This window comes from Pantoea sp. Seng (genome assembly GCF_009829935.1).
Lineage (GTDB): Bacteria > Pseudomonadota > Gammaproteobacteria > Enterobacterales > Enterobacteriaceae > Pantoea > Pantoea communis.
Genome location: NZ_SZZV01000006.1, coordinates 115,169 through 172,839 on the forward strand (window position 1 = coordinate 115,169; position 57,671 = coordinate 172,839).

A 57,671-nucleotide genomic window follows, 5' to 3' on the forward strand; every position below is an offset into this window, starting at 1 on the left:
GAAGAGAGCCCAGGGTGATTCTATTTTTCCCAAACATCTCGGTATCGGATTTATTGAGGAGATCTTTTTCTACGGCAATAACCGCATCACGACTGTGAACGGTCACACAGGCTATTTCATCTTTTTTGGTTTTCTACGCTCCGCAAATATACCTCATAACCCGACGCAGACAAAATAATCACCAGGGCACTGAGTGCTCCAACCTTAGCGGAAGTCTTCATTCTAAATTCCCTTAAGTGCTTCACAAACAGTCTCCGGTCTAACTAGCGGAAAATCAATAGTATTTTTGGTTTATTTGATGAAATGAATTGATGTGTATTGCCGATGTCGCCGGGTCATTATCTGATAATGGTTGGGATAAAATCTGAATATTACGTATCACAAAAAAATCCTGTGAGATTTATTGAAGAGGGACTCGAACAAATAAAACGGGCATTAAAGCCAAAGTACATCAAATATCCTGGTTAATAACTTGTTAATGGTAGAGTTATGGCATTCTCATGACATTTTTTCCTACATTAATGCTGAGGTCAGAAGTATCTGATGATAAAAACTCACAGCTCACTCATTCAGCAGGACTATTCACATTAATCAATGAATCACCGCGAAGCTGAAACGCTCGTCGTGCATCTGGTCAGATAAAAAGATCAGTGTGTTAAAACAGCAAATGGTTTAACCTTTAACGACCGTCTGCAGTAGATTTAAAGTAAGCTTAATAAAATCAGTGAGTTGATTGAGGTTTTATTGAGCGGCCTTTTGATTGACTGCGACCTGTTCCAGGGGGTGCCCGGTTAGCGGGCTGAGATTCTACCCGCCAGCGTTTTCGCGTTGGCAACGTGGTGACCCTACGAACCTGATCCGGCTAATACCGGCGTAGGGAGCGGAACACAGGGCGACACTGCGTCCTGATCCCATCTTTGTGCTTGTAGCGGACAGACTCTACTCATCAGGCCCGGCCTGAGAAATTTCGCGCAATCGCAACTGGTGGACCCGCATATGACTGAAGCTGCTTTGATCGACGCTTTGCTGACCTTTCTTCAGCGTCAGGACACAACCGACGACGATTTTAACCGCCTGGCGCTCGCCATCTTCGCTTATCAATTCGAACACAATACCCCTTATCGCCGCTTCGCCATGCAACGCGGCCGCACACCCTTTACGGTGAAAAACTGGCGCGCCATCCCGGCGATTCCCATTACTGCGTTTAAGGATCTGACGCTGAGCTGCCATGCCACCGATGACGTCGAAGCGATGTTTATGACCAGCGGTACGACCGGCACGGTGAAAGGTCGCAGCTATCATCCGACACTCGATGTCTGGAAATGCTCAATGATGCAGAATTTCCGCCAGCGCTTTATGGCGGGCGAAGAGCGGATTCGCATGGGCATTTTGTTCCCTGATAATCGGGCGCTGCCCAACTCTTCGCTGGCCCATTACCTGACGTTAGCGGTGGAAAAATTTGGCACCGCCGAGAGCGAAGTGCTGCTGGATGACCGCGGTATCGCGATGGATCGCCTGTTTGCTGCGTTGGAGCAGGCTGAAGCGCAGGGCGAACCTTATGCGCTGCTGGGCGCGAGCTACAGCTTTGTCCATCTGCTCGACGAACTGCAGCGCCAGGGGCGACATTTTGCATTACCCGCTGGCAGCCGAATTTTGGATACCGGTGGATTTAAGGGACAATCCCGTGAGATTGAGGCCGAGCAGTTTTACGCCGAACTCAGTGCGTCGTTGGGCGTGCCGCGCACGCACTGCATCAACATGTACGGCATGACCGAACTGAGCAGCCAGTTTTATGACGATGGCAACGTTGCCTGTCCCTCGGTGAAATCCGGCCCGCACTGGATCCGCACCCGCGTGGTCAATCCGCTGACGGGCGAAGAGGTGCCGGAAGGTGAGATGGGCGTGCTGGTGCACCATGATCTGGCCCACTTCAATTCAGTTTCTGCCTTACTGACCGAGGATGCTGGCCGGGCAGTGGCGGGCGGCTTCCATCTGCTGGGCCGGGTCACCGGAGCGGATGCGAAGGGCTGTTCGCTGTCGATGGAAGAGTTCCTGGCTGCTGCGCAGGGTGCAGTGTGAAAGAGGTCGCGGGTTATCTACCGGGATGTTTATCACCTGAAGAGGTGCAGTGGCGCACGCTGAGTTTTAGCCATCACGGCCAGCATCTGGATGTCGACGTGCCCGATCTGAATCCGGCACAAATTACACTTCTCAGCGCACATCTGCGCGATCACGCTCGCGCTTATCTCACAACGCTGAGCGTGGCGAAGATCGTCGCAATTATTGATGAGGCCATTGCGCGATTGCTGGATCGAAACCATCCACTGCGCCGCAAGGCCGAAATGCTGCTGCCGATTGTCACCGGTTATGATGCTGAGATGATTCGCCTTGGGCTTACCGGATACCTCAAAACTTTTCGACAGCCGCAGCTCAAGCGCTTTTTAGCCGAGGACTTTAACGATCCACAGCTGTTGGATGATTTTCAGCCGCGACCTAATGGCGGCTTCGCACGGGCATTTGGCCCAGATCTGCTCATGCATATCTGGGCAGGAAATGTGCCAGGTCTACCTCTGTGGAGTCTGATTTGTGGATTACTGGTAAAAGCGGGCAGCGTGGGCAAATTGCCCGGTGCTGAACCGCTGATGGCGGGCTGGTTCGCACAACTGCTGGCTGAGATCGATCCCCAACTTGGCGAATGCCTGGCGGTAGTGTGGTGGAAAGGCGGCGAAGCCGAAGCAGAAAAACACTGGTTAACCCAGCCTGACGTGGTGATGGCTTACGGTGGTAATGCCGCGCTGGCTGCAATCAAACAGCAACTGCCTGTGACCACGCGTTTTCTGCCGCACGGCCATAAAATCAGCGTGGGGCTGGTGGGGCGTTCGGCACTGGATACAAGGCAGGGCGTCGATCTGGCGCAGCGCGTGGCCTATGATGTCATACGCTATGACCAGGCGGGCTGTTACTCACCGCAAATGCTGTTCGTTGAACGCGGCGGACGCATTACGCCGCAGGAATTCGCGGAGTACATCGCCCATGAACTCTGTGCGCTGGCGCGCAAATACCCGCGTCGCGCGCTCTCTTCGGCTGAAGTGAACAGCGTGGCAACCTGGCGCAGCCGTGAAGAGATTCGCGCGTTGCAGGACGATCGCATCCTGTTCGGCGAGCCAACGGACAGCTGGTCGGTGGTGGTAGTTGATGGCCCCGAAGCTCTGATGCCGTCGGCACTCGGACGCACGCTTAAAGTGGTGGCCGTTGATCAGATTGAGAATGCGATTGCATTGATTTCGCAGCAGAAAATTTATCTGCAAACGGCGGCGGTGGCGGCCACTCCGCGCGAGCTGTTTGTTCTCGCCGCGCGGCTAGGGCAAGCCGGTATCAGCCGTATTACTGCCTTTGGCAGCATGACATCGCCTGCCGCCGGATGGCATCACGATGGCCGCTTTAGCCTGCTGGATCTGGTCACTTTTACGGAAATAGAGGCATCTGCTGAAACTGCAGCTGAGCGCTTCGCGCCCTATGCGGATTGAATCCACGTTTTTACAGGAGGTAAGAGATGAAATTTGCTGATCAAACGATTCTGGTGACGGGGGCGAGCCGGGGTATTGGTGCAGCTATCGCGCAGGCTTTCGCCGCTGAGGGTGCGCTGGTGGTGGTGAACTACCTGCGCAGTGAAGCCGCAGCGATGGAAGTGGTAAAAAGCTGTGAAGCACTGGGCGGTTCGGCCATCGCCATTCGAGCCGATGTCACCTCAGCAGAGCAGGTAGCGGTGATGATGGAGCAGATCGCTAACACCACGGGTCGTCTGGATGCGGTGGTGAACAATGCTTTCGCACCCTATGTTTTCGATACTGATAATCGACAGCGCTTTTGGGAAACCTCATGGCAGGGCTACCAAAGCCAGTTTGACGGTGCCGTCGGCGCGGCCTACAACGTCTGCCAGGCTGCGTTGCCGCTGATGCGCTCACGCACACGCGGCAGCATTATCAATCTTTCCAGCGATCTGGTGGCCCGTCCCTCTGTTCCTTACCACGATTACGTCACGGCGAAATCCGCATTAATAGGCTTTAGCCGTTCACTCGCCGCTGAACTGGGGCCGCTGGGGATTCGCGTGAACTGTGTTGCGCCGGGTCTGGTCTATCCCACGGATGCCAGCAGTGCGACGCGAGAAGACGTGCGCGATTTTATCACCGCACAAACGCCGCTGCGCCGAATTGCCGAGCCAGTGGATGTCGCCGGTCCGGTGATGTTTTTAGCCTCAGAATGGAGCGAGTTTGTCACCGGGCAAACGCTGTATGTTGATGGTGGGTTGGTGATGGGATGACGGGGGCCGAACGCTGATATTGTTGGCAGCACGATGGGTTAGCGTTAGTCTGATCACTGATTTATCAATTTGCTAACGCCGCTTAACATAAACAGGGAGGTTTAATGAATGCCGCAACTATCCGTGCCGTCATCGGTGGAACGCTTTTAATGGCGTCGAGCTTAGTATCGGCGTCTGCCGCTCAGCCATTGCCTGTACCTCCAGAACATCCGAACTCACAGCGAATCTCCGTGGAGACGCAAGGAACGGGAACAGATGTCATATTGATTCCGGGGCTGGCGTCATCGCGCGACGTTTGGGCCGATTTATCTGCAAAATCACGCAAGAACCATCGCATTCATCTTATCGAGCTTGCAGGCTTCGCGAATACGGCTGCCATTGCCAACCCGGACGGGAAAATCATGGCACCGGCAGTTGACGCCATCGCTGCATATATTCACGTCCAGCACATCAAAGCCCCGACGATCATTGGCCATTCCCTTGGGGGAGAAATGGCATTGATGCTGGCTGCTCGTCATCCTGACCTGGTGGGGCGCGTGATGATCGTTGATGCGTTGCCGTTCTATTCATTGATGTTCAATCCAGCGGCGACCAGCGAAACGGTCGCCCCGCAGGCCACTGCGACGCGAAATTTAATTTTGGGGCAGTCGCCGGAGCAATTCACGGAGTTTCAGAAAGCATCCATCGCCCGTTTAGCGAAGACCGAGGCGGTGAGGCCTGCACTGGTGGCTGCGGGAATTGATTCCGATCGTAAAACCATTGCCGATGCCGTATATGAAGTGATGATCACCGATTTGCGTCCTGAGCTTGGCCGCATTAAAGCGCCGATTGAGGTCGTATATGCGTATGACACTGTATTTGGCGTACCTGCAGCCAGCGTGGATACGATGTACCGTCAAGCCTATGCTTCTGCACCCGATATCCACTTCACACGAATCGATAACAGTTTTCACTTTGTTATGCTCGATCAGCCTGAGCGATTTTCCGAAGCAGTTGAGTCGTTTTTGAATGGCGATGTTAGCCAGATGCAGCCACAAATTGAATGAGATTTTGGGAGGAACGGCCGGAATTGGCCGTTGCTTCGGTGCATTAGAGTGTAGGGCGGAGATATTGCGTAGGATGCATGTCTGACGTGAAAGAGATGTGGGGATGAGACGGAAAGAACCGCTGTGAGCGAGCAGCATAAGTCGCTGCTTCGTGAGCTGGAATAGAGCTTTGTTGGTGCGGCGGGTGAGAAGAACAGTCCTCATTCAAAAGCTTTCTCGATGGTGTCAAAAAGTTCTTCTACCATTTGATTCGCTAAGCGGAAACGCTGCGGTAAACATAAAAAGCCCCCTGCTGTGCAGGTTTTTTTATAGCTGTACTATTATGCAAAACGTATCCGTTAGGCGTACTTGAAATTCTTTCTCATGTTTCCGCTTTCGTTGTCGATAACCTGATTGCTGGCTGAGTGATGATTTCACTCAGCATTTATTTTTTCATTTCAGGCGATAAGGATATTTATGAACAAGCTTTGTGTTGCGGCGTTGTTGGCTCTGAGTTTAACCGGCTGTGCGCAGCAGACTTTCGTAATGAAACAGAATCAAGTTGGCGCGGCGACGAAAACCACCAGCCAGCCGTTCTTTATTTCAGGTATCGGTCAGCGTAAGAGCATTGATGCGGCGCAGGTGTGCGGCGGCCAGGAAAAAGTTAGTCGGGTTGAAGTTCAGCAGACGTTTGTTAATGGCTTACTGAGTGTGGTGACGTTTGGTATCTACACTCCACGAGAAGCGCGCGTTTATTGCGCCATCTGATAATGCCTCAGGCCGGCTCGCCGGCCTAATCTTGCGCCTGTTATTTAATCGCATTAGTTCATTGTAACTATTAAATTCTGCTGTCGTACCGCTGCGCGGCTTGCCTGTTGACGACGTTACTCGAAACGAGTTCAGGCAACGTCCCCCTTGATTAAGGATAGCGTTGCATCGAGCCATTGAACTCACAGCACAAAGCGGACTGACTGAAGCCATAAAAGCTTGTCGAGTGTCTCAGGGCGTGAAGCAGATCTCTGTTGAATCTTAAATTTCTGATGTTGTTATTTCATAGCGATAGTGACCTGATCATCGATGAGCAGGAAGGCAATGACAATCATGACTATGTCCGAGAACTGGCTGACTCTTCGCGCCGCCGCAGGCCTCGTGCGCAGAATCGCTTTCGAGCCGATCCCAACAGCACTGTAGATCACTGCGCAGTTGAATATCTGTATTAGCCTCATAAAGAAAATTTGCGCACCAGCAGGAAGCCCGCGTAACGGCTTGTGAACTGCGGCATAAGCCCCAGGAAAAATAATAGCGCATTCGGATTGAACCCACTTATGCCAAACCCTTTAATCAGCGTACGAAACCAGTTTAATGCCTAATAAAATGGCTAAAGAAGTAATCGGACGATCACACACTACGCTCACCCCTAGCCACAGTAGATAGGCCGCTCCGGCGTAGGTGAGCACCGTCAGGAATAACGGCACGCGGGATACCATTGCTCCGACGCCCGCCCCAACGACAATTGTTATGACTAAATATCCCAGAATCATGCCTGAGACTACCGGAAGCAGCATTCTATTGCGCATGCCGGCAGGCTGGCTTTTGACGTCCATGCGCTGATCGATGGACTGTGGATTCGCAAGGCGCATCTGAAAGACTCGCTCTCTTCCAAACAGGCTATCAAATCCGTACTTAGATTTATCAACAGCGTGGTTCCTGACACCAATGACCTCAAGGTGTAAACTCCAGCGGGCTGCCAGCAATGAATGCATGATTATGTTACTTTATGGAAAATCATGCGATTTCAGGGCGAAAACATGAGCGATTACGATGTATTTCCGGAGCAACGGCAGGCATTGATCCGAAACATACTTGAAGAGTCAGGCAGGGTGGTAGGGGCGGATATTGCCCGACAGTTAGGTGTGTCTGAACATACCATACGCAGGGATCTCCAGGAGCTGGCGAGGCTTGGTGTGTGCAAAAAAGTCTATGGCGGTGCCGTCAGCCAGTTCAAACAATCTGCCAGCTTCGATACCCGTGTACTGCAGAGCGTTAACGAGAAGGCAAATGTTGCACAGTGCTGCGCCGGGCTAATCAGATCCGATACATGCATTTTCATCGATGCGGGTTCCACGTACCTCTCAATGGTTGATTTTATTCCGGCGCAGATGTCTCTCACCATTGTCACAAATTCGCCGCAGATTGCAGCTTCACTTAGCGGCCGTGATCAAATTGAGCTTATTCTTTTGGGAGGAAAGGTTTATCCGCAGACGGGAAGCGTACTGGGAGCTGAGCCGATTAGCCAGGTCAGGGACATTTTGTTTGACCAGATTTTCATTGGCGTATGCGGCCTCGATCCTGAAGCCGGCCTGACCGCAGTGTACTATGAGGATGCCTGTTTCAAAAAAGAACTGCTGAAGCAGGGTAATGAAATTGTCGCGGCCGTCATCGCAGATAAAATGCCTCAGGTAGCGCGCTACAAGGTTGCACCGTGCGATGACATCGATATTATTGTGGTCAGCAGCTCAACGAACCCGTCGTCATTTTCTCATATTAACGTGCAGCTGCTGGTCGCAGAATAATACACAATCTATGCTGGCTTAACTCTGAAGCGCGAGCATACGTTTTATCGTTTCCAGAACGGCGTTCTCATCGTTCGTACCGGTGATAAAACGCGCTTTCGCTTTGGTCTCGTCGAAAGCGTTACGCATGGCGAAGCTGTAACCGGCCTGTTCCAGCAGCTCTATATCGTTATAACCGTCCCCAAAAGCCATCGTCTGTTCTGCCGTTACGTTCAGCATCTGCTGCAGCTTACGGACGGTGGTGCCTTTATGGATACCGTAACCAGCAATATCAATCCATGCCGCCTCTGATACCACAATGTAAACTTCTTCTTCGAAGGGAGCGAGATGCGGGCGCGTGGCGGGACAGTTTCCTTCTTCATCGAATACCGTGATTTTTACAAAGTCGCTTATCACGGAACTGAAGTCGTGGGTTTCGGTCAGTCGCGTGTAGGATCGCCTTATTTTGTCTTTCAGCCGCTGGGGCGTGTCAGCATGCACGATCGCGCCTTCCGGCGTACAGGCAATAACAACATGGCTCTGGCTGACGTTTCTGAGTGTATTAATGATGGCAAGTCCGAGGACATTGGCGATTAAAAACTGAAACATAAACCCGCCATTGTATTTAATGCGCGTTGCGCTGTCGCCGACGATCCAGATATCCTCACTCAGTTCGCCAAACAGTTCCTCGACCCTCTCACACTGCTTGCCGGTGCAGGCTGCAAACTGCACGTTCTTGTCTGCCATGAGTTGCCTGACTTCGGCAAATAACGCTCTGTCATAGTCGCCCTGGCTGTTGAGAAAAGTGCCGTCCAGATCAGTGATAACCAGCTTTATCATCATGCCACCTTCATTCAAGAGATTATGACTACGCTGCCAACACCAGACAGCATTCTTTTGACGCAGCGGATACGCTGCGAAATAGACTTTAGCATCTCATGCTCGAATGTGCGACATTGTGTTAATTTATGATGACTTGGTGGGGTGCCAGATTCTTAATACATGATAATTCATTTTCAAAGGGTGGGAGCCCTGCACGAAGCCATGCGGCCTGGATGCAGGGTAGTGATAATTCTGCGGTCAATATCAGGCCTGCCGCTCGGGCCTTAACAGGTGACGAATACTGAATGAAAGCAGCAGCGCCATCAGCAGCAACGCAATGACAAAAACAAAACCGTGAGATAGCGAAGCGTGATGTGCGATATACCCGATTACGGCGGGGCCGGCAAGAACGCCAATGTAACCCAGCGTCGTGACAGCCGGAACCGCCACCATCTGAGGCATGCTGTCCTGTTTACCAATCTGCGAGAACATGACCGGAACGATATTCGCGCAGCCGATGCCGATAAGCAGATATCCGGAGAGCAGCAGCGGCAGCGGAGTGCTGTAAATGATTATCAGAAATCCCGCTACGGCCGCGGCTGCACCAGCTACCACGACCACAAGCGCGCCTGCCCGCTGAACGATGTAGTCTCCACCTAGCCTCCCTGCGGTCATGGCTGTGGCAAACGCCGCAAAACCGAGCCCGCCCAACGATGAAGAAATGCCCCGGCTGTCCACAAGATAAACTGCACTCCAGTCCAGTACAGTTCCCTCAGCCATAAAGATGATGAAGCAGATAAGCCCCAGTATCAGTACGGTTCCTTTAGGCACGGCAAAAGCCGGTCCTTCAGCAGGATTAGCGTAGGGGAGCAGCTTTCTGTAGCTGAGCAGGAAAATCATAAAGACCGCCGCCAGGATTAAAAGCGTGGAAGAAACGATACTGAGTCCCAGAGAGAGTAAGCCTGTCATGGCGCCGGCGCCGGCTATTCCTCCTGCGCTGTACATGCCATGAAAGCCTGACATCAACGGCCTGTCCGCGTTTTTTTCCACAAGGATTGCCTGGACGTTCATGGCGCAGTCGGTTACCCCGATGCCAATGCCAAAAATGAACAGGGCGACGCCTAGCAGCAGGGGCGTGCTTACAAAAGCCAGAAAAGGCAATGAAAGGATAATAACAGCAACGGCGGCGACTATGACCGCCCTGCAGCCAAAGCGGGATGTCAGCGCACCCGTTACCGGCATAGCCATCATCGCGCCAAAGCCAAGGCATAACAGTAATGTGCCCAGCACTCCCTCATCTACGCCGGTATTAAATCGTGCAAAGGGCACAATCACGGCCCAGGCAGCAGTCACAAGGCCTGCGATAAAAAATATCATCCGTGTCGCGAGTCTTTCGTTCATCTCTGGCTTTCCTTTATCGCCGGTTGTTAAGCAGCGTCAGCGTTTTTTCGTGCAGGACAGAATTTGCGCTGGCTAAAATAGCACCGCCGTTCTCTGCCCTTTTCCCGTCAAGCGTTGTGACAACCCCACCGGCCTGCTCAATAACCGGGATTAGCGGTACGATATCGTAAGGTTGAAGTGAATATTCAACGCAGATGTCGATATGGCCTGCAGCAAGCATCGCCATGGCATAGCATTCTCCCCCGTATCGGGTCATCAGCACTTGATCGCAGAGTTCACTAAAATTATTCCTTTCATACAGAGCTACCGACTCCGGAGAGGTTGTATGTACTATCGCCTGGTGAAGTTCACGCGTCTGGCGGGTTTTAATGACCTTTTTTCCGAAGCGCCCGGAGAACCATGACTGCTGTCCGTCAGACCAGAATCTGTCGCCAGTATAAGGCTGACTCATCATCCCCATAACGGCTCTGCCGTTTTCGAGTAAACCAATCAGGCAGCCCCATACAGGCAGGCCGCACAGAAATGGCCGCGTACCATCAATAGGGTCAATAACCCATTGCAGGTTACTCCTGCCGCTTTCACCAAATTCCTCGCCAAGTATGGCGTGCTCGGGGAAACGCTCCGAGATAATGTCCCTGAGAACTCGTTCAGTTTCGCGGTCAACGCTGGTGACAGGATCAAACCGAAAGCCGTCCTTGGGCTTGGTTTCAATATCAATGACATGGTTATTTAGATAACCCTCAAGGGTTCTTTTTTCAGCGGCGTCAGCAAGTTCGTGCAGGAAACTGGTCGCTGGAAGTTCAAGGCTCATTAGCAATTCCTCAGCATGAAATGAGGAGTGATAATGATATATTATGCTCGATTATGCAATTTTGTGATCGATCAAGATCGATTTGGCAAGCTTTCCTAACTGTCTTGTATGACAGTTAGTGTGTTAGTGCTGACCCTGACCCTGACCCTGACCCTGACCCGAAATCCTGCTCCATTCAGAAACAGAATTCCGGCATGATAATGACTCCCCTGAGCGGAGGTTGTGCCGATGAAAAAGTCACGATTCACCGAAGAGCAGATTGTCTTTGCCCTGAAGCAGGCTGAGCTGGGTACGCCCGTACCGGAAGTCTGCTGCAAGCTGGGCATCTCCGATGCCACGTTCTACACCTGGCGAAAAAATTACGGCGGGATTTCTCCTTCAGAACTGAAGCATATGCGGTAGCTCGAGGAGGAAAACCTACGCCTGAAGAAGCTGGTTGCCGATCTGAGCCTCGACAAGGCCATGCTGCAGGACGTTCTGGCAAAAAAGAGCTGACGCTGGCACGCCTGCGCGAATGGGTCAGGGACTTGCAGACCCGCTACGGTGCCAGTGAAAGACAGGTCTGCTTCGCGCTTAAGATCAGCCGCAGTTCATACCGTTACCGCTCAGTTGCGGCTGACGACAGCGCACTGCGGCTGCGCATCAGGGAAATAACCGAAACCCGCGTCCACTATGGCTACCGCAGGGTTCACGTCATGCTGAAACGGGAAGGCTGGCGCGATAATCACAAGCGTATTTACCGGCTTTACCGCGAGCAGGGATTATCGCTGCGGCTGAAACGCCCCCGTCGCAATAAATCTGCGCTGAAACGTCAGCCACAGCCGCAGGGGCTGTATCCCAATCACGTATGGGGGATGGACTTTGTCTCCGATGCGCTGTTTGACGGTCGCCGGCTTCGCCTTCTGACGGTAATCGATCTCTACACGCGCGAATGTCTGGGGATCTGCGTAGGCCAGAACCTGCGCTCTTCAGAAGTGGCTGAAATGCTGAATATCATCGCGTTGAGACGTCCGTTACCACAGCTCCTGAAAACAGACAATGGCTCTGAATTTGCGGGAAAAATGCTGGATAAGTGGGTGTACGAACGTGATATCCGGATTGACTTCTCACGGCCAGGTACGCTCACGGATAATGCCACGGTGGAATCATTCAACGGCAGGTTGCGTCAGGAGTGCCTGAACGAGAACTGGTTTATGTCCATGGAGGATGCCCGGTGCAAAATCGAGGCCTGGCGCATACACTATAACCAGAGTCGTCCCCATTCTGCGCTGGGCTGGATGACCCCATTCGAATTCGCCGAAAAATCTGCCGGTTGCCAGAATAAGCAACCAACCTGAAGCCGGTTATTCCTGATTATGCATGGATCATATTCGGGGTCAGGGTCAACCTCCGTTAAGCTTCGCTGAACCGTATAAGAATGCATTTCGGGCCAGTGGGCGTGGGTCCGATGGTAAATAAAAGGTCAGGCAGTAAAACGTTGTTTGATTCAGGTATCTGCTGAATTTCCAATTTTCACGATCACTTCTTTATCCAAATTCTTTGAACTCCCAACCTTACTGCTCACTGGGTGCAATTTAAGATCCCATTCACGTCAATCGTCCGCACAGGAACTATTCTTCCGTCGTTTGGGATAGCAATAATTGGGTTTTGGGGCAGGAATGGGTGTGGGTGGGTAAAAATTGACACGAAGGTGATAATTATTATCATTTAACCAATTGTGAAAGGAGAGCACGTGAAAATCTACTGGACCCTTAAAAGCATTCCCGAACTGGCCGGCCTAACCCTGTGGGAGCGCGGAACAAGGTGGCGGAGCGCATATAAATCAGCTTTCCGTCACTGGCAGACTTGGGCGGGACTCGCCATCTGTGGGGCCTTCGGCTACGTAGGATCGTATTTTTTTGGTATTGCCGGCATCGTAGTTTTGGCCAGGCTGGGCGGCTTTGTGTACGGTCAGATTGTGACACACGTCGTCCTGAAACATTATCGTCACCGGCTGCGCGGCGAAACCGGCTGATCTGGACTTTACGGCCTCCACGCATAACGGGCCCGCAAGCGATATGTCTCCGTTCAACGTGTCCCATTGAATTTATTGCGGAGTCAGCTCTCAGCCAGCCAACCGTGCTGGCACCCCGTAACGGGAAAATGAAGCCAGTGTCACGTCAGGAACGTAGTCGTCGTTCAGCTGCAGCCACGTTTTTTACGTCGCTTAAGCGCGCTGCGGTGATGAACCTGCCTGGGCTAAGTCCTTTGGTTAGCTGTGGAGTGAGCATGTAACTGACGTAAACAAACGCGGTTGATCTAGCAATTAAGGCATTGCTGGTTGAACGACTGATTCTGGCAAACCATATTCTTAGTCAAGCCCAAGGACAGCAGTGAGCGAAGAGCAGACTTGATTTTTATGTGAAGATTATGTTCCCCGTAGCTTCATATGCAACAAAGGATATGGCTTGCCCTGACCGTCAACTTCAGAACGACCAACAATTTCAAAACCACGTTTTTTATAAAAGCTAATAGCCTGAATATTCTGTTCGTTTACATCAAGTTCATCAGCACTCTGCTCGTTGGTAGCTTGCAGCAGAAGTCGTTTCCCGATGCCCTTACCGCGTTGATCTGCATCTACAAAGAGCATTTCAATACGATTTTCGCTTACCCCAGTAAAGCCCACGATCGAATGGTCACAGCTCAGGCGCGCGAGCGTAATAGTCAGGCCAGGCAGATACGTATGCAGTATAAGGGGGCGTAGCGCCTGGATATCCTGCTCCTGTAAAAAATCATGCGTAGCACGTACGGATGATTCCCAGACCTTCAGTAAGATCGGGTAATCAATTGGGGTACCCACTTCCATATTTATCATGATCTTATAGTCCATAAATTGACATTGTATAGCCATGATAGCTGTGTGGAATTATTTGTCACCGTATGGCGTAAATTTGTTCGCTTTTGGCACGCAGCCGCCATTCCCACTAAAAACTTTTTTTTGCTCCCTCCTGCTCCTCTCAAACCTTCGTCTAACCACGAAGGGCACATTTCTTACCTTTCTGCTGGGATGTTATGGCGAACGGCACGGAAACCTGTCCGTTACTAACTTTATTAAAACAGGTCGTGAAGCATGCTTAACAGGCCGCTTAAGGTGAAACAAAGAAAATCTACTAATCCAATAAAGATAATAATAATAGAAATCAATCTCATTTGTATTTACTATGCTGGATTCAATTTGCCGATTTACCTGCGTTTATCCGCTCTCTTTTGAGGCGCATTGATAACAGGCCAGCTAAAAGCATAAACATTAAAATGATGAGGTATTTGCATGTCTTTCAAGAGGGTTGCGGGCCATCATGCCAGAGCCATACCGGGTGCGTCAGGGGTTAGTAAGACGTTTTGTTTTTCATTATTGACGCTTTGTATTGCGAATGCCGTCAGTATTAATGCTGCCAGCGCGGCAGACAGCGTTGCCGCACCGGTGAATACCAGCAAAGAACAGTCGCTGGTGGTCACCGCCGATACCAGCGGTGGTACGGGTTCAGATCCGGCTCAGTCCTATACCGTTCCGGCTACGCGCGCCGGGACTAAACTGAACCTGACGCAGCGGGATATTCCGCAGTCGGTCAGCGTGCTCACCCAGCAGCGCATTAAAGACCAGAACCTTCAGAACGTGGGTGACGCTCTGGCGAATGTCACGGGCATCTCAGCATCACAGAATGACTCCGAACGCGTGGATTTCTACTCCCGTGGTTTCTACGTCAACAATTACACCTACGACGATATCCCTTCTACTCAGACAGGTGCCTGGAACTTCGGTGAAACCGACGGCGACTCTGCCATTTATGAGCGCATTGATGTGGTTCGCGGCTCAACGGGATTGATGACCGGTACGGGTAACCCGGGCGCGGCTATCAACATGATCCGCAAAAAGGCAGACAGCAAAACCTTCGCCGGTAATCTCTCCGCGAGCTACGGAAGCTGGGACAACCAGCGCTATGTTGCAGATCTGTCCGGGCCGCTGAATGACTCTGGCACGCTGCGCGGACGCGTGGTCACGGGATATCAGGATCAGGACAGTTGGGTTGACCGCTACCACAAGCGTAAGAAGTTCCTTTACGCCACCGTTGCGGCAGATATCACCGATAACACCACGCTGGATCTGGGATACGATTACCAATCTCGCGACACCGATGGCCCGACGTGGGGCGGTTTGCCAACCTGGTATAGCAACGGCAACCGCATTCAATACGACCGCAGCGCGAACCCGTCAGCTGACTGGACGCATTACAACATTCTGTCGCGTAAGGTGTTCGCCAACCTGACTACAAACTTCGACAACGGCTGGCAGGTCCGCGTTAATGGATCGCATACGGAGTCCGATTTTGACAGCAAGCTGCTTTACGTCACCGGCTATCCTGACCAGACCACCGGCATTCTGGACAGCAGCGGGTACGGCTTTGCGGGGTGGTACAAAGGCCTGCGCACCCAAACTGCGGTTGACGCCTATGCCAGCGGACCCTTTGAGCTATTCGGGCGTCAGCATCAGCTGGTTGCCGGGGTAGATTACAGCCGTCAGCGCAACCGCTATCTGTACTCTTCCTCAATTATGTCGCCTGCTCAACTCGGTGATCTGAACAGTTGGAACGGTGATGTGGCAGAACCAGACTGGCCAGCGTGGGCGCTATCGTCAGAAGATACCATCCGTCAGAAATCGGGCTATGCCGCGGCGCGATTCTCGTTAGCCGATCCGCTATCCCTGATCGTTGGCGCACGTTATACCCAGTACAGCGCGCACGGCACGTCGGCTGACATGGAGAAAAACAACCTCACGCCATACGGCGGTCTGGTTTATGACATCAACGAAAACTACTCTGCGTTTGCGAGCTATACCTCGATCTTCCAGCCGCAGACCTATCGTGATCAGCAGGGTAACTACCTGAAGCCCGTGACCGGTAAAGATTACGAAGCGGGGATCAAAGGGGACTGGGACAACAGCCGCATCACGGCGAGCCTTTCAGTGTTCCGCATTGAGCAGGACAACCTGGGTCAGATTCAGAGCAACACCTATGTGAACAACAGCAGCGAAAATGCTTACAGAGCATCTAAAGGCGTGGTTAGCCGCGGGGTTGATTTCGAAATCAACGGTGCGGTGACTGATAACCTTAAGGTGACATTTGGTGCCACGCGCTATGTGGCGAAGGACGCCGATGGCGATCGTACCAACCCTTACATGCCGCAGACCAGCCTGAAGCTCTTCACCAGCTATAACCTGCCGTTTATGCCTCTTCTTACTGTGGGTGGCGGTATTAACTGGCAGAACCGCACTTACAAGGAAGCAACCAATCCGTCAGGTGAAACCGAGCGCATTTATCAGGGAAGTTATCCGCTGGCGAACCTCTTTGCCCGTTATCAGGTGACGAGAGAGCTATCGGTACAGGGCAACATCAAAAACCTGTTCGATCGTGAATACAACACCAATCCGTCAGGCGGTGTGGCATTCAACGAGCCACGAAACTATTCGGTCAGCGTGAATTACAGCTTCTGATGTTTACTGGCCCCGCTAATGGGGGCCACTCATTTAACGAAGACTTTCAGCGCCCGAATAATCAGAACAGAGTCTAATTATTCGGGTGATGTGTCGCGACGAGATGTACGAAAGGAGAACAAAGCGCAACTCAACTGTAAATGAATGTCATTCTCAACTATGATTGCTTGCGACAAACATGATCCATTCCAACTGCAACAAGGGAGGCAGTCAGTGTTATTGGCAATCAGGTACGTCTTTGCATCTTGTCCGATTCGTATTTCCACACTTACCGCAATCATACTTCTCCAGGGATTAGTTCCGGCACTTAACGTGTTCATGACAGGGCAAATCATTAATATGCTCCACGCGCCACAAATCAGCGACAGTGCGCTTATGCTAAGTATTGGTGTTTGGTGTGTGTCCTTATTGGGCATGCAACTCATGGAGCCGCTGGTCAATCTTATCAGAGGAGATGTGACGGAAATTTCCACCCATTATTTCAGCGCCAATATTATGCAGCGTATGAATGAGTCCACCACGCTAAGCATCTTTGATAACAAAGAACGATATGAGCAGCTGGAATTTCTTAAAAACGAAGCGGCGTATCGTCCGCTGAACTTTATTATCTGCATTATTTACGCCTTCAGAGCGACCGTTATGGCCGCAAGTCTATTGCTGGTATTGATTACTTATTCAGGTATCGGTGCTGCCATTTGTGCACTCTCCGCCATACCCATGATAATTATTAATATCCGCATACAGCGAAAATACCTCAAGGAGCTTTTTAAAAATTCCAAAGATGCCATTGCGATGCGCTATGCCTATGGCGTCAGTATGGATAAAAGTTTTCTGCAGGAAATCAGGTTGTATGGGTTGGGTCGCTATCTGTTAAAAAAATTTACGGACTCAGCCACCAACACCTACAAACGCATGCATCAACAGCGCTTGCGCGCACTGATTACGCCAGTGCCTGCAATGATACTTAGCCTGATGATGCTTTTCGCCGGGGTCTATCTTTTCCTGAGCAACCTGCGCAGCAGTGAGATCGCGGTAGGTGCGCTGGTTATGGTGTTCCAGTCGATTGTGATGATGAAGTCACACCTGGATGAGATAGCAAATTACGGCGGAAATTTAACCTCCATGAGCGGTTTTTTTAATCGCTACCACGCTTTCATGACGGATGAGATCGAGTCGGTAAAAAATGGCGAGGAGATGCTAGCCGGTAACAGCCCATTCTCAATCAATATCGATAATCTCAGTTTCCGTTATGAAGGCCGGGAGCAGAACGCGCTCAATAATATCACTCTGAGAATATTACCCGGTGAAAAGGTCGCTATTCTCGGAGACAACGGTAGCGGTAAAACCACCCTTATCAAACTGATGTTACGCATGTATGCCTTTAACGAGGGATCGATATCCGTATCTGGGAAATCGATTGAATCGCTGGATATTGAGCAATACCGTACGCAAATTGCCACTGTATTTCAGGATTACGGTAAATATGAATTTTCAGTCGGGGAAAACATCGCACTTAGCCATTACGATGCGGAGACCCAGCATGCGAAACTTGAGGCGTTACTGAACACTGTCGAATTCCCTTATCCGCAGGACACCCGGCTGGGCAAGCAATTTGGTGGCGATGAGTTGTCGATTGGCCAGTGGCAGAGACTGGCGATAGCGCGTGCGCTCTACAGAAAAGCCAGCCTGTTTATATTCGATGAGTTCTCATCCTCACTTGATCCGGAAACAGAACACCGACTGTTTGATGAGATCCTTTCTCTAACCACCACGGTGATTGCTGTGACTCACCGACTGGGTAATATTAAAGAATTTGACAGAATCGTTGTCATGGCGGGAGGCAAAGTCATTGAAGACGGGACGTTTGAATCACTGATCAAAACTCAGGGTAAATTCTATGCCATGTGGCATGCCCAGTTTAAGTCGGTGATTGCGGAAGCTATTTAAGCCGCTATTTACTCTATAAGGCTACAGCTGTAGCCTTTGTCTGGTTCTGCGTTACGGGTCTCTTTTCGCCTGTAATATCAGGTCTGCAATTACTTCCAGGCGCAGATTTATCTCAAGGCATCAAACCTACCGTAACTGACTATCTTTGCTGCCACGGCGGTTATACCCGCTGTGGCTGGCTTCTTGTTTATCTAACGCAGTTTGGCACTTCACGCAGTAACGCACCCCAGGCAACGCGCTGCGACGCGCTTCGGGAATCGGTTCCCCGCACTCGTCGCAATACGCTGCACTTTCGCCGTGGTTGAGGTGACTCCTGGCGCGCGCAATCGCATCATCCACGGTCGCATCAATCTGCTTTTGCACTGCACCATCTTCAGACCAGCCGCCTGCCATAATCCCTCCAGATATTCATCGACTGGTCAAAGTATAGTTCAGTAGCTATCAGGCACGATCATGCTCTGCGGCACCGGGTGACGGGCATAATTTTCATGATGAATGCGGGAAGGTAATGAAATCTGCTCGCCATCTGCGGCTTCATACGGCACCTGTTGCAAGAGATGGGAAATACAGTTCAGACGCGCTTTCTTCTTATCAACGCCTTGCACCACCCACCATGGCGCCTCAGAAATGTTGGTGCGCTCCAGCATCATCTCTTTGGCGGCGGTGTAATCCTCCCAGCGGCGACGGCTTTCCAAATCCATCGGACTCAGCTTCCACTGCTTCAGCGGGTCATGGATGCGGCTGAGGAAACGCATTTCCTGCTCTTCATCGGTGATGGAGATCCAGTATTTCACGATCTGAATGCCGCTGCGCACCAGCATGCGTTCAAACTCTGGCGTGCTGTGGAAGAACTCTTCGTACTCCGCATCGCTGCAAAATCCCATCACCTTTTCGACGCCCGCGCGGTTGTACCAGCTGCGGTCGAACAACACGATCTCTCCCGCTGACGGCAGATGAGAGACGTAACGTTGAAAATACCACTGCGTGCGCTCACGTTCATTTGGTGCGGGCAGTGCCGCCACGCGGCAATAGCGCGGATTGAGTCGCTGCATGATGCGTTTAATCACGCCGCCTTTGCATGCCGCGTCGCGGCCTTCAAAAATCACCACCAGTCGATGGCCGGTGCGAATCACCCAGTTTTGCAGCTTCACCAATTCGCCCTGAAGATGCAGTAACTCCATAAAATAGCGGCGACGCCACGCCATCTCCTGCGGATCGTTATTGGCCGCCAGACCAAAATCCGCTAACTCCATATCCAGCGATTCGTCATAGCTGTCATAGAATTCCTGTAAAAAGCGCGCATCAAACATATTGTTGTTATTTATTTCGTGTGCAGACATCGTCTTATCCCTGTCGAAGCGAGCGTTACAGTGAAGTCATGATCCAGTAGAGGGCGGCAGAGAGCAGCGCGGCGGCAGGCAAGGTGAGCACCCAGGCCAAGACCATATTGCGCAGCGTACCGAACTGTAAGCCGCTGCGATTGGCGGCCATGGTGCCCGCAATCCCTGAAGAGAGCACGTGTGTGGTTGAGACCGGAAGACCAAAGGCATCCGCTGCGCCAATGGTGCCCATCGCCACCATCTGCGCACTGATGCCTTGTGCATAGTTAAGCTGGCTTTTGCCGATTTTCTCACCCAGCGTGGTGACAATACGACGCCAGCCGACCATGGTGCCTAATCCCAAAGCCAGTGCCACCGCGACTTTGACCCAGGTCGGGATAAATTGCGTTGCACCGTTCAGCGCGGTTTTCAGCGCCTGCAGATTTTGCTGGGTGGCAGATGGAAAAATCAGCGAGTGATCGGCTTGCAGACGTTTGATGGTTTCAGCTGCCAGATACATCTCATTACGCACGGCAGGTTTCTGATCGGCGGGGATTGTCTGCAACGCGCCATATTGCTTCAGCGTGGCGCCGATGTTGCCACTGACCTGAGCCAGCGCGGCGATCACCGTCGTATCGCGTTGGCCGTGTCATGGAAACCATTGACGAACTCGAAACCCAATGCCGCTAACAAGGCAAACCCCAGGAGCATCAGCGGTAGCACACTGCTAAATGTGACCCCGGTTTGTTGGATATCACCGATTAATTGCGTTCCCGCAAAGAGAATGCCGGCGAGTAAAACCATGCCGAACAGGAAAAGCGGTTTCTTACTGTTTTTTGCAGGGAGTTGAATCGCGGAAGACAGCGGTGAAGCGGCAACATGTAAAGTCTGAGGCGTAACGTAATCACTCATTAGTGAAAATTTCCTATAGATCGCTAAAGCAGCATAAGCACAACGATATGTGCGGCTAACATATAGAAAATTTATGAAAGTTTTATGACGGAACTGTCAAAATTTAGTCATATAAATGAAATTTTTGAGATGCAATAAAATCGATATTTGTTTTTTTTATCATTAAAAACAATAGGTTATTTGATTCTTTCGCAGCGGCGGATTCGCCAGTTTGAGTTTTATTTCTGCCATAAATTTGTCACATTGTGGTTTGACTGATTACTATAGATTACATTTACAGCAGGAGATCATTACCGTGCTAATGAGATCTAAGGTTGAAGACCCTGCGTTAATGTTGGCGTTAACTTATAGAACCAGACGACTATTTGTGGCGTCTTTTCAACTCATCAAACAACCATTCTTTGCTGATGGGGCCGGAACTTAACTTCTGAATCATGGCATTATCGGCATAATTAAGTAGCCATTCTCCGAGTTCCGCCATGCCCGCTTCATAAGAGCCGTGCACCTCAACAAACTTTTCCGACAAAATCAGTAGCTCCATGCGCAGCGCGTTACTGCGGGTCATGAACTCCAGATAGCCTTCGCGATCGGTTTCATAATCGGGGATCTTCGACAGCACAATGACCTCTTCTTCCTGAATGGTGGCCTGCCAGTGTAAACCGCTCTGTCCTTTATGTGCAGAATAATCATGCTGAACAAGTGAATATTAAATTGTTGCGGTTCGCTTATCCGATAATTTTCTTAATCGCTTTAAGAGTATTGCGGGGCATTTAATATCAAGCCCATTCCTCCATAGCATAGCGGTTATGCGGCTGGACGTATTTCTGCCGGGTATGGGCCTGTTTATGCTTCTCCCATCATTCAATGAGAGAGCGACAAATGAACACACTATTTACGCCTATTACTGCCGGACAATTACGTCATCAGCATCGTGTCGTGATGGCACCGACAACCCGTATGCGCAGTGAAAATGGCGGCGTGCCGGGTCAGTTGATGGTTGAGTATTATCGACAGCGCACCAGTCCCGGTGGGTTGCTGATTGCGGAAGCCACCGCGATTTCGCCCCATGCGAATGCCTATGCCGATGCGCCGGGCATTTTCAATGACGCTCAACAGGCGGGATGGAAGCAGGTGGTTGATGCGGTGCATAAGCAGGGCGGTCAGATAGTGCTGCAATTGTGGCACCCAGGGCGTCAGTCATTGCCAGAACTGTCAGAAGGTTACCAGCCGGTTGCACCTTCGGCTTTGACTGCGCGAGAGACCTACGGCGTGGGCAAGAATGCCGATGGTATTTATGAAGGAAAGTTGTTCCCTGAACCACGTGAATTGCAAGAAGAAGAAATTCCACAACTTATTGAAGCGTATCGACAGGCTGCGATAAGGGCAAAGTCGGCGGGTTTTGACGGAGTTGAGCTGCATGCTGCTAACGGGTACTTACCGGAACAATTTCTGCTGGATGGCAGCAATAAACGTCAGGACAGCTGGGGTGGAAGCCTGGCTAATCGGGCGCGCTTTTTACTGGAGGTGGTGGCAGCTCTGACGGAAGTGTATGGACCGGGACGGGTTAGCGTCCGAATTTCTCCAAGTGGCATTTATGGTGATATGCATGATAGTGACCCGGCAGCGACGTTCAGCTATTTGGCCGACAAGCTCAATGATATGGCGCTGGCGTATCTGCACATTATTGAGCCGCGCATTGTCGGACCGGAAGACAGGGAAGGCGGGCATTATGAGGAACCGGTAGCCAGCCGACATCTGCGCGAGTTTTACCATGGCCCCCTTATCGCGGCGGGAGGCTTTAAACCTGAGGCGGGGGAGAAAATGCTCGAAGCGGGTGAGGCAGACTTGATCGCATTTGGTCGTTTGTTTACCTCGAATCCCGATTTACCTGCAAGGATCCAACATGGCTATCCGTTAGCTCACTATCAGCGTGACGCATTTTTCGGTGGAGATGCTAAAGGCTATACGGATTTTCCTGCCTATGCGCAGTAGCAAGGCGAGTTAATCTTTATAAGAGCGGCCGTCTGGCCGCTTTTGCCTCGATCAATAAACGCTCGCCTCAATCACCTTTCTCCAGGCTCTAAAACCACTATCAAGCCAGTGCGGTTCCGCACTGGCTAATACGTCTTAAATCTGAGAAACCCCTACAGAAGCACCGCCATCAACATACAGTGTTTGTCCGGTCATAAAGCCCGCGTCCTCAGATAACAGGAACTGAATAGTGGCGGCAATCTCCTCCGGTTTGCCAAAACGCTTCATGGGTACGCTATCCAGATAACGTTGTTCACCCTCACTGCCTGGTGCGTTGCTAGCTCGAAACAGTTCTGTCTCTGTCGGGCCGGGGGCAACAGCGTTTACGGTAATCCCCTGAGTCGCCAGTTCCAGCGCCCAGCTACGTGTAAAGCTGATCAAAGCTGCCTTTGCAGCAGCATAGGACGTGCGCTGCGGAACGCCGAGGACCGTCAGGCTAGCAATATTGATGACTCTTCCCCAGCCACGGGCTTGCATACCGGGTAAGGCGGTTTGCACTGCTAACAGGGCAGGATGCAAGTTGACGCGTAATACTTCATCCAGCGTTGCCGTCGAGACTTCGGGTAACCATTGCGGACGTACTAAACCGACATTGTTAATGATGCCATCTACATCGAACTCCGCATTGATTTGCTCCAGCTTCTGTTTTGTTGCGAGCGTATCTGCGAGGTCGAGTGAGACAAAGTGTCCCGGGAAGCTTTGCTCAGGCTGATGTCGTGCAATACCGATCACGAGATGGCCTGCATCAGCCAGACGCTGGGATAAAGCCAGGCCAATCCCTTTGCTGGCACCGGTAATCAAAAATGTTCTTTGCGGTTGCATATTTTACTCCTGCGTTTAACGACAAAAACCGGCGCAGATGTCTGCGCCGGAGAGGATAAAACGGTTAAAGGTGATTTATGAGGCTGAAGCTACTTGCAGAGCGACATCGGCTGCACTAATGCCTTCCAATGCCAGGCCGTACCCCGCACCTTCATCAATGATGCGCCGCAGTTTTTGCGTCAGCGCGATGCGTGTATAGCGGCTGGTGAGTGGAGGTAACGCCGCGAGCGATTCTGCCAGCTCATGAGCCCGTGTCAGCAAGGTATCGCGTGGCAGAATTTCATTCACCACACCCCAACCTTTGGCGGTTTCAGCGTCCAATTCCTGACGCGTTAACAGGAAATAGCGGCCACGAATGCTACCGATGACTTCTGGCCACAACAGGTTCACGCCATCCCCTGGGACGATGCCAAAGTCGAAATGGGGTTTGTCCTGGAAAACAGTATCGGGCGTGGCCAACACGATGTCCGCCAGCAAAGCGTATTCCGAGTGCAGGCGCACCGGTCCGTTTAAAGCAGCGATGACCGGCACTTCAATATCCAGCAGATTCATCAGAACTTTTTTGCCTTCGCGGAAAATTTTGTCGTAACCGCGCGGCGTGAAGAAATCAAAACCTTCCGGACTGATGTTCTCCATAAAAGCCCCTCCAGCGCCAGTCAGAATCACCACGCGATTATCTGGATCGGAGCCAATTTGATGAAACAGTTCAACAAACTCTTCGTGGGTATGCCCATTGAACAACAGTGAGCCGCCATCAGTATGAAACATCACTTCCAATACACCGGTGGGCGAGCGGGTAAGGCGTGCGTTGTTAAAGCTGTGACGATAGTTTTCGAAGCGAGACATAGTGATTTCCTTTTGAATGATTAGTTTTCGATTAAGGCATTTAATTTGGTAATGGCACACATGACCGCAGGGCGCGCAGAGACGGCGGCATACCATCGGCTGAGGTTGGGAAGCGTTTCAAAGCTGACGCCAGCGAACTCGCGTCGCCACATCCAGCCGAAATGCGCAATATCCGCGATGGTGTATTCATGCCCTGCTAGCCACGCCGTTTTTTCTAATTGACGTTCCAGCAGGCTGGTGACTCGATTGGCTTCAGTGCTAAAGCGCTGCTGCGCCAATGGTTGAGGTTCACTCGTCAGGCGGGTAAAAAATCCGGCTTGTCCATAAGCGGGGCTTAGCCCTGAGGCGTGGAAGAAAAGCTGCTCAAACACTCTGGCGCGTTTCAGTCCGTTTGCAGGCAACAAACTCCCGTGCTTTTCGGCCAGGTAAACCAAAATGGCTGCAGACTCACTTAGCACTTCACCGTTGTCGCTATCCACCAGCACCGGCACTTTGCCGTTCGGATTTAACTGTAAGAAATCTGCTTCCTGCTGTTCACCCTGGCGGATGTTTACGGCACGCAGGTGCCATGGCTGTGCGAGTTCTTCCAGCAAGATGGCGGGTTTAATACTGTTTGGAGTAGCAAAGGCATAAAGTTCGTACATCATCCGGCTCCTTAGTGACTGTTTAGCTGGGCAGTGACGTTTGCCCGCTGTTGTTGATAAGGAGTATCTGCTAAGGTCGGTTGGTAATGGCAGAGGGCCAAAAACCATAATTACTATTCCCAGGAGGAATACCATGGATCGCTTTCAGGCGATGCAGATGTATGTACAGGTAGTTGATGCGGGGTCGTTTTCGGCAGCAGCGCGCATTTTGGATATCGGGCAACCGGCGGTATCAAAGACTATCGCCCAGTTGGAAAAGCATCTGGATGTACGTTTACTGCTGCGCACCACGCATGGACTCACGCCCACTGAAGCAGGGCTGCGATTTTATGAGCGTGTACGCATTACGCTGCAGCAGGCAGATGAAGCGGAGATGGCGGCGCGAGGTGCGGACAAAGGGCTTACCGGTATTCTGCGCGTGGCGGCAGCTCCGACTTTTGCCCGATTACATGTGATTCCACATCTTGACCAATTTATGGAGCAGCACCCGCAACTCAAGGTGGACATTCGGCTCGACGATCGCCCCATCGATCTGATTGCCGAAGGGATCGATATTTGCCTGCGCATGGGCACATTGCAGGATTCCGGCACGGTTGCGCGCAAAATTGCCACCTCACGACGTTCTGTATTGGCCACCACCGACTATCTGACGCGCCATGGTTATCCGCAGCATCCCCATGACCTCAGCCAGCATGAAGCGCTGATTTTTAGCCAACTCAATGATACCTGGCAGTTTAAACGCGCAGCTGAAGTCGAAAATGTTGTCCTGAACGGGCGACTTCATCTCAGTGCAGCGGAGGGGATTCGCACTGCCGTGCTGGCGCATATGGGCATCACGGTGGCATCAGATTGGATGTTTTCCCAGGAGATAGCTGACGGTAGCGTCGAGCGTCTGGTCAGCGATTGGGCTTTGCCAGATATTGACCTGTGGGCCGTTTTTCCTGGTGGACGCATGGCGACGGCAAAAGCACGTCAGTTTGCCGCATTTGTTGAACGCGTCATGACTGACTAATCCAGATTCTCCGCCGTCACAATGCGCAGCTCAACGCGGCCGTCCTGATACAGATCGGGTTCGAAGCCCTGTTCCAGATGCCGTATCAGCAGGTCAGTGGCCAGCACGGCATGCTGGCGAGCATTTTGATCCAGCGTGTAGGAGAGCGCGCCACTTTGCAGCAGATCTTTCGTCACATCATACAATTCGTGGGTGATGTAGCAGCAGCGGCCCAGCAACTGGTGTTGCTGCAATACAGCACTGATATCGCTGTTGTTGTCGCCAGAGTTATATAAACCGACCACATTACTTGATTGCTGTAACGTGTGATTTAACAGCGTTCGGATTTTGTGCCGTTCATCTTCCCCCGCCAATACTTCACGCAACTGTAGCCAGGGCGCGCGTTGAGTGATGGCATCACGAAATCCTGAAATACGTTGAATATGTGCGCTGAAATCAAAACGCCCGCTAACCATGATCACGTCACCCTTGTGGGGCATAGTCTGGCTCATTAATAAGCCTGCGGTACGCCCAGCCTGATATTGATTTATTCCAACATGGCAGAATCGATGTGAATTGGGTAAGTCTGAAACCAGCGAAACCACCGGGACACCTTTATCTTTACACCAGGATAAGGCTTCATGAATAACGGGATAGTCATGACCATAAACAATAATACCGTCGCGCAACTCACCGCTTTTTTTTATCTTTTCCGCCAGTTTTTCCGGTGGATTTTCCGTCACCAGTGTACGAAATAATTTTATTTTACGATAACCCAGTCGATCGGCAATGTTGGCAAATTCATCGGCTAACCGCTGAAAAAACCAGGTGCCATTACTGCTGAGGAAAACTTCAATCTGCCAGGGATGCTGCGTGTCATCCGGCAGTAAACGCTGCAACCCAGCCTGACGCGCGGCGCGCAGCACTTTGCGTACCGTTTCCGGACGAACCCCGCCACGCTCATTCAGCACCCGGTCAACCGTGGCGATCCCAACCCCGGCCAGTTCGGCCACTTTAATCAGGGTGAGTTTTTTCATTTGTTTCTGAGCCCCAGTAAAATTCATGTTCACTATTTCAACTACGCAAAGTGCGCATCAGGTCACAGCCTGGCGTCTATTTTCGCCGTATTATGCGCAACGTTTCGTGACTGGAAAGATGTTAAATGTTGCGAGACGAAACCACACTCTACATCGTCCAGTCCGGCTTATTAAAAACTTCAATGATGGGAAACCATCAACAAAAACCTTTCAAAGCGCAGGGGGAGTCATTACTCTTTGCTGTGTTGTTAATATTTAATTAATTACGTGATTTGAATGTAAAAACTTACCTCAGTATTTATCTAATAAAAGCCCACCGGGCAGCGTCATTATTTATCCAATAAACCTTATTTATATGGCTCAATGCCAGGCACAAATACGTCTGTTATTTGACCTGGTTTGCAATGTGAAAGCAGGGAAAACATGAAACGCAGAGAATTTCTCACTTCCATCACCGCATTGGGAGTGGCTTCCACGATCCCGACATTGGCGCAGGCCGATGAGGTGAAGGGTGGTCAGCCCTGGGAACCCGGCAAAATCCAAACGCCACCCGCACCGCCGAGAAAAGGGGGGCTGCAATATCTCACTCAGCATGAATTTGACACGGTAGGCGCCATCGCTGAGCGATTTATCCCCGCCGATGAAACCAGTCTCAGTGGCAAAGAGGCAGGGTGCGCCATCTTTATCGACCGCCAACTCGCGGGTGATTACGGCAACGCAGTGGCGATCTATCGCCTTGGCAAATTCGTGAAGGGCACGCCAGAGCAGGGACCGCAATCCTCGCTCACTCCGGCGCAACGTTATCGCTTAGGGATTGCCGCACTGGATAAGGCTATCCAGCAGCAGTTCGGCAAAAACTTCCTCGCACTGAGTGGCGATCAGCAGGATCAGGTTCTGACGGCGATGGAAAATAATCGCCTCGATCTGGGGGAAGAGGTCGAAACCAAAGTGTTCTTTGAACTGTTGCTGCAGAACGTGCGTGAGGGCTTCCTGTCTGACCCGATTTATGGGGGGAACAAAGACATGACCAGCTGGAAAATGATTGGCTTCCCTGGCGCTCGCTACGACTTCCGCGATCTGCTGCCTAAAAAAGGACAGAAGCTCAACATCATTCCTACCAGCCTGATTGATAACACCCTTTAATTTGTTTGCTGAGCAATAAACTATGAATAACGTCCGTCCAAAAGCTGATGTCGCCATCGTCGGCCTGGGCTGGTGCGGCTCTTTGATCGCCGAAGAGCTGACCCGCGCAGGTCTGAATGTCGTTGCCATTGAACGTGGCCCGTGGTTTGAAACCGCGACAGATTTTCCCCCCTCGGTCGATACCGATGAACTGCGCTGGGATACGCGCCGCAGTATGCTGCTGCCGCCCGCAGTCGAAACCACCACTTTCCGTAATAACATTACGCAAACGGCCCTGCCAACTCGTGAGTGGAACCTGAATGAGCTGGGTTACAACGTGGGAGGCTCGGGCACCCACTGGGCTGGGATGGCATGGCGTTTTACGCCGTTCGATTTCGAGCCATACAGCCAGACCGTGAAGCGTTATGGAAAACAGCAGATTGCCAAAGGGGTGATTCTGCAAGACTGGGGAGTGACTTACGACGAGCTGGAACCGTTTTACGATCGCTTTGAAAAGATCGCCGGCGTGTCAGGCAAGGCCGGTAAGCTGAACGGCGAAGTCATTGAAGGCGGCAACCCTTACGAGGGCAATCGCTCAAGCGAATACCCTTTGCCAGCGCTGGAGAGTATGCGCCTAACGGATATTTTTGCCGAAGGCGCGAAGAAGATCGGCTTGAAACCCTTCATGGTTCCCGCTGGCCAGGCGTCACGCGCTTATGTTAACCCACTGGGTGTGCGCATGGGGCCTTGCACCTATTGCGGCTACTGCCTGTATTACGGCTGCGGTAACTTCTCAAAATCCAGCCCTAACGCCTGTGTCATCCCAGCGTTAATGCAACGTGAGAACTTCACGGTGTTAACGGACTCTGCAGTGGTTCGCGTCAATAAAGCGGAAGACGGTAAAACCGCCACCGGCGTGACCTATCTCGATAAGAACAAGCAAGAGTGGGTACAGCCCGCAGACATCGTGATCTTGTCCGCCTTCCAAATGCAAAACGTCCGTCTGCTGCTGCTGTCCAAAATTGGGGTGCCTTACAACCCGGTGACCAAAACCGGCGTGGTAGGGCGTGCCTACAGCTTCCAGACGGTATCGGGTGCAGCGATCCACTTCAAAGATGAAAATCTGAATCAGTATATCGGTGCCGGAGCCCTTTCTTCGCAGGTGGACGACTGGAACGGCGATAACTTTGACCATACCGGTCTGGGCTTTATCGGTGGCGCAGGGATTCTGGTCGTGGCGCGTGGCGCGCGTCCTATCGGCAACGCCGATGCACTGCCGCCGGGCTCGCCACGCTGGGGTAAAGAGTGGAAGAAGGCTTATACCCACGCGTTCCAGAACACCACCTTCATTTTCGGCCAGGGCACCAGCTTCTCACACGAAGATTACTATCTTGACCTTGATCCTGAGTACAAGGATGACAACGGCAATCCTCTGCTGCGCGTCACCTTCGACTACAACGATAACGATCGCCGTTCAGCGAAATTTATCGAAGAGAAAAGCGTCGAGATCGGTAAAGCCATGGGCGCGGAAATCGTCATCGGCACCAACTCTGCTTCGGGGGCTTACTCGCCGTATAACTTTGCCAGCGACCACACCATTGGCGGTGCGGTGATGGGCAACGATCCGAAAACGTCGGTGCTCAACCGTTATCAGCAGTGTTGGGATGCGCACAACGTGTTTGTGCTGGGGGCGTCTTCCTTCCCAAACAATGCGGGATACAACCCGACGGGCACCATTGGCGCGCTGAGTCTGTGGACGGCGAAAGCCATTATTGAACAGTACCTGAAAAACCCAGGTCCGTTGGTGAAGGTGTGAGATGAAGAAAACCAAACTCATTGCGGGCGTAGCGGTGATTGCTGCGGCTGTGGCAGCGGGCATGCTGTGGATGAACGGCGATACCTCCGCGGATGATGTCGCCAGCAACAACGTACTCACCAGCCAACCGCCAACGGCGGCAGACAGTGCCGCAATTGAGCGCGGACGTTATGTGGCGATTGCCAGTGACTGCACGGCTTGTCATACCATGCCGGAAAGCAAACTACCGCTGGCCGGGGGCTACTCCATCAGCACGCCGTTTGGCGGTATTTACGCGAGCAACATCACGCCGGATAGCGAAACCGGTATCGGTAGCTGGACAGAGCGTGATTTCTTCCGCGCCGTGCGTCACGGTAAGGGCAAAGAAGGGGAGCACCTTTATCCTGCGATGCCCTATAACGCTTATGTGAAGCTGACGGATCAGGACATGCACGACCTGTGGATGTACCTGCGCTCGGTTAAGCCAATTCACTATCAGGTGCCGGAAACCAACCTGGGCTTCCCGTATAACATTCGTCTGGCGATGATGGGCTGGAACCTGCTGTTTTTCCGCAACGCAGGTTTCCAGCCAGACAGCAGTAAAAGTGCTGAATGGAACCGAGGTGCTTATTTGGTGGAAGGTCCAGAACACTGTGCCGCCTGCCACACGGCTAAGAATCTGATTGGCGGTGACAGCAGTGATTATCTGCAAGGCGGTAATCTGGGTGAATGGCATGCCCCCGACATCACACCGAACCCGCACACCGGTATCGGAAGTTGGTCTGAGCAACTGGTGGAGGATTACCTCAAGCTCGGCAGTAACCATGTGGCGGTCGCTTCAGGCCCGATGGCGGAAGCTGTGACTAACTCCACGCAGCATCTAACCGACGCTGACTTGCGCGCGATTGCGGTGTATCTCAAGCAAGTGCCTGCGTCGACCACGACGTTGCCGCAACCGTTGTCGATGGACAATGCGCAAATGAAGATGGGTGAAAATGTCTATTCAGCCAACTGCACTGCTTGCCATAACAGCGACGGCAAAGGGATTCCCAACCTCGCGGCGAGCCTGGCGAATAACCCTGGCCTGTTAGCGGATGATGCCTCTTCCATCATCACGACGGTGCTGCAGGGGGGACGCGGCGCGGTCACAGCAGGCAACCCAACAAGCGGTGCGATGCCTTCGTTTGCCTGGAAGCTTTCGGACGAACAGGTGGCAGCCGTGGCAACCTACCTGCGCAACAGCTGGGGAAATGCGGCAAAACCAGTGACCTCGGATGAGGTGGCAGACAAGCGAGCCCTGCTGCGCCTGCCTTCGCAGATGGCCGCGCATTAATCAGGTCTGAATCACAGGCCGTCCGCAAGGGCGGCCTGAATCATTCACCCAAAACTCCTCCCCAAAATGGATTCTTAAATTCTGGCAAAATTCACTCGTCGTTCTGTTAAAGCACGAGCGTTTCCCTCCTGTATCGGCGAGGAGTTCATCAGGACTTCTTATGCCATTTATCGTCGCGGCCTTTTTCGTAGGAATGCTTGACTGCAGCCCAGGCCACTTTATGTGACACTTCCTCCCGAGAGCTGTCATCCTGACGGTCCTTTTTGTCCTTATACTCATCCCAGGCACTGTTAAATGCTGCCAGATAAATATCCTGCGCATGAGCAGGGAGGACATGCCTGACGCTGTCTGGTAGGGAATCTCGTGATTTATACGGCATTGTTGGCCTCCTGTGATTTGAGACTTAAGCCTGGTTCACTTGTGACAATTTTCAACGTTTATTTAAGTGAATGAGGTTATATAAAATTCACTTCAGAATATTGCTTAGGATCCAGATTGTTGACGTCACAATCATCATTGTTCGTCACATTGAGAATTTATCAGTTAATTATTTCTATCCTACTCAAGTACAGGTGGTTCAGACAAGTTAGCACCTACATTAATGACACTGCGGACAGAAGGCTTCTGCCTGGGTTATGAATGATTAAATTTAATCGCAAGAAGATACAGATTTGTCCTGGAAAATGCCTTTAGGTTTACAGCATTGAATTTCCTGCCAGGCTGAATGATTAAACGTAAATATGAGGTTAGAAAATGAAGAACTACACGCTGTCAGCCGCAGTCTTATCCGTCATCCTTTGTGGTGTTTGTTCTTTTGGAGCTTACGCTGGAGTATTTGGATAAAGTGATGAGCCAGCGGTGTTATATGCTCACTTGCTGGCCGAAGCAGCTGCAAATTCGTCTGTACATAAACCGAAACGAGGATTTTATTGTTTAACTACCCCTTAGAAAAGATTCCTTAACTTAAACCTCAAGGGGGATAGAACTTACTCGCTTGCCGCCATGTGATTTTAATGCACAGGGCGGCATGGGGTTTAGCGAGAGGGTCTGATCATCGAAACAGTATTTCTCTCACCGTAATATGTCAGAGAGGTCGTTCACCGACCAGAACGGTATGAGGCTGAGTGCGTCTGCCAATGCGTCCGAATACAGCAGCCAGCACGCCCTCAATAATCAATACGAAGAAGGTAAACCAGCTTGCTCTGGCGGTTGCAGCGGCGGCCTTTTCAGCGGCCTCACGGGCTTTCTGCTCAGCCTGCTGTTTCAGTTGCTGAAACTGTGCCACGGCTTTTTGATAACTCTCAACCGTCTGGTTAACGATCTGCTCAGCTTCCTGATCACTCTTACCTGTCCGGGCTTTGATGATGTTTTTGAGAGCATCCCGGTCGGCAGCCTGAAGGGTGTCAGAATGACGATTAATAACCCCACGGATCCAGTTCACGATATCGTTATCCGCATTTTGAGGATTCTGAGCCGTTTGCTTAGCCTGATCTTGTGCGCTATTTGCCTCACTGTTCACATCCTGCTGAAGCTTATCCGGCTGAAGTTCAGGCTTACCCGTCTGACGGAGGGTGGCCTGTAACTCATTCTGGAGAGAATCTAAATTAATATTATTCTCCTGAAGTTTTTCTTTGGCCATGTTCCCGACAGACGGGGCAACGGCCGAAACACCACTGCCGATCGCACTGGCTCCGGCACCCAGGATATTAAATGCACCTCCGATAATCCCTGTTGCCAGTGAAAATGCCAGCCAGAGGGTGATAAGCGTACTGACGCCAAACATCAGTAAACCGTGTAGTGCGCCCTCGCGTTGTGCCAGCCTGCCAGCGACGTAACCGCCGGCAATGATGGCGATAAGCATACTGACACCCGTCCATATCAGCGCACCGGTACCTATATGTTCAAGTGGATTGCGTTCCTGTTGAGGGTCAATGACAGAAGCACCAATCGCAGTGCCGAGTAATCCTAATAAAATATGAACAATAAGCGCGGCGATAACACCCGCAAATACCGCGCTCCATGAGATACGTTTTAGCGGCAGGCCACCATAAGAATCTGTGACGATTGCACCATCATTTACCCAAGGCTCAGCCATGATATTTCTCCGGTAATTTATGATAATTATCCAACATCACGAAACAGACGTTATGATTTAGCGTAGTCACTAAATAAAAAGCTCACCAAATTTATTTTAGGATTAGTCTGCATTAAACGAGACGGTTAATAATCTTGTAAGGCGCATCTAACAAAATCTCGCCAAGGCGGGATACCTAGAGCGTGAATTTCTTTTCCTTGACGACTCTTAACATGAAAATGGAGCTAATCCTTACAAGGCGGCTCATCAAAATGCTGTTTACATTTTTAGTGATGAATTTCGCCTTAGATACAAAGGGTTGTCAAATCCTGCATAAATATCTGATGACTCGTTGTGTTTAGGTGTCTGTTATTTTCCTCTCCTTCAATTTCTTCTGCTTAGCACCAACCGCCTGGCTTGTGTTTTATGCCATGGCGACCAGACTTATTGGGTTAACTGAGCCCCAAACGCTGAGCCTTTTTAACCGCAAGGAGAAACATATGGGTAAGAAAATAGCTGTCCTGATCACCGATGAATTCGAAGACTCAGAGTTCACCTCACCCGCCGATGCCTACGCCAAAGCCGGCCACGAAGTCGTGACCATTGAGATGCAGGCGGGGAAGGTTGTGAAAGGTAAACAGGGTAATGCGGAAGTCAAAATCGACAGGGACATCGATCACGTTACCCCTGCAGAGTTTGATGCCTTACTTTTGCCTGGCGGTCACTCACCTGACTCACTGCGCGGTGATGATCGTTTCGTGAATTTCACCAAAGAGTTTGTTGCCAGTGGCAAACCAGTGTTTGCCATCTGCCATGGACCTCAGTTGCTTATCAGCGCTAATGGTGTACGCGGCCGCAAAATGACCAGTGTAAAAGCCATCGCTATTGATCTGCGTAATGCAGGTGCTGACTTTTATGATAAAGAAGTCGTTGTGGATGACGATAAACTGGTCACCAGCCGCACGCCGGATGATCTACCTGCGTTCAATCGGGAAGCGCTGCGCATTCTCAATGCGGCCTGAGAGACATCTTCATCGTTCTATTTGTCAGGTGGCCGCTTTACAGAGCGGTCACATCCCTTCCGAAGCAGACTGGTTAACACCGGCCAACGTTTGCCAGATAAATCTTTCACAGAGTTTAGCGCTTCAATGCGAATCCAATGCTTTGAATGGTTGGGGAAACCCAACAACTTTTTGCTAACTCTCCTCACGAATTGCATGAATAAAGAGGGATAAAAACGATGAGCATCAAGACCAGCGATTTTTTTGTTCAGCGCCTGAAAGAGTGGGGCGTGACGCGCATTTACGGTTACCCGGGGGACGGAATCAATGGGGTGCTGGGTGCCATACAACGCGCAAATGAAAAGGGCGATGGCATTGAATTTATTCAGGTGCGCCACGAGGAAATGGCGGCCTTTATGGCCGCCGGTCACGCTAAGTTTACCGGCGAGCTGGGTGTCTGCCTGTCCACGGGCGGGCCGGGGGCAACCCACCTTTTAACCGGGCTTTATGATGCCAAAATGGATCATGCTCCTGTACTGGCCATTGCCGGGCAGGCAGAGGTAACGGCGAGAGGCGCAAGCTATCAGCAGGAAATGAACCTCGATCGGGTGTTTGCGGATGTGGCGAATTTTGTACAGGAAGCGGCTGCACCGGCTCAGGTGCGCCATCTCGTCGATCGCGGCGTGCGTATTGCCAAAGCGCAGAACGGCGTTGCCGTGCTAATCATCCCAAAAGATATACAGGATGAAGAGTGGCAGTCACCGCCACATTTGCACGGGTTTACCCATTCAGGCAGTGGCTATCAGCGTCCCAAAATTATCCCCTATGAAACCGATTTGCAGCGCGCAGCCGATGTGCTTAATGCGGGTAGTAAAGTGGCAATCCTGATTGGCTCTGGCGCACGCGGTGCGGCGGTTGAGGTCGTCCAGGCAGCAAATCAACTGGGTGCAGGCGTCGCCAAAGCGTTACTGGGTAAAGATGTGCTCCCCGATGACGCCCCTTTTGTGACCGGCTCGATAGGTCTGCTGGGCACTAAACCTTCCTGGGAGTTGATGCAGAACTGCGACACGCTGCTGATGATTGGCAGCGGTTTTCCCTGGACAGAGTTCCTGCCAAAAGAGGGGCAGGCACGTGCCGTGCAAATCGATATCGACCCGGCCATGCTCGGTTTACGCTATCCCTGTGAGGTGAATCTTCACGGCGATGCTGCTGAAACCCTGCGTGCACTCCTGCCATTGCTGGATCACAAAGAGGACCGCAGCTGGCAGGAAGAAATTGCCGTGCAGGTTCAGGACTGGTGGAAGCAGATGGAAGAGCGAGCGCTGGCACCAGCCAATCCCGTTAATCCCCAGCGGGTGGTGTGGGAGATGTCTCCGCAGCTGCCGGATAACGCTATCGTCACTTCTGACTCCGGATCCTGTGCAAACTGGTTTGCGCGCGATTATCGCGTGAAACAGGGACAACGGGCCACACTGTCAGGCGGGCTGGCCTGCATGGGCGCAGCCGTTCCTTATGCGATCGCGGCCAAATTTGCGCACCCTGAACGTCCGGTTGTTGCGCTGGTGGGGGATGGTGCCATGCAGATGAACAACATGGCAGAGCTGATAACCATCCAGAAATACTGGCAGCAGTGGGCGGATGGCCGTTTGATTGTCTGCGTGTTCAATAATCAGGATCTGAATCAAGTAACCTGGGAGCAGCGCGTCATGGAGGGCAATCCCCGCTTCGAAGCCACGCAGCAACTGCCTGATGTGAAGTATGCTGAGTTTGCTGAATCACTGGGGCTGGTGGGCATTTATGTCGACAACCCGGAACAGCTGGCCAGCGCCTGGCAACGTGCGTTAAGCGCAGATCGCCCCGTATTGCTGGAGGTCAAAACTGACCCGGAAGTGGCTCCGCTCCCACCGCATATCACCTTTAAACAGGCTAAAGCCTTTATGTCATCGATGGCAAAAGGCGATCATGGCACCTCGCAGATACTCAAAGACACGGCTAGCCAGCTGTTTTCTAAAAAAAGGTAACGAAAGGCGGTCCTGAAGGAGGGCCGCATCTTCACAACTCAACGACGAACGCAACATCGGAGGAACAGGTATGACGACAGTCACCGGGACCAATGAACTTGCTCTGATAGACAGATACTGGCGCGCGGCAAATTACCTCTCTGTGGGACAAATCTATCTCATGGAAAATCCGCTTCTGCGGGAACCCCTGAAGCCAGAACATATCAAACCTCGTTTACTGGGGCACTGGGGAACCACGCCGGGCCTGAACTTTATCTATGCTCACCTCAACCGCATTATTCGCCAGCGCGACCGTGATCTCCTTTACGTCTGCGGGCCCGGACATGGTGGCCCCGGCATGGTGGCTAACAGCTGGCTGGAAGGCAGCTATAGCGAAATTTATCCTCACGTCAGTGAAGACGAAGAGGGAATGCAGAGGCTTTTTAAACAGTTTTCTTTCCCGGGCGGGATACCGAGCCACGCTGCCCCTGAAACGCCGGGCTCGATTAATGAAGGAGGCGAACTTGGCTATTCGCTGTCGCATGCGTTTGGCGCGGCCTTCGATAATCCTGAACTGGTGGTGCCCTGTGTCATCGGTGACGGTGAAGCGGAGACGGGTCCACTGGCTGCCAGCTGGCACGGGATTAAATTTCTGAACGCCCAACGAGATGGGGCGGTGCTGCCAATTCTCCATCTCAACGGTTATAAAATCGCAAACCCTACGTTGCTGGGACGCAGCAGTGATGAAGATCTTCAGCAGCTATTTAGTGGCTATGGATATACCCCGCTCTTTGTCAGCGGCCACGAGCCGCTTGCCATGCATCAGCAGATGGCCACCGCGCTGGACACGGCGTTTGACATCATCGCTGATATCCAGCACCAGGCGCGCAGCGGTAATGCAACTGATGCTGTGCCACGCTGGCCCATGATTATTCTGCGCAGCCCGAAAGGATGGACCGGCCCGCGTGAGGTGGATGGCAAAAAAGTGGAGGGATTCTGGCGAGCCCATCAGGTACCTGTTTCCGCTTGCCGTGAGGATGATGGCCATCGCCAGATCCTTGAACAATGGCTGCGCAGCTATCAGCCGCAGGAACTGTTTGAGCCAAGCGGAGCGCTTGCACCTGAATTGCGCGCGCTTGCCCCGAAGGGTAATAAGCGTATGGGTGCAACCCCCTATGCCAACGGGGGAAGGCTGCGCCGTAAACTGATTACGCCAGATATTCACGACTTTGCGCTCGAGACCGGTCAGCCCGGCAGCACACAGGGACAGGCCACCGAACAGTTTGGCCGTTACCTGAGTGCAGTCTTCCAAAAGAATCTTGATAACTTCCGCCTGTTTGGCCCGGATGAAACGGCATCCAACCGTCTGTCACCCGTGTTTGACGTCACCTCCCGCACCTGGATGGAACCCATCAAGGATTATGATGAACAGCTGTCACGTGACGGTCGTGTCATGGAGATCCTCAGTGAGCATCAGTGTCAGGGCTGGCTGGAGGGCTATCTGCTAACAGGGCGTCACGGGCTGTTTAACTGCTATGAAGCCTTTATTCATATCGTCGATTCGATGTTTAACCAGCACGCTAAATGGCTGAAGGTCACCCGCAAGCTGGGCTGGCGACAGCCGATCTCCTCGCTGAACTATCTGTTGTCGTCCCACGTCTGGCGTCAGGATCACAATGGCTACAGCCATCAGGATCCGGGATTTATTGATCATGTCGCGAACAAGAAAGCCGACATAGTGCGCATATACCTGCCACCCGATGCTAATACGCTGCTGTGGGTCGGGGACCACTGCCTGCGAACATGGGACCGGATCAATGTTATTGTTGCAGGTAAACAACCTTCACCCCAGTGGCTGGATATAGAGAGTGCCATTTCTCACTGTCAGGCGGGTATGGGTATATGGAACTGGGCGAGTTGTGAGGGTGAACCTGATGTTGTTATGGCCTGCGCGGGGGACGTGCCTACCATGGAAACCCTGGCGGCAGTCGATTTGCTAAAGGGCTATCTGCCGGAATTGCGTATCAGGGTCGTCAATGTGGTGGATTTACTGGCGTTGCAGACGCAGGAGCAGCATCCGCATGGCAAAGCCGAAGAAGAGTTCGATGCCCTTTTCACCACGGATAAACCCGTCATCTTTGCCTTCCATGGTTATCCAAGTCTGGTGCATCGCCTGACCTATCAGAGAAACAATCACGGTAACTTCCATGTTCATGGCTTCAATGAAGAGGGTACTACCACCACACCATTTGATATGACGGTGCTGAATGAGCTGGATCGCTATCATCTGGCTCAGTCGGCCATTTGGCATGTGCCGGGCTTAGCTGATCGTCATCCGGAACTCCTCGACGACCTGCAGGAGCGAATCGCTGAGCACCATCGTTATGTAAGAGAGCATGGCGAGGATGTGCCTGAAGTGCGCAACTGGGTTTGGGGCGGATGAAGTCGTTTACACGGGGGATTGGGCCAAATGAAAGCGGGTATATTTTTACCCGCTTCACTTTAAAGATATGGCATTTATCACGTCAGGGATTTCAGCGCTTGGCGTTTGAGTCGAGATCCTCACTCAGCGTCAGGAACTGTTCGGTTAACTCCGGCAAATGACTGATCAGCCAGTCAGACATCGCCAGTTCCTGCTCGCATATTTGCTTCAGTACAGGGACGCTTGCCGTGTCGCCGACGCGCTTGGTCGCGCAGATAAGACTGGTGTAGCTCCCCACCTCATATCACTGTCTTTCAGCGATAGATGTCAGTTTGTGATCGGTATTTTTTTCTTCATCCAGCGTCTCTTTCAAAAGCGAGGAGGCTTCTCCAAGCTGAAGCTTGATGGCCAGTGCAATCAGCGTGCCGTACGTCGCGATTTCGTAATGTTCCACTTTCTGGGCGGCTCCAATGAGGCCTGCATCTCTGACGGGACCAGGTTCAGTCGCTTCGATCAATTCCTGCGCTTCTTCAACCAGGCCTTCAAGCGCATGGCATTTCATACGCACTATGCGCACCTCCTCATGTGCTTCCACAAGTTGGTCGAGACGCTCAATCTGACCCTGGGTTTCTTCAAGGTGATGCTGAAAGGCCTCTTTAAGTTTTGGCTCGGATGCAGCACGGATCATTTTTGGCAGGGCGCGGGTGATTTGTTTTTCAGCACTATAAACATCGGACAGGTCATGGATAAATAAATCGAGAAGTGTTTTAACTTTCATAGGGTAAACTCCAGCGAGTTCTTGACGAATTGGAAATTTCCGTCTGAGGTAAAGGGCAAAATATGTTTGAATTGATAAGTCGAAGATTAAAATATTTAATTATTGAAAATGGCTTCTTTGATTCCTAACGATATTATTAGGATTATCACGAACTTTTATGTCTGTTCTGGCCACCTTTCTTACCCGCTGTGGAAGCTCTCTCACGATCATTTTTGAAATTACCACCGCTTGCCTGACCACCTTTCCTTCCAGCTTCAGATGCTCTTTTGGGGTCTTCTGCAAAGTTTCCTGAACCGCCTCTATGTTGAGCCATAATATTTCCTCTACATGAACTGTTATCGTGATGATTAAGTGAAAATATGCATATAGCATTTTAATCGTAATTCACAATCAACTTCATGCAAGCGCGTCGGCACCATTTAAATCATAATCTGGAATATGTGCCATATTTGTTGTGGAGAATTGACAGGTAAAAAGATATAAGCGCAACGATTTAATACTTCAGTTAACTTTGTAACTACTCAGATAATGGCTAAGGCGATCTTATGAAAGCAATTATTTACAACGGCCCATTTAACGTAACGGTAAAAAATGTTCCTGATGCAATAATTGAGCGTCCCGAAGATGCATTAAGCCGGATAACCACCACGAATATATGCGGTTCGGATCTGCATATGTATGAAGGACGTACCAGCTTCGAAGAAGGACGGATTTTTGGCCATGAAAACATGGGCGAGGTCGTTGAAGTTGGCCAGGGAGTCGAGCGTATCAAAGTGGGTGACCGCGTATGTATGCCCTTCAATGTAGGCTGCGGCTTCTGTGAAAACTGTGAAAAAGGCCTGACCGGATTTTGTCTGACAGCTAACCCGGGGAGTGCGGGCGCCGCTTATGGTTTTACTGAAATGGGGCCGTGGGACGGTGGTCAGGCGGAATTGTTGCGGGTTCCTTTTGCCGATTTCAACTGTCTGGTCCTCCCAGAGGATGCGGCGGAGAAAGAAGAAGATTACGTCATGCTTTCAGATATCTTCCCGACCGGCTGGCATGCAACCGAACTGGCGGGGCTGCGTCCGGGAGAAAGCGTCGCCATCTACGGGGCGGGGCCGGTGGGACTGATGGCCGCGCATTCTGCCATCATCAAAGGGGCCTCCCAGGTCTTTGTTATTGATACTCACAGCGATCGTCTGGCCCTTGCTGAGCAATTCGGTGCCACACCGGTTAATGCTGCCGGGGATGAAGCCGTACAGAAAATCCTTGAGCTGACTGACGGCAGGGGTACAGACTGCGGTTGTGAATGTGTTGGTTACCAGTGCTGCAATAAACACGGCCATGAAGACAACAGTGCAACTATGAAAAGCCTGGTCGCCTCCACCAAGGCGACAGGCGGAATAGGCGTGGTGGGGGTCTTCGTGCCCCAGGATCCTGCAGCGGAAAGCGACCTGGCAAAAGAGGGGAAAATGCCGTTTGATTTTGGCAGCTTCTGGTTCAAGGGGCAGTCCATCCGCACTGGTCAGGCAAACGTGAAGGCCTACAACCGGCAGCTCGCACGGCTTATTCACCATGATAAAGCCAACCCTGGCCGGATTATCTCGCATCGTCTGAGCCTCGATGAGGCTCCTGAAGGCTATAAAAATTTTGACAGCCGAGCGCCCGGCTGAACAAAAGTTATTCTTAAACCATAAACCCAGCTCTTTAGGTTTTCGATAAGCCCTTACCTTGTTTAAAAGGTTAAGGGCTTACCGGGTATGCCCGCGGGTATCCACTTCCATTGATGTCCCATCCTGGCGATCCTGCTTCGCTTGATCATCCTCTCATGGCTGCCAGGCTTATCACTCATTAAAAAGGCCTAAAGGAGAATAACGATGTCACGTTTTTTGGAAAAAGTTGTCGTGATCACCGGTGCGGGTTCAGGAATTGGGGCGGCCTCAGCAAAGCGTTTTGCCAGTGAAGGTGCTTCGGTGGTGCTGGTGGGAAGAACCCGTGAAAAACTCGAAACCACGCTTCATGCCCTTCCCAAGGGAGAGCATCTTATCGCGCCTTGTGATGTGTCTGATTCCGTCCAGGTTAAACAGCTGGCGGAACTGGTCGAACAAACCTATGGCAGAGTCGACGTCCTGGTGAACAATGCGGGGAGTGTCGTTCAGGGAAAAATACATGAAGTGGCCGTTGAAGACTGGAAAAAGCTGATGGGGGCTGATCTGGATGGGGTATTTCATTGTGTTCATTACTTCATGCCCTCATTGCTCAAAACCCAAGGGAATGTGGTGAACACGTCTTCGGTTTCAGGACTGGGTGGAGACTGGGGAATGAGCGTTTATAACGCTGCGAAGGGCGGCGTGACCAATTTTACGCGCGCGCTGGCGATGGATTATGGTGCGGACGGTGTTCGCGTGAATGCCATCTGCCCTGGATTTACGCTGACCGATCTTACCGAAGATATGAAGGACAATCATGAACTGTTAAACAAGTTCTATGACCGCATTCCCCTCCAGCGGGCTGGCCAGGCTGAAGATATCGCCAGTGCAATCGCCTTTATTGCCAGCGATGATGCGCGTTATATCACAGGAGTGAACCTGCCCGTAGACGGCGGGCTGACGGCGTCTAATGGCCAACCCAAACAGGCTTAATATCTAAACGGGGAGCAATCAACGTTCCCCTATCAATTCTTCAAAATGCGTGTGAGTTCGGTTATTCAATATAAAGCCGTTTTCCTGACCACCTTGAAAAATTTATCAGGTACATCTTTGGTGCATACATCCATATTAACCCCTAACAGTCTCAACGCTTATTATCGGTCAAAGTCATACGAAGAGCCGGTATATAGCCGGAGTAGAGTCAGTTGGGTGCAAATGCATAAAATTTTTATGGTGGTAGGTAGGTTAAAGCGCCAGAAAAAGAAGTTTCCTGAGTGGCTGGACGCTGGTTCAGAATGTTATGAGATATCGAAAAATATGCTGCACTTGGGCTTCAGACCCGCTTTTTGTTCAATGCGAGTGACCAGGTATTGCGTCCGCATTTAGGACATCTAGGTTCTTCATATCCAGGTATCTCTCGAGTAGTGCCGCAGCGGTTACAGGCATATAAACCTGTTTCAGGGATTTGGGTGAAACAGTGACGGTGTGCTTCAGGAAGTACAGATAACCCGGCCCGCACTGCTTCGTCCGGATAAAAATAGAGGCTGAGCTGGCCATCGACCTCTACCAGCCCCAGCCGTATCTGACCAAGGTGTTCGGCCCCTTTAAGGCGTAACTCCATCAGAAACTCATCTTCTGAAATGTTCAGCCGGTCCAGATTCTCAGAAACGTACTCTATAAATTATAGCCGGACAGCTTTCAATCAAGGGATTAACTTGAATAGGAGTGAGTGGGAAGTTTCAAACGGGCTTTGGGTTTTAAAATCAAAGGTGAAAAATTAATGAAGGTTTTCTCCTTTAAAGTGATGATTTGGCGATTCGTTTATTCATTATGGCTCACAATATTTTATTTTTATAACGGTTCGCTTCTATACCTTAAACAGTTCACGAAGCATGATAGAAATAAAAAAGTTGCGTCCGCGCTCAATGCAAACTGATTCGAAAAACCTACCGACCCATTCACACCCCTCTACAACTAATAGGATAAAAACTTACCCCTTGATTGAGTGGCATTGTTTATCTTGGCATAAAATAAAAATGAGGATAATTAGTTAAGTCTCTTTCACAAGAGACGCAGAACAAGTTAAATGAATGGTTGTTCACTTAAATGACTTAATTCGACATAGAATGTGTGGGAGGAGATAATACAGGGAAGGAAGTGGATTTCATTAATTTGAACAGTTGATGTCGTTACTTAGTTAATACAGTCCGGCACACCGGCCGGACTTTTTTATGACTGTGGCTGACCGATGGGACCCTGGCCCTGAGGACCTCCGGGCACGGATTGCTGGCTTGGTGCGTGAGGACGGCCATCCGGCCCTACTGCAGGACCGGGTTCCTGACAGCCTGCCAGAGTCATCAGACTTGCAACGATAAAAATCCCACCTAAAAAACTCTTCATAACATTCCTTTCCAGAAATCAGGCAACCCAGCGTTGCTTACAAAGCCTGGTCACATCTGTCCACATATGAAAGCGAAGCCGGAAAAGTAAATCCTTTTTACTGCCAATGAGTTCTGATAAAACGCCCTTAAAGCACTTGCTCACTCTCAGAGATTGCAATTACTGTATATATATACAGTTTAGTTTTGGGAGGGCACCGATATGCCCCGTGACTATGAAATCATGATTGCCTTCAGGCAGGCGATAAAACGCGATGCCGCTGGTCGCTACACCGTCAGCACTCTCGACTTTGTGAAAGAACTCGATCGCCTGAACTGGCGCTACTCGCTACGCGCCGCCAACAAATGGATCGAGATGCACACAACAACGTTCAGGGATATTTCGACAAGTGAGGGTGAAGAACGCATGTTTCAGGTCTTTAATCCGAACGGAAGGAATTGAGCAACGTGTGCCACGCTCAATTGGGTACACCCCGTAGCAGGCAATTGATTATGAGTTTTTCAATGGGACTAAATCATGAACAGCGAGACATTAATTTCCCTATCTTGCTGAAATAAATGAAAAATCCAGATCAATATAATTATAAAATTTAAAACCGTGATATATGTCACAAAAAGGCAAATCCAACAATCATGTACAGCTTGTTTTGGTTTTGTACAACTTCAAAAATTTCCCTTTTAAAAGCAATTGAATATAAGCGTAACGGTTAACTCGTTGTTTTAAACAGAAACAAGCGAAGCGGTAAACATGTATTTTAAATGTGGTCTTATCGAAAAATTGAGCCATATTATTTCTCATTGGAACGTTAGCACGCTTAATATTCGACTGATATATAAGGGGGATACATGCCATCAAGAAGAGGTGGGGCCGGTAATTTTGCTGAGGATGCGGACCGCGCGCGTGAAGCCGGGCGTAAAGGAGGAAGTTCAAGCGGGGGAAACTTCAAAAATTGTCCAGATCGCGCTGTTGAAGCCGGTCGCAAGGGCGGACAAATCAGCCGCAGGCGCAAAGCGGCAACTGAGGAAAGTTAATTAGCCAGACAGCCGGCCGGGTTGAGTTATACCGGCCTTGCTTTGAAAAACATAAACAGGAGGAAGTATGATCTTCTCGTCCATCTTTGTATCCATACATTTAGCTGGTCTGGTTGATACTTTCCCGAACATAAGTGGCGGAACATGTTACTGTGCAGATCCTGTTGCCACCCATGGCACACCTCAAAGTACTTGCGTAAATCTCTATAAAATTCTCTGTGTAGAGGATGACACGGTAAAAGCAACGGATTCACCAGAGGTCAGACACAAAAAGCGTTCAGGTGACCGACCGGTAAGATAAGTTGGTGGATGCCTGATTATTAAGCGGCTCAGGTAACAATTCTGTTTAGTAACACCCAAACGTCCTGTCCTTTTACGTCCTTTTAGCGCATGCTTTAATCTCTTCCCCGGTGCTATGCCTGGGCCATTCCCCCTCTGACAAGGGGCAAATATGAAATCTCAAAGTTCAAAAACCTGTTGCGCACCGAATTGCGCGGTGACTGACACTTCTGATCTGATGTCGCTTTCCGACACCTCCATCTTCCCGTACTTCATTCATGAATCATTCACCTATTCGTAGACGAAACATATTGTCTGTTTTTTCTGAGACTGGACGAACATTAATTTCGTTGGGAGTGAACAAATGGAACAGGGTTTTTATTGGGTCCAGAAGGGCGAGACTCAACCTGAAGTCTGGTACTTCGCCGATGGTGAAGGGGGAGGATGGTTCAAGCCAAGCCGAAGTCTGCCCGTTCACCCTGATGATTTTATCGAGCAGGGGTACAATGTCATCAGTGATCGCCTCGAACCCCCGGCAGAATAATGACAACACCTGTACGACATACCTCCACCCTGGCAGAGGGAGTCGTATGGAAACGAGACATTGCCATTTGAAATGCCCGCGCAGGACGGCCTACAAGCGTTAGCGAGGAACGTATCTCTCCTGTCAACGCAACCCGAGTGCTTTAACTTGTTTCAGGTTCTGCTTTCGGCTACATGAAACGAGTTGCAGGTATTTAGGAAAAGTAGATCGAGATGCACCAGATAACATTCAGGGATGGCTACTGTGTGGATGAGTAATCTCTCAAGGTGTTCAATCCCAACGGGTGCTGAGCAATCATCCTGATAACTGTCGGTAGGGACTAGCGGCTCATCGCCAGCAAAAAAAAAGCATGAACCAGACGTGAGTCCGGTTCATGCAGAGTGCTGACTACTCAGTTTTCTTTTTATTTGCCCGCTCTGATGCGTCGAGTCACCAGGGCGTGGGTCCCCACTGGGTTTGTACCAGAAACACAATCACCAGAACCAGTAAAGTGGTGACGGCCGGTATGATCAGGTATCGCATGTTCAATCTCCTGTCTGTCTGACCACGAGAATTTGAAACGATGAAAAACCCGCCCTTATTCATCACCGACCGTTCAATGACATCGGCGGTTTAGCGATGGATACTTACGTCGTGTAATGGCCTGCAAAGCGCCGGGCTAAGCGCTTTAAAACCCGTTCAGATATTTCGGTAAACCTATCGCCAACACCGCAATGGCCACGATATTCAGTACAACAACGAATCCTGGTGAAACATCCATAAGTCACCTCAGGTAAACGAGCGGTATCAGGCAAAACACGACATCGGGCTGGTGGCCAGTTGGTCATCGCTGAAATCACCGACACTGCCGTGCTGATAATTCACCTACTGAGCACGCAGCATGTATCCCAGCGTTACCGCACAGGCATTTTGCTCATTAAGCGTAGTGCAGGTCTTCACAGACCAAAAGCGTAGCCGTATAGCGAAGTCAGGGGGTTTTTAATAAGGTACGGAAATTGACGGGCAGCCTCACAGCTAAACGCCACTCGAACGAGTAGTTGGTTTTCAACCGCGCGTTTCAGGGGAAAGGTAAGCTAAAAAAAGCCCGCTCAAGGCGGGCAAAAAAGCAGTGGCTAAGGAATGTCTCTCTCGTATGAAACGCATCCTGTGTGCTGTGCTGCCAGTCAACAACTGACCCCCATACCTTAGACCAATAATTACTGTGTGGTAGGATGTGTTAACAAAAGTGATAAAATTCCAGTAATTTCCAGTAAGTTATATTAATTAACGATTTATAAACTAAATTTCAGAGATTTAACCGAAGCGGCAAGAGAATGCTTCTGATTATTTCTGGTTTATGTCGGCCTAAAAATGCTCAAATCTAAAACGCCTGCGCTTATGGCAACCGGCCCGGTCATACTGAAATGCCATGTCCACCTCAGATTAAATCCCCTTTGCCAACAACGCGTTTGGAAAAAGTCTTCATGCCCGACTTGATCGATTGTACTGCTTACGATTACTGTTTATATATACAGTATTTGTCAGGGCTATCATCATGGAGTTTTTCAGACCTGCGGAAATCCGCGCCATTCTGGAGTTACCGCTTTTCATTGCCAGAGTTCCGTGTGGCTTTCCGTCTCCGGCTCAGGACTATGTCGAACAGCGGCTGGATCTTAATAATCTGCTGGTCAGTCATCCCAGCTCAACCTACTTCATCCGGGTCAGCGGAGATTCGATGATTGAGGGTGGTATTAATGATGGCGACATGCTGGTGGTGGACAGCTCCGTCACCGCGGAGCATGGGGATATCATCGTGGCCGCGATTTCCGGCGAGTTCACCGTGAAGCAACTGATGACCCGGCCTTTCCTGCACCTGAAACCGATGAACGCCGCGCACGCCATTATCCCGATCCCCGATGCCGATCAGTTTGAAATCTTCGGCGTGGTCCGGCACTCCATTAAGACGATGGGCCGTTAATGTTTGCCCTGGTGGATGTGAACTCTTTTTACGCCAGTTGCGAGACAGTGTTCAGGCCTGATCTGCGTGGTAAGCCGGTATCTGGTCGAGTTAAGAGGGCGATGCTGCATTGTGGATGAACTCCGGCGGCCGGGTAACGATAGCACCGTGCTTCTAAAGGTGGCGGGGAGGCTGGAATGGAGTGACGATGTTTCATCCAAACCGTATCCTGACTGAAGACGGGCTGCTTCTTGAGGATGATTTGCTTGAGGATGTGATCGTTGTGGGGCTGGTGACGCATGAAGTGAGCGCTTTGAACGTGTCGGATTCTTCACCCGTTTGAACTTCATCGGGCAAAAAAAGGCCCGCATTGGCGGGCGAAATTCGTTACATGGGATAATCTCCATATAAGTTATGACGTTAGGTATATTTGAAAGTTCATATTTTCCGACTAACTTTGTACTTAAACCAAACCGGCGTTTTCTTTACTTGATATGAACGACATGAATTCAAATCGCGCAGGAATGATTGGATGTGCCATCGGATCGGCTGTAGTCGAACTGGCCGCAAAAGGAGTACCGCTTAGCAGGGTGAGTATCATCATTGAACTTGAACGCATCGCTGCGGGGTCATCAGACCTGCAGGTAAAGGCGTTTGCATTAGATGCCGCAAAGTTGCTAAGGGCGGGAGGAGATGAAGTTAACGCTTAGCCTTTGGATTTTGAAGATAAAGCATTCCGGCCCCCTGCAGTGACTTTAGCGGGGGCCCTGAACAGCACCTTAAGGTTCGTCGATACGGGAAACTTTGAGATGCGCGCTTTCGCCTTTACCGTAGACTTTCCCGCTTACGCGGACCTTGTCTTCTGCACTGTACGTTTTGCCTTTGAAAGTGCTGGCCGGAGCATCGATGTTGACCGTGCCTGAGCTGTCACGGAACTGATAAGTGTCGCCTTTGATCTTTTTGACGATATAGCCCTCAAGCGTGACATAGCCCCCCTGACGAAAATCTTTGATCAGCGTAACCGGTGTTTCTGCCGTATCTTCCGACCCCTTATACCCGGCATCTTCCTTATTCTGAGGTGGGGGCGTCTTACCGGCTTCATATCCTCCCGTTTCGGCATATGCACCGACGCTCAGAGGTAACATCACTGCAATCCAGGCGACCTTATTCATTTCATTCTCCATTGATGTGTCTTCAGGTGTAAGCCTGGCACAGCGCCTGGGAAGTAAACGGAACGGGTGCGAAATAAATCTAAACCTGAGCGTGGTGCATCTGGTTATAAGAACTCTTATCTCAAAATTTCTGGTAAGGAATGAACACAGGATCGGCGTTTTTGGCGACGATATCCCGCTTAATCCAAGCGGGAGCATTTTCTCGAAATGACTTACAGCCCCAGATCTGACAGGCCAGGATGATCGTCCGGACGACGGCCCAGCGGCCAGAAATATTTACGGTCGCTCTCTTTAATCGGCATGTCGTTGATGCAGGCGAAACGACGCTCCATCAGGCCATCAGCGCCAAACTCCCAGTTTTCGTTTCCGTAGGAGCGGAACCAATTGCCGGAGTCATCGTGCCATTCGTAAGCGTAGCGGACGGCGATGCGGTTACCGCCAAATGCCCATAGTTCCTTAATCAGGCGGTATTCGTGCTCTTTCTTCCATTTACGGTCGAGGAAGCTCTGCGCTTCTTCACGATTGTTGGCGAACTCGGCGCGGTTACGCCATTTGGTGTCCAGTGAGTAAGCCAGAGCTACTTTTGCAGCATCGCGGCTATTCCAGCCGTCTTCAGCCAGACGGACTTTCTCGATGGCCGTTTCCAATGTGAAAGGCGGGAGCGGTGGACGAACTTGTGAATCAGTCATGGTAAAACTCCTGTAAATTTAGTTTCAGTCTAAAGATCGTTCTCGTGACTTAGGACTCAGTGAAAGACCTGTTCCAGCAAAAACTTCGCTACTTTTGATGCCTTGACCAGAAGGCTCACATCGGTGGCATCAATACCGTTCTGATAGGAGACCTTTCAACAAATTCAGGGATTCCCCTTTGGTATCGCGCGGCGTCCTGTCTGTGATTTAAAGGTAGAACGATCGTTCTACCTAGTCAATGATTTTTTCTGAAATGAATGCCGGGAGCAGAGAACATTCGGCATTAAAATCGAAATAAGATATTGTTTTTAATTGGTTTTAAATTAACTGAGATTCGCCCGTTTCAGGTCTGAACAGGGAAGGGTAAGGGAATAAAATGTCGCTTATGAATGCGCCAGGGAAGTGCCCGATATACTCAAACGGCGATAAGAAGAAATACCATCGAGCTGTGGGTTATCCGTAGAAAATTAACTATCCCGTTGCAGAAGATGACTTTGACTGTTGACTGTATGTGCGGCGCGAACGTCCGGGCAGGCGGTGTGGTGACATCGCTGTTGTGTATGATGATGGCTGCGGGTATGCGCACAGATTGAAGGCGAGACCGTTTATCGGTCCCGCCTGTCTGAAGATAAATCGAATTCAAAAACGCATTTAAATCTTCATGCAGGGAAAAGCGTTCGCGAACCTCAGGGCCCGGAGGAGGCTCGTTCCAGCATGAGTTTCGCGATGTCCTGAGCGTTGTCGGCAGCACTCCCGTCGCCCATGACGTATGACAGGGTGATCGCGCCTTCCAGCAGGATCAGTAACTGTCGAGCCAAATCCTCCGGATGCTCAACGTTCAGCTGTTCGGTAAGCTCCAGAGCGTAATCCAGCAACTTCTGTTTATGCATCTTGGCTATCTGGCGCACAGGGTCTTCAGGATCGCCAACCTCACCCGCCGTGTTGATAAACGCGCAACCCCGGAATCCGTCGGACTCGAACCAGCTCTTCAGAACAGTGAACATGTTCAGGATACGCTCCTGAGGAGTCTTGCCTTTGTCAGACTCTGTTCTGAACCATTGCATCCACCGTTCGTCGCGCTCTGTTAACGCGGCGGATGCCACGTCTTCCTTGTTCGCGAAATGACGGTAAATACTCTTTCTGGCGACACCAGAGGTCTTGACCAAAAGGTCCATGCCCATAGCGTGGATACCGTTCTGGTAGATGAGCTCTTCGGCGGTTTTCAGGATTTTATCCCGTGTATCAGTTGTTTTTTTGATCATGGGTTAAAAGTAGAATTATCGTTCTACCACGTCAACGCTTTTTATCAAAGAGCCTGTAAAAAAGTCATTCGATTCTTGCGATAGCTGGAAGGACCCGAAGGAAAGGACGTTGATCGGAAGGCTTTGCAGACACCAGTCAGTATGAATGAGGGGGGAGGGAAAAGTCTTTATAGTGAATAGCTATTTCATCCCCTCACCGACAAGAAGATCAGTTCCCCTCCACTTTTGTAATTAAGTTAATCATCACCAACCTTAATTTTGACTAAGGTGTACAACTTGAATCTCCGTGTACAAATATGTTGGTTAATTCGTGTTTGGTTATTTATTCTGGGATCTAATTTGATCATTAATATATATAGGAAAAGTTCTGGATAAGCGAAGCGGCAAATGACGAACGATTGATCAAGAAATGATCGATTTTTTATTGTTAGCGATGGGAATAACCCTCCTAACGTAGCGAATTTCGCATTTAAGCGAAGCGCTAATGCACGTCAGGAGAGTGTTGTGATAAAGGCTAGCGAACGTAACCCAATGTTGAATTATTGATAGTGTTATTTCCGGCGGCTGATCTTTCCTCCCTTCCGGCCAGCTTCAACGGCGCGGTTCGGATCGTTTTTAAAATTGCCGCCACTTACCTGACCGCCTTTGCGGCCTGCTTCAGCTGCACGCTCCTTGTCCTCGGCGAAGTTCCCTGTGCCCCCACGACGTTGCGTCTTTTTCTCTTCCTCTTCAGGATGCTTGTTAGGGTCCGTCATGCGTTCTCCTCATTATATTTGTACCAACATAAAGCAAAAATAAATGTAGCGTTGTTTTTACCATAATCAAGTCAGGATTAATCTTAAGTTTTATTATTTTGCGGACTGTTTGTTTAAGGATAAGTCGATTTTTGTTTATAAGCGGACGAAACTCACTTGAATGATGATTGTTAGCGCACTTTAGATGTCGAGTAAAGAGTGTTGTGAGGGTAAATATAAGCGAAGCGGCAAAGTGGTGATATTAATCCTCCCTCTCAGTTCTGCGCCGATTGGCTTGCGTAGAAGGGCTTACTTGCTACGTTTAATTAAAATGATTGTTAGTCCGTTAATTAACGCTTCGCTTATTTCCAGATAATTCCATTAGCGTCGGCGTTGAGGCGGTTAGCTTGCTAAGCAACTGCATACCATCCCCAAAGGTAGTTCATTAAAAGCACATCAACCAGGAGTGAATGAATGACGAGGGAATCTGTTTATCTGGATTGGCTACGTGATGCACATGCGATGGAGAAGCACGGTGAAACGTTATTAAAACAAGCGATGGAGCGTCTCGACAGTGATTCTTCCATCGGGAGTCACATCGCGCATTATCTTGCGCAATCACGCGCACAGCAGTTGCAGGTGAAAGAAGTTCTGAAATACCATGACGATAGTTGGTCGGCATTGAAAGAGGCATTAGGCCGCCTGTCTGTGGTGGGGCAGGCAGCAAGCGATATGCTGCGTGTTGAGCAGGACGCACGGATGGCCGTCAGCGTCTATGTCTTTTGTAGTTATAAAGTTGCGACTTACACCACGTTAATTGCCGCCGCCAGACAGGCTGATGACACTGAAGGCGCGGACATTTTTCAGCGGATCTTGCAACAGGAAGCGCAAATGGCGGCCAAACTGCTTGCGGACTTGCCTGAAGCAGCGAATCAATCGATAGACTCGCTGGCTGAAAGTGAAGCATCAAGCGCGGTGTAGTGTTTTCTGCGGGCAGCTTGCTGGCTGCCCGCAGAGAAAATAGCCAACATTATTAATGATTGCTCGTTAACGGCAATTGCATAAACTGCAGTAAAAAGCCGCTACGTTTATCTAAACGGAGGATCAAACGCTACAAACTCAGTTTAATAAGTAAAGCGCACTGATCACTCAGGTGACTATTATTGCCAACAATTTAATATAACTGATCAAATTGTTTAATTGCGCAATTCCACAGGAAGTGAATTGTTTAGCACGAGTAAGTTATATTTAAGTAAAAGCATTAAGGTTAGTGAGCATGCTGACGATAACAGCAGGGATGCTGCCGATGAGAACGCGGAGCGTCTCCATTTCTTTGTTTTAATAACACCTGGATTTCATGACTCACTAATAAAAATCATTGAGGTTTCTAAATGGACATAGTTCAAGGATTTTCACGTAATATTAAATTACGCAGCAAACTCATTATTTCTTCGCTCATCAATATCGGTATGCTGCTTTTGGTCGCGGTACTGGGTTTAAATTCGCTGTTTATGGCACAAACCGGCGTCAACGGCATGATGAAAGATGATTACCCAACCATTGCGTTGGGCAATCAGTTAATCAATGAGATTAACACTACCATTCAGCGACAGGCTTTGCTGCTCAGCCCAATCAATGCGGAGCGCCGCAGCGCCATCATGAATGAGCTTCAGGGGGCAACCGGGCAAATTACGGAGATTTATCGTCAACTCCATGCACTGTCAACAGATGACGATTCCATTGCTTATCTCAAAATTTTGGATGATAAACGCAAAGCTTATTTAGAAGGCCGTAATGAATTTTTGCAACTCACTAGTCAGGATCTTGATAAAGCGCTGGATTATTATCTGACAGCATTGGCGAGTAAACAAAAGGATTATACGGTTGAAGTGCAGCGTTTTATTGCACTGCAAGAGCAGCAGATGAATGGTTCCTACACACACTTTATGGATTCCTATCACACCACTAAAATTTCAATGGTGGTGATATTTATTGCGGCGGTTATTCTCTCTGCGTTGATTGGCTGGATTATTATCCAATCCATTACTGTGCCATTAAAAAACGTGATTGCGTTTCTTGGCAGTGTTGCTGATGGCGATCTCAGTACGAGCTTCTATGAAAAACGTAAAGACGAAATGGGCCAGTTAATAAACGCCATTCAGCAGATGCAGGATAAAATGTTGACCATTGTCAGTCATATTCGTATCAGCGCAGAGCAAATCTCAGGAGGTGCCAGCGAAATTATGTCGGGTACACATGATTTGGCCGCGCGTACTGAAGAACAAGCCAGTTCGGTTGAACAAACAGCAGCATCGGTTGAAGAATTCACCGCCACCATTAGCAACACGCGCAATAACACCCACTTTGCTGCCGATCTGTCTGAAAAGGCGGAAAGCGCCGTGGGGCAGAACGCCACCATGATGATCAACGTGTCGACCAAAATGGCTGAGATCCATGATTCAGCCGGTCGCATGGCAGACATTATCAATCTGATTGATTCGATTGCTTTCCAGACCAATATCCTGGCGCTCAATGCGGCTGTTGAGGCGGCACGAGCAGGGGAGCACGGTCGCGGTTTTGCGGTAGTCGCGCAGGAAGTGCGCGCGCTGGCGCAAAAAACCGCCACCTCATCGCATGAGATTCGCCATCTGATTGAGGAGTCTTCCACGCGCATCGTTGATGGCCGTGACATGGTAGCGGATGCCAACAAACTGATGTCGGAAATGATGAACAACGTGGTGAACATGAAGGAGGTGCTGTCACAGATTAATCAGGCCAGCACCGAACAGGCCGATGGGATCAGTCAGATCAACACTGCTATCAGCCAAATTGACATCACGACGCAACAAAATGCCTCGCTGGTGGAGCAATCCCTGGCTGCTTCCGCCATGCTCAGCGAGCAAGCGGCAAACATGGTGAACAGCGTCAGCGTGTTTACCCTGCGTCAGAGCGCATAACCAGATGACAGGCGGCGTCAAGGCCGCCATTACTCTAAATTCTTGCTATTTAACACGGGCACCTGATCAAGCAACCATTGAAGCAATAGCTTGATGTTGGGCGCTTCCGGCCGGGTTTTCGGCCACACCAGATAATAACCGTCCCCTGTCGCCACCGGCTGGTTAAATGGCAGCACCAGTAAGCCGTTGTTGATCGCCTCCTGGCTGAGCAGCAAGTCACCAATTGAAACGCCGTGTCCACTGATCGCCGCCATCGTGCCCTGTTCCAGCGTATCGAACAGTTTGCCTTGCCACAGATTGATAGCCGGTGCATCAGCTGCCCCCTGTGACCACCTCAGCCAGTCGCGGCGATCGTGTGAGGGGTGAATCAATTCACAACTTGCCAGTTGCTTTTGTGCCTGTCGTTCCAGTGCGGGGGCGCAAATCGGAATTAACCACTCCTGAAACAGCAAATGGCACTCAGTGTCTGCACCAAAATGACCGTCGCCCAACAAGATGGCGCAGTCAAAAGGTTCACGGGCAAAATCGACGTTGTCGGTGTCCATCCAAACGCTGGTAATCTGCACTTCAGGTGTTGAGTTTTGCTCGCGATAGAGTTGAAGTGCATCCAGCAGCCACCGCATGGTCAGTGTCGATGGGGCCTTGAGACGGAGTTGATGACCATGCTGCGTGAAGGCGGCGCAAGCTTGCTCTAAAGAGGCAAATCCGGCCTGTAATTGTGCCGCTAATACGCTACCGGCAGCGCTGATTTCGACCCTGGGGCCTTTACGGATAAACAGTTGGCAATTGAACCACGCTTCAAGGGTGCGGATGTGGCGGCTAATCGCCCCAGGGGTGACGTTGAGTGCCGCAGCGGCCTGGCTAAAAGACCCCAATTGCGCCGCACTGGCAAAGGCGCGCAACGCATAAAGTGGAGGAAGCGTCATAAGGTAAACTCAATATTGAGTAAAACTCACATTCAACGGCATTTTAAAGCGTTTTTCAATGTGGAAACGAAAAGCCATACTGGCGACCTTCTAATACGTTTCAGGTCGTTACCATGAACCTCTCACTGCTGCTGGCGTATATGCTGGCGATTTTATTGCTGTTAATGACGCCAGGCCCGGTGGTGGCGCTGATCACGGGCACGGCCGCGCGACACGGTTATCGCCGCGCTTTTGCCACAGCGGTGGGCACTAACGCGGCATCACTGGTGTTGATTGCGCTGGCTGCACTGATGTTGACGGGATTGGTCTCTCTCGATCCCTTGAGTTTGCAAGTCGCCGGGTTGCTGGGTTCCCTGTTTATTGGCGTGATTGCATGGCGAGGCTTACGTGCTGCGACAAGTGCAACCGCCCACCGGCCTGCAGCACAGGGGGGATTGCTGAAAGGCTTTGTGGTGGGCATCTCTAATCCAAAAGATATTCTGTTTTTTGCCGCGCTGTTTCCACAGTTTATCGCCATCACGCCCGATCTGAGCAGCAGCCTGATCACCCTGGCGCTGGTATGGATGGCCTTCGATTTTGCGGTGCTGGCGTTTTATATCATCACCGTAAAGCGCTTGCTGCCGGGAGCACATCAGCAGCGCCTGGAGCGGATATCAATGCTGATGTTGTTGCTGATCGCGCTGGCGGGAGCGTTCTACACCCTGAGGCAATTGTTGTTATAGCGTGGTATTGAAGATTTCACCCAAAACGCCGATAACGCATAGCGAATGGCTGCATGGAGCAGCAGACTAAAGGGAAAGTAATGAAAAAAGCATTGATAGCGTTAGCGGTTTTAACTCTGGCAGGGTGCGCCAGACCTTATGGATCAGCCGATACCATCATCAATCAGCAAATGGTGACACCGGATGCCAGCAAGAAGCAGACACCGGTGACTGTAACCCGCCTCAAGCAGTTTATTGGTAGTGCCAGCGGTGGAACCTGCAAATTCGTGGTGAACGTGGATGGTCAGGATGTCGCGATGTTGCGTCAAAACCAATTTGTCACTGCTTATCTGGAAAATGGTCTGCACAAGTTGCGCGTCAGTAATGACTGTTCAGTGATGAGTCTGGGGATGCGCAAGTCGCTGGATATTGTGGCTGACGGCACGCCACAGGAGTACGCCACAGAAATAGGCTTCTGGGGACAGTACCGCATGTGGCGCACTAAATAAGTTACAGGTCGATCACCCGATTGCGTGATTAAATGCGTGAGCAGCACAGCGCGATAACTGTTTAGCGGCTGGCGCTGGTTTTTTTTGTTTCCACCCTCAGGCAATCCTCTTCAAATACCCGCAGATTGAAAGCGTGCACATCTTCAACCTGGACCCGCAGCTCGACGTTGCGGGTATTCATGGTGATGTTCCTGCCATTGGCTCACGAGGGCGACTGAAAGACTTCATTTCTATCAGGACATTGTGAATAATTAGCTCTGTACAAATCCATCCGACAGAATTCAATCAAGTGTTGCAAAAAACAGTACAGGTGATGCATGAGTCCGTTTTCCCGCTTTTCCGTTTACTTTGCAGAAGTGGCTCGCAGCGGCAGCTTACGTAAAGCCGCCGAGAAACTGCACGTCTCCGCGTCCGCCATTAACCGGCAGATCCTGCAGGCGGAAGAGAGCTTTGGTACGCCGCTGTTTGAGCGTTTGCCGGATGGGTTGCGGATGACCACCGCCGGTGAGTTGTTGTACGACGATGTGATGCGCTGGCAGCGCGAGTTTCGCGTTACGTGCCAGCGTTTCGACGATATACAGGGCTTGAAGCGCGGCAACGTCAGCGCGGGTCTGGTGCAATCACTGACTAAGGGACCGGTGGCTGATGCGATTGCGGATATTGCACGTGAACATCAGTGGCTGCGGCTGGAACTTACCGTCGACAACAGCCACGCCATCAGCCAATTGATTCGACAGTCTGCGATTGATTTTGGCTTAATCCTGGATCCGGCGGGTCAGAGTGGACTGGATGTGTTGGCGTTTGCTGAACTGGATATGGGTATAGTCATGGCGCCCGATCATCCATTGAGCCAGTGCGATGCGCTATCGCTCAGTCAATTGAGCCAGGAGCGGCATATCATTCCTGGTGATTCGCTGGTGGTCCATGAACGGGTCGATGCGCTATACCGCAAGCAGGGCATGGCGCCGGATAACATTATTGCCTGTAACGATATTCGCCTGATACGCAGTTTGGTTGCTCAGGGCACTGGCGTATGCGTGCTGAGTTTGCTGGATGTGATGACTGAAGTGCAGGAGCAGCAACTGTGCTTTGTGCCGCTGAAAAACAGCGTGATGCGTCCTCTGACGTTGGCACTTTGTACTGCGCCATCCCGACAGTTATCGCGGGCGGCGCAGAGGGTGATTCAGCGCATCACACAGGTTATCGATGAGATGGCGCGTTAAGCGTCCGATGCCTGTTTCGGAAATTTATTGCGCAGTTTCTGCAGTTTTGCCGGGATATTCATCATACAGAAGGCGTTTTCTTGTCCTTCTTTCTCCCAGAAGTTTTGATGATAGTCTTCGGCTGCGTACCACTCGGCTAACGGT

Annotated in this window: 54 protein-coding genes, 4 pseudogenes and 1 riboswitch (1 of these 59 cut by a window edge); of the genes and pseudogenes, 31 read left to right on the plus strand and 27 right to left on the minus strand. The window is 50.8% G+C overall.

The window, feature by feature from the left end; genetic code table 11:
• Window positions 1-769: 769 nt before the first annotated feature.
• Window positions 770-898: riboswitch (TPP riboswitch) on the plus strand.
• A 98-nt stretch (window positions 899-996) separates the two neighbouring features.
• The 5 genes from FD737_RS07885 (at window position 997) to FD737_RS07905 (ending at window position 6,114) form a co-directional block, all read left to right on the plus strand.
• Entirely contained in the window at window positions 997-2,079 is a 1,083-nt protein-coding gene (locus FD737_RS07885) for an AMP-binding protein (protein WP_058960749.1), read from the plus strand.
• Entirely contained in the window at window positions 2,076-3,527 is a 1,452-nt protein-coding gene (locus tag FD737_RS07890) for an acyl-CoA reductase (protein ID WP_160833191.1), read from the plus strand. Before FD737_RS07885 ends, FD737_RS07890 begins: the two co-directional genes overlap by 4 nt.
• 26 nt (window positions 3,528-3,553) lie before the next feature.
• Window positions 3,554-4,321: a 3-oxoacyl-ACP reductase gene (locus tag FD737_RS07895; RefSeq protein ID WP_097117712.1), complete on the plus strand. Its 768-nt coding sequence runs from the start codon at window positions 3,554-3,556 to the stop codon at window positions 4,319-4,321.
• Window positions 4,322-4,425: 104 nt separating this feature from the next.
• Window positions 4,426-5,367 (plus strand): alpha/beta fold hydrolase, encoded by a 942-nt coding sequence (locus tag FD737_RS07900; RefSeq protein ID WP_160833192.1) that lies wholly within the window; start codon window positions 4,426-4,428, stop codon window positions 5,365-5,367.
• A gap of 456 nt (window positions 5,368-5,823) precedes the next feature.
• Window positions 5,824-6,114, plus strand: a complete 291-nt coding sequence (locus FD737_RS07905) for a Bor family protein (protein ID WP_160833193.1) — start codon at window positions 5,824-5,826, stop codon at window positions 6,112-6,114.
• 569 nt (window positions 6,115-6,683) lie between these two features.
• Here the strand turns inward: FD737_RS07905 and FD737_RS07910 are convergent.
• Window positions 6,684-7,109, minus strand: coding sequence for a LysE family transporter (locus tag FD737_RS07910; protein WP_097117716.1), 426 nt, complete (start codon window positions 7,107-7,109; stop codon window positions 6,684-6,686).
• Between the two features lie 45 nt (window positions 7,110-7,154).
• Here FD737_RS07910 and FD737_RS07915 point away from each other — a divergent pair, with 45 nt between their 5' ends.
• Entirely contained in the window at window positions 7,155-7,919 is a 765-nt protein-coding gene (locus FD737_RS07915; RefSeq protein ID WP_097117933.1) for a DeoR/GlpR family DNA-binding transcription regulator, read from the plus strand.
• Window positions 7,920-7,937: 18 nt separating this feature from the next.
• Here the strand turns inward: FD737_RS07915 and FD737_RS07920 are convergent, their stop codons facing one another.
• The 3 genes from FD737_RS07920 to hisN all read right to left on the minus strand — a co-directional run bounded on the left by FD737_RS07920 (window position 7,938) and on the right by hisN (window position 10,932).
• The gene (locus FD737_RS07920) at window positions 7,938-8,738 is read right to left on the minus strand and encodes an HAD-IIB family hydrolase (RefSeq protein ID WP_097117934.1); all 801 of its coding nucleotides are present in this window, start codon (window positions 8,736-8,738) and stop codon (window positions 7,938-7,940) included.
• A gap of 246 nt (window positions 8,739-8,984) precedes the next feature.
• Window positions 8,985-10,121: an MFS transporter gene (locus FD737_RS07925; protein ID WP_160833194.1), complete on the minus strand. Its 1,137-nt coding sequence runs from the start codon at window positions 10,119-10,121 to the stop codon at window positions 8,985-8,987.
• 13 nt (window positions 10,122-10,134) lie between these two features.
• The gene (gene hisN / locus FD737_RS07930; protein WP_160833195.1) at window positions 10,135-10,932 is read right to left on the minus strand and encodes a histidinol-phosphatase; all 798 of its coding nucleotides are present in this window, start codon (window positions 10,930-10,932) and stop codon (window positions 10,135-10,137) included.
• A gap of 228 nt (window positions 10,933-11,160) precedes the next feature.
• On the opposite strand from hisN, the pseudogene FD737_RS07935 reads away from it, so the two are divergent.
• A pseudogene (locus tag FD737_RS07935) lies at window positions 11,161-12,269 on the plus strand (IS3 family transposase).
• Between the two features lie 395 nt (window positions 12,270-12,664).
• Complete coding sequence (locus FD737_RS07940; RefSeq protein ID WP_160833196.1) at window positions 12,665-12,946, plus strand: hypothetical protein; 282 nt, start codon at window positions 12,665-12,667, stop codon at window positions 12,944-12,946.
• Between the two features lie 393 nt (window positions 12,947-13,339).
• Here FD737_RS07940 and FD737_RS07945 read toward each other — a convergent pair whose 3' ends face one another.
• Complete coding sequence (locus FD737_RS07945; RefSeq protein WP_370523042.1) at window positions 13,340-13,783, minus strand: GNAT family N-acetyltransferase; 444 nt, start codon at window positions 13,781-13,783, stop codon at window positions 13,340-13,342.
• 456 nt (window positions 13,784-14,239) lie between these two features.
• On the opposite strand from FD737_RS07945, the gene fhuE reads away from it, so the two are divergent.
• The gene (gene fhuE / locus FD737_RS07950; RefSeq protein WP_160833197.1) at window positions 14,240-16,459 is read left to right on the plus strand and encodes a ferric-rhodotorulic acid/ferric-coprogen receptor FhuE; all 2,220 of its coding nucleotides are present in this window, start codon (window positions 14,240-14,242) and stop codon (window positions 16,457-16,459) included.
• A 213-nt stretch (window positions 16,460-16,672) separates the two neighbouring features.
• On the plus strand, window positions 16,673-18,406 hold the full coding sequence (locus FD737_RS07955) for an ABC transporter ATP-binding protein (RefSeq protein WP_160833198.1): 1,734 nt from the start codon (window positions 16,673-16,675) through the stop codon (window positions 18,404-18,406).
• A gap of 126 nt (window positions 18,407-18,532) precedes the next feature.
• Here the strand turns inward: FD737_RS07955 and FD737_RS07960 are convergent, their stop codons facing one another.
• From FD737_RS07960 to FD737_RS07980, 5 genes and pseudogenes are all read right to left on the minus strand, one after another.
• A complete protein-coding gene (locus FD737_RS07960; protein WP_097117722.1) occupies window positions 18,533-18,799 on the minus strand; it encodes a DksA/TraR family C4-type zinc finger protein in 267 nt (88 codons plus the stop codon).
• A gap of 38 nt (window positions 18,800-18,837) precedes the next feature.
• Window positions 18,838-19,746, minus strand: a complete 909-nt coding sequence (gene ppk2, locus FD737_RS07965) for a polyphosphate kinase 2 (protein WP_160833199.1) — start codon at window positions 19,744-19,746, stop codon at window positions 18,838-18,840.
• A gap of 25 nt (window positions 19,747-19,771) precedes the next feature.
• A pseudogene (locus FD737_RS07970) lies at window positions 19,772-20,353 on the minus strand (inorganic phosphate transporter); the annotation flags it as partial.
• Complete coding sequence (locus FD737_RS07975; RefSeq protein WP_097117724.1) at window positions 20,350-20,637, minus strand: hypothetical protein; 288 nt, start codon at window positions 20,635-20,637, stop codon at window positions 20,350-20,352. The gene FD737_RS07975 and the pseudogene FD737_RS07970, both read right to left, overlap by 4 nt.
• A 361-nt stretch (window positions 20,638-20,998) precedes the next feature.
• Window positions 20,999-21,256: a hypothetical protein gene (locus FD737_RS07980; RefSeq protein ID WP_034822590.1), complete on the minus strand. Its 258-nt coding sequence runs from the start codon at window positions 21,254-21,256 to the stop codon at window positions 20,999-21,001.
• A gap of 260 nt (window positions 21,257-21,516) precedes the next feature.
• Between FD737_RS07980 and FD737_RS07985 the strand changes: the two genes are divergently transcribed.
• Window positions 21,517-22,629, plus strand: coding sequence for an alkene reductase (locus tag FD737_RS07985; RefSeq protein WP_160833201.1), 1,113 nt, complete (start codon window positions 21,517-21,519; stop codon window positions 22,627-22,629).
• A 135-nt stretch (window positions 22,630-22,764) separates the two neighbouring features.
• Here the strand turns inward: FD737_RS07985 and FD737_RS07990 are convergent, their stop codons facing one another.
• From FD737_RS07990 to FD737_RS08000, 3 genes are all read right to left on the minus strand, one after another.
• Window positions 22,765-23,490, minus strand: coding sequence for an SDR family oxidoreductase (locus FD737_RS07990; RefSeq protein ID WP_160833202.1), 726 nt, complete (start codon window positions 23,488-23,490; stop codon window positions 22,765-22,767).
• 75 nt (window positions 23,491-23,565) lie between these two features.
• Complete coding sequence (locus FD737_RS07995; protein ID WP_160833203.1) at window positions 23,566-24,336, minus strand: enoyl-CoA hydratase/isomerase family protein; 771 nt, start codon at window positions 24,334-24,336, stop codon at window positions 23,566-23,568.
• A gap of 20 nt (window positions 24,337-24,356) precedes the next feature.
• Entirely contained in the window at window positions 24,357-24,983 is a 627-nt protein-coding gene (locus FD737_RS08000; RefSeq protein WP_237448760.1) for a glutathione S-transferase family protein, read from the minus strand.
• A gap of 130 nt (window positions 24,984-25,113) precedes the next feature.
• Between FD737_RS08000 and FD737_RS08005 the strand changes: the two genes are divergently transcribed.
• Complete coding sequence (locus FD737_RS08005) at window positions 25,114-25,992, plus strand: LysR family transcriptional regulator (protein WP_160833204.1); 879 nt, start codon at window positions 25,114-25,116, stop codon at window positions 25,990-25,992.
• Here the strand turns inward: FD737_RS08005 and FD737_RS08010 are convergent.
• Window positions 25,989-27,008 (minus strand): LacI family DNA-binding transcriptional regulator, encoded by a 1,020-nt coding sequence (locus FD737_RS08010; RefSeq protein ID WP_160833205.1) that lies wholly within the window; start codon window positions 27,006-27,008, stop codon window positions 25,989-25,991. The two genes, FD737_RS08005 and FD737_RS08010, sit on opposite strands and share 4 nt — an antisense overlap.
• Before the next feature lie 423 nt (window positions 27,009-27,431).
• On the opposite strand from FD737_RS08010, the gene FD737_RS08015 reads away from it, so the two are divergent.
• The 3 genes from FD737_RS08015 to FD737_RS08025 are packed head-to-tail and all read left to right on the plus strand — an operon-like array spanning window position 27,432 to window position 31,258.
• Window positions 27,432-28,151, plus strand: a complete 720-nt coding sequence (locus FD737_RS08015; protein WP_097117726.1) for a gluconate 2-dehydrogenase subunit 3 family protein — start codon at window positions 27,432-27,434, stop codon at window positions 28,149-28,151.
• Window positions 28,152-28,173: 22 nt separating this feature from the next.
• Window positions 28,174-29,946, plus strand: a complete 1,773-nt coding sequence (locus FD737_RS08020) for a GMC family oxidoreductase (protein ID WP_160833206.1) — start codon at window positions 28,174-28,176, stop codon at window positions 29,944-29,946.
• A gap of 1 nt (window position 29,947) precedes the next feature.
• Window positions 29,948-31,258 (plus strand): cytochrome c, encoded by a 1,311-nt coding sequence (locus tag FD737_RS08025; RefSeq protein ID WP_160833207.1) that lies wholly within the window; start codon window positions 29,948-29,950, stop codon window positions 31,256-31,258.
• 148 nt (window positions 31,259-31,406) lie between these two features.
• On the opposite strand, the gene chaB is transcribed toward FD737_RS08025, so the two are convergent.
• Both chaB and FD737_RS08035 read right to left on the minus strand, forming a co-directional pair.
• Window positions 31,407-31,637, minus strand: coding sequence for a putative cation transport regulator ChaB (gene chaB / locus FD737_RS08030; protein ID WP_097117728.1), 231 nt, complete (start codon window positions 31,635-31,637; stop codon window positions 31,407-31,409).
• A gap of 705 nt (window positions 31,638-32,342) precedes the next feature.
• Window positions 32,343-33,353, minus strand: a complete 1,011-nt coding sequence (locus FD737_RS08035; protein ID WP_097117729.1) for a TIGR04086 family membrane protein — start codon at window positions 33,351-33,353, stop codon at window positions 32,343-32,345.
• A 479-nt stretch (window positions 33,354-33,832) separates the two neighbouring features.
• On the opposite strand from FD737_RS08035, the gene FD737_RS08040 reads away from it, so the two are divergent.
• From FD737_RS08040 to FD737_RS08050, 3 genes are all read left to right on the plus strand, one after another.
• Window positions 33,833-34,354, plus strand: a complete 522-nt coding sequence (locus tag FD737_RS08040) for a type 1 glutamine amidotransferase domain-containing protein (RefSeq protein WP_034822610.1) — start codon at window positions 33,833-33,835, stop codon at window positions 34,352-34,354.
• Window positions 34,355-34,572: 218 nt separating this feature from the next.
• Complete coding sequence (locus FD737_RS08045; protein ID WP_097117730.1) at window positions 34,573-36,354, plus strand: thiamine pyrophosphate-requiring protein; 1,782 nt, start codon at window positions 34,573-34,575, stop codon at window positions 36,352-36,354.
• Between the two features lie 70 nt (window positions 36,355-36,424).
• On the plus strand, window positions 36,425-38,776 hold the full coding sequence (locus FD737_RS08050) for a phosphoketolase (RefSeq protein ID WP_160833208.1): 2,352 nt from the start codon (window positions 36,425-36,427) through the stop codon (window positions 38,774-38,776).
• Between the two features lie 91 nt (window positions 38,777-38,867).
• Here the strand turns inward: FD737_RS08050 and FD737_RS24025 are convergent, their stop codons facing one another.
• The 3 genes from FD737_RS24025 to FD737_RS08065 form a co-directional block, all read right to left on the minus strand.
• Window positions 38,868-39,053, minus strand: coding sequence for a DUF892 family protein (locus tag FD737_RS24025; RefSeq protein ID WP_160833209.1), 186 nt, complete (start codon window positions 39,051-39,053; stop codon window positions 38,868-38,870).
• Between the two features lie 6 nt (window positions 39,054-39,059).
• On the minus strand, window positions 39,060-39,533 hold the full coding sequence (locus tag FD737_RS08060; protein WP_097117733.1) for a ferritin-like domain-containing protein: 474 nt from the start codon (window positions 39,531-39,533) through the stop codon (window positions 39,060-39,062).
• Window positions 39,534-39,678: 145 nt separating this feature from the next.
• Window positions 39,679-39,846, minus strand: coding sequence for a general stress protein (locus FD737_RS08065; RefSeq protein ID WP_097117734.1), 168 nt, complete (start codon window positions 39,844-39,846; stop codon window positions 39,679-39,681).
• Window positions 39,847-40,078: 232 nt separating this feature from the next.
• On the opposite strand from FD737_RS08065, the gene FD737_RS08070 reads away from it, so the two are divergent.
• Together FD737_RS08070 and FD737_RS08075 are read left to right on the plus strand one after the other, a co-directional pair.
• Window positions 40,079-41,188, plus strand: a complete 1,110-nt coding sequence (locus tag FD737_RS08070; RefSeq protein ID WP_160833210.1) for a glutathione-independent formaldehyde dehydrogenase — start codon at window positions 40,079-40,081, stop codon at window positions 41,186-41,188.
• Between the two features lie 204 nt (window positions 41,189-41,392).
• Window positions 41,393-42,157 carry an SDR family NAD(P)-dependent oxidoreductase gene (locus FD737_RS08075; protein WP_160833211.1) on the plus strand — a complete coding sequence of 255 codons (765 nt, stop codon included), beginning with the start codon at window positions 41,393-41,395 and terminating at the stop codon, window positions 42,155-42,157.
• 340 nt (window positions 42,158-42,497) lie between these two features.
• Here FD737_RS08075 and FD737_RS24125 read toward each other — a convergent pair whose 3' ends face one another.
• Complete coding sequence (locus tag FD737_RS24125) at window positions 42,498-42,842, minus strand: YetF domain-containing protein (RefSeq protein ID WP_370523044.1); 345 nt, start codon at window positions 42,840-42,842, stop codon at window positions 42,498-42,500.
• 923 nt (window positions 42,843-43,765) lie between these two features.
• On the opposite strand from FD737_RS24125, the gene FD737_RS08080 reads away from it, so the two are divergent.
• The 6 genes and pseudogenes from FD737_RS08080 (at window position 43,766) to FD737_RS24030 (ending at window position 47,697) form a co-directional block, all read left to right on the plus strand.
• A complete protein-coding gene (locus FD737_RS08080) occupies window positions 43,766-44,005 on the plus strand; it encodes a DNA polymerase V (RefSeq protein ID WP_097117738.1) in 240 nt (79 codons plus the stop codon).
• A 404-nt stretch (window positions 44,006-44,409) separates the two neighbouring features.
• A complete protein-coding gene (locus tag FD737_RS08085) occupies window positions 44,410-44,595 on the plus strand; it encodes a general stress protein (protein WP_160833212.1) in 186 nt (61 codons plus the stop codon).
• A 643-nt stretch (window positions 44,596-45,238) separates the two neighbouring features.
• Complete coding sequence (locus tag FD737_RS08090; RefSeq protein ID WP_097117740.1) at window positions 45,239-45,418, plus strand: hypothetical protein; 180 nt, start codon at window positions 45,239-45,241, stop codon at window positions 45,416-45,418.
• A gap of 1,534 nt (window positions 45,419-46,952) precedes the next feature.
• On the plus strand, window positions 46,953-47,375 hold the full coding sequence (gene umuD, locus FD737_RS08095) for a translesion error-prone DNA polymerase V autoproteolytic subunit (protein ID WP_058961188.1): 423 nt from the start codon (window positions 46,953-46,955) through the stop codon (window positions 47,373-47,375).
• Window positions 47,375-47,455, plus strand: a pseudogene (locus FD737_RS24130) (hypothetical protein); the annotation flags it as partial. The gene umuD and the pseudogene FD737_RS24130, both read left to right, overlap by 1 nt.
• 107 nt (window positions 47,456-47,562) lie before the next feature.
• On the plus strand, window positions 47,563-47,697 hold the full coding sequence (locus FD737_RS24030) for a hypothetical protein (RefSeq protein ID WP_255253252.1): 135 nt from the start codon (window positions 47,563-47,565) through the stop codon (window positions 47,695-47,697).
• Between the two features lie 436 nt (window positions 47,698-48,133).
• On the opposite strand, the gene FD737_RS08100 is transcribed toward FD737_RS24030, so the two are convergent.
• The 4 genes from FD737_RS08100 to FD737_RS08115 form a co-directional block, all read right to left on the minus strand.
• Window positions 48,134-48,526, minus strand: a complete 393-nt coding sequence (locus FD737_RS08100; RefSeq protein WP_097117742.1) for a YgiW/YdeI family stress tolerance OB fold protein — start codon at window positions 48,524-48,526, stop codon at window positions 48,134-48,136.
• Window positions 48,527-48,738: 212 nt separating this feature from the next.
• Window positions 48,739-49,215, minus strand: coding sequence for a DUF1348 family protein (locus FD737_RS08105; RefSeq protein ID WP_160833213.1), 477 nt, complete (start codon window positions 49,213-49,215; stop codon window positions 48,739-48,741).
• A 686-nt stretch (window positions 49,216-49,901) separates the two neighbouring features.
• On the minus strand, window positions 49,902-50,477 hold the full coding sequence (locus FD737_RS08110; protein WP_097117744.1) for a TetR/AcrR family transcriptional regulator: 576 nt from the start codon (window positions 50,475-50,477) through the stop codon (window positions 49,902-49,904).
• Between the two features lie 551 nt (window positions 50,478-51,028).
• The gene (locus tag FD737_RS08115) at window positions 51,029-51,232 is read right to left on the minus strand and encodes a general stress protein (protein WP_034822638.1); all 204 of its coding nucleotides are present in this window, start codon (window positions 51,230-51,232) and stop codon (window positions 51,029-51,031) included.
• Window positions 51,233-51,685: 453 nt separating this feature from the next.
• Between FD737_RS08115 and FD737_RS08120 the strand changes: the two genes are divergently transcribed.
• Together FD737_RS08120 and FD737_RS08125 are read left to right on the plus strand one after the other, a co-directional pair.
• Window positions 51,686-52,192: a ferritin-like domain-containing protein gene (locus FD737_RS08120; protein ID WP_160833214.1), complete on the plus strand. Its 507-nt coding sequence runs from the start codon at window positions 51,686-51,688 to the stop codon at window positions 52,190-52,192.
• 410 nt (window positions 52,193-52,602) lie between these two features.
• The gene (locus tag FD737_RS08125) at window positions 52,603-54,168 is read left to right on the plus strand and encodes a methyl-accepting chemotaxis protein (protein ID WP_160833215.1); all 1,566 of its coding nucleotides are present in this window, start codon (window positions 52,603-52,605) and stop codon (window positions 54,166-54,168) included.
• Window positions 54,169-54,197: 29 nt separating this feature from the next.
• Here the strand turns inward: FD737_RS08125 and FD737_RS08130 are convergent, their stop codons facing one another.
• Window positions 54,198-55,094 carry a LysR substrate-binding domain-containing protein gene (locus FD737_RS08130; RefSeq protein ID WP_160833216.1) on the minus strand — a complete coding sequence of 299 codons (897 nt, stop codon included), beginning with the start codon at window positions 55,092-55,094 and terminating at the stop codon, window positions 54,198-54,200.
• A 113-nt stretch (window positions 55,095-55,207) separates the two neighbouring features.
• On the opposite strand from FD737_RS08130, the gene FD737_RS08135 reads away from it, so the two are divergent.
• Window positions 55,208-55,816, plus strand: coding sequence for a LysE family translocator (locus FD737_RS08135; RefSeq protein WP_160833217.1), 609 nt, complete (start codon window positions 55,208-55,210; stop codon window positions 55,814-55,816).
• An 80-nt stretch (window positions 55,817-55,896) separates the two neighbouring features.
• Complete coding sequence (locus tag FD737_RS08140; RefSeq protein WP_202404495.1) at window positions 55,897-56,304, plus strand: hypothetical protein; 408 nt, start codon at window positions 55,897-55,899, stop codon at window positions 56,302-56,304.
• A gap of 79 nt (window positions 56,305-56,383) precedes the next feature.
• On the opposite strand, the pseudogene FD737_RS23860 reads toward FD737_RS08140, so the two are convergent.
• Window positions 56,384-56,476: pseudogene (locus tag FD737_RS23860) on the minus strand (hypothetical protein); the annotation flags it as partial.
• A 145-nt stretch (window positions 56,477-56,621) separates the two neighbouring features.
• On the opposite strand from FD737_RS23860, the gene FD737_RS08145 reads away from it, so the two are divergent.
• Entirely contained in the window at window positions 56,622-57,527 is a 906-nt protein-coding gene (locus FD737_RS08145; RefSeq protein WP_034822648.1) for a LysR family transcriptional regulator, read from the plus strand.
• Here FD737_RS08145 and msrA read toward each other — a convergent pair.
• Window positions 57,524-57,671 carry the end of a peptide-methionine (S)-S-oxide reductase MsrA gene (gene msrA / locus FD737_RS08150; RefSeq protein WP_082678132.1) on the minus strand. Its footprint extends 389 nt past the window's final position, so 148 of the gene's 537 nt are visible here — the last part of the coding sequence; its start codon lies beyond the right edge, outside the window — the gene reads right to left on this strand; it ends in the stop codon at window positions 57,524-57,526. The genes FD737_RS08145 and msrA overlap by 4 nt on opposite strands.

Bases quoted from the DNA above. Each gene is read 5' to 3' on its own strand.
- FD737_RS08145 (WP_034822648.1), top strand. From the start codon at position 56,622: ATGAGTCCGTTTTCCCGCTTTTCCGTTTACTTTGCAGAAGTGGCTCGC.
- FD737_RS08010 (WP_160833205.1), bottom strand. From the start codon at position 27,008: ATGAAAAAACTCACCCTGATTAAAGTGGCCGAACTGGCCGGGGTTGGG.
- FD737_RS08060 (WP_097117733.1), bottom strand. From the start codon at position 39,533: ATGAAAGTTAAAACACTTCTCGATTTATTTATCCATGACCTGTCCGAT.
- ppk2 (WP_160833199.1), bottom strand. From the start codon at position 19,746: ATGTCTGCACACGAAATAAATAACAACAATATGTTTGATGCGCGCTTT.
- FD737_RS07900 (WP_160833192.1), top strand. From the start codon at position 4,426: ATGAATGCCGCAACTATCCGTGCCGTCATCGGTGGAACGCTTTTAATG.
- FD737_RS08065 (WP_097117734.1), bottom strand. From the start codon at position 39,846: ATGGCTCAACATAGAGGCGGTTCAGGAAACTTTGCAGAAGACCCCAAA.
- FD737_RS24030 (WP_255253252.1), top strand. From the start codon at position 47,563: ATGTTTCATCCAAACCGTATCCTGACTGAAGACGGGCTGCTTCTTGAG.
- FD737_RS07885 (WP_058960749.1), top strand. From the start codon at position 997: ATGACTGAAGCTGCTTTGATCGACGCTTTGCTGACCTTTCTTCAGCGT.
- FD737_RS07915 (WP_097117933.1), top strand. From the start codon at position 7,155: ATGAGCGATTACGATGTATTTCCGGAGCAACGGCAGGCATTGATCCGA.
- FD737_RS08045 (WP_097117730.1), top strand. From the start codon at position 34,573: ATGAGCATCAAGACCAGCGATTTTTTTGTTCAGCGCCTGAAAGAGTGG.
- FD737_RS08105 (WP_160833213.1), bottom strand. From the start codon at position 49,215: ATGACTGATTCACAAGTTCGTCCACCGCTCCCGCCTTTCACATTGGAA.
- FD737_RS08110 (WP_097117744.1), bottom strand. From the start codon at position 50,477: ATGATCAAAAAAACAACTGATACACGGGATAAAATCCTGAAAACCGCC.
- FD737_RS07985 (WP_160833201.1), top strand. From the start codon at position 21,517: ATGAACACACTATTTACGCCTATTACTGCCGGACAATTACGTCATCAG.
- hisN (WP_160833195.1), bottom strand. From the start codon at position 10,932: ATGAGCCTTGAACTTCCAGCGACCAGTTTCCTGCACGAACTTGCTGAC.
- FD737_RS08015 (WP_097117726.1), top strand. From the start codon at position 27,432: ATGAAACGCAGAGAATTTCTCACTTCCATCACCGCATTGGGAGTGGCT.
- FD737_RS07960 (WP_097117722.1), bottom strand. From the start codon at position 18,799: ATGGCAGGCGGCTGGTCTGAAGATGGTGCAGTGCAAAAGCAGATTGAT.
- FD737_RS07975 (WP_097117724.1), bottom strand. From the start codon at position 20,637: ATGAGTGATTACGTTACGCCTCAGACTTTACATGTTGCCGCTTCACCG.
- FD737_RS08040 (WP_034822610.1), top strand. From the start codon at position 33,833: ATGGGTAAGAAAATAGCTGTCCTGATCACCGATGAATTCGAAGACTCA.
- FD737_RS08070 (WP_160833210.1), top strand. From the start codon at position 40,079: ATGAAAGCAATTATTTACAACGGCCCATTTAACGTAACGGTAAAAAAT.
- FD737_RS08130 (WP_160833216.1), bottom strand. From the start codon at position 55,094: ATGACGCTTCCTCCACTTTATGCGTTGCGCGCCTTTGCCAGTGCGGCG.
- FD737_RS08020 (WP_160833206.1), top strand. From the start codon at position 28,174: ATGAATAACGTCCGTCCAAAAGCTGATGTCGCCATCGTCGGCCTGGGC.
- FD737_RS07895 (WP_097117712.1), top strand. From the start codon at position 3,554: ATGAAATTTGCTGATCAAACGATTCTGGTGACGGGGGCGAGCCGGGGT.
- FD737_RS08075 (WP_160833211.1), top strand. From the start codon at position 41,393: ATGTCACGTTTTTTGGAAAAAGTTGTCGTGATCACCGGTGCGGGTTCA.
- FD737_RS08025 (WP_160833207.1), top strand. From the start codon at position 29,948: ATGAAGAAAACCAAACTCATTGCGGGCGTAGCGGTGATTGCTGCGGCT.
- FD737_RS08085 (WP_160833212.1), top strand. From the start codon at position 44,410: ATGCCATCAAGAAGAGGTGGGGCCGGTAATTTTGCTGAGGATGCGGAC.
- FD737_RS08100 (WP_097117742.1), bottom strand. From the start codon at position 48,526: ATGAATAAGGTCGCCTGGATTGCAGTGATGTTACCTCTGAGCGTCGGT.
- FD737_RS07905 (WP_160833193.1), top strand. From the start codon at position 5,824: ATGAACAAGCTTTGTGTTGCGGCGTTGTTGGCTCTGAGTTTAACCGGC.
- FD737_RS08090 (WP_097117740.1), top strand. From the start codon at position 45,239: ATGGAACAGGGTTTTTATTGGGTCCAGAAGGGCGAGACTCAACCTGAA.
- FD737_RS08115 (WP_034822638.1), bottom strand. From the start codon at position 51,232: ATGACGGACCCTAACAAGCATCCTGAAGAGGAAGAGAAAAAGACGCAA.
- FD737_RS07920 (WP_097117934.1), bottom strand. From the start codon at position 8,738: ATGATAAAGCTGGTTATCACTGATCTGGACGGCACTTTTCTCAACAGC.
- FD737_RS07990 (WP_160833202.1), bottom strand. From the start codon at position 23,490: ATGCAACCGCAAAGAACATTTTTGATTACCGGTGCCAGCAAAGGGATT.
- chaB (WP_097117728.1), bottom strand. From the start codon at position 31,637: ATGCCGTATAAATCACGAGATTCCCTACCAGACAGCGTCAGGCATGTC.
- FD737_RS08125 (WP_160833215.1), top strand. From the start codon at position 52,603: ATGGACATAGTTCAAGGATTTTCACGTAATATTAAATTACGCAGCAAA.
- umuD (WP_058961188.1), top strand. From the start codon at position 46,953: ATGGAGTTTTTCAGACCTGCGGAAATCCGCGCCATTCTGGAGTTACCG.
- FD737_RS08135 (WP_160833217.1), top strand. From the start codon at position 55,208: ATGAACCTCTCACTGCTGCTGGCGTATATGCTGGCGATTTTATTGCTG.
- FD737_RS08050 (WP_160833208.1), top strand. From the start codon at position 36,425: ATGACGACAGTCACCGGGACCAATGAACTTGCTCTGATAGACAGATAC.
- FD737_RS08120 (WP_160833214.1), top strand. From the start codon at position 51,686: ATGACGAGGGAATCTGTTTATCTGGATTGGCTACGTGATGCACATGCG.
- FD737_RS08035 (WP_097117729.1), bottom strand. From the start codon at position 33,353: ATGGCTGAGCCTTGGGTAAATGATGGTGCAATCGTCACAGATTCTTAT.
- FD737_RS08140 (WP_202404495.1), top strand. From the start codon at position 55,897: ATGAAAAAAGCATTGATAGCGTTAGCGGTTTTAACTCTGGCAGGGTGC.
- fhuE (WP_160833197.1), top strand. From the start codon at position 14,240: ATGTCTTTCAAGAGGGTTGCGGGCCATCATGCCAGAGCCATACCGGGT.
- FD737_RS08080 (WP_097117738.1), top strand. From the start codon at position 43,766: ATGCCCCGTGACTATGAAATCATGATTGCCTTCAGGCAGGCGATAAAA.
- FD737_RS07910 (WP_097117716.1), bottom strand. From the start codon at position 7,109: ATGCATTCATTGCTGGCAGCCCGCTGGAGTTTACACCTTGAGGTCATT.
- FD737_RS08000 (WP_237448760.1), bottom strand. From the start codon at position 24,983: ATGATGTACGAACTTTATGCCTTTGCTACTCCAAACAGTATTAAACCC.
- FD737_RS08005 (WP_160833204.1), top strand. From the start codon at position 25,114: ATGGATCGCTTTCAGGCGATGCAGATGTATGTACAGGTAGTTGATGCG.
- FD737_RS07995 (WP_160833203.1), bottom strand. From the start codon at position 24,336: ATGTCTCGCTTCGAAAACTATCGTCACAGCTTTAACAACGCACGCCTT.
- FD737_RS07925 (WP_160833194.1), bottom strand. From the start codon at position 10,121: ATGAACGAAAGACTCGCGACACGGATGATATTTTTTATCGCAGGCCTT.